Annotated in this window: 28 protein-coding genes (1 of these 28 only partly in view); 18 read left to right on the top strand and 10 right to left on the bottom strand. The window is 68.7% G+C overall.

The genetic code is table 11. The features are described 5' to 3' along the window. The first annotated feature begins 123 nt into the window (after positions 1 to 123). The 13 genes from QYM41_RS12660 to QYM41_RS12600 all read left to right on the top strand — a co-directional run bounded on the left by QYM41_RS12660 (position 124) and on the right by QYM41_RS12600 (position 26873). The gene (locus tag QYM41_RS12660; protein WP_368800121.1) at positions 124 to 2526 is read left to right on the top strand and encodes an McrB family protein; all 2403 of its coding nucleotides are present in this window, start codon (positions 124 to 126) and stop codon (positions 2524 to 2526) included. Beyond that, positions 2510 to 3667 (top strand): McrC family protein, encoded by a 1158-nt coding sequence (locus QYM41_RS12655; RefSeq protein ID WP_368800120.1) that lies wholly within the window; start codon positions 2510 to 2512, stop codon positions 3665 to 3667. The genes QYM41_RS12660 and QYM41_RS12655 overlap by 17 nt, the downstream gene beginning before the upstream one ends. Before the next feature lie 250 nt (positions 3668 to 3917). Next, complete coding sequence (locus QYM41_RS12650) at positions 3918 to 4187, top strand: hypothetical protein (RefSeq protein WP_368800119.1); 270 nt, start codon at positions 3918 to 3920, stop codon at positions 4185 to 4187. 50 nt (positions 4188 to 4237) lie between these two features. After that, the gene (locus QYM41_RS12645) at positions 4238 to 5311 is read left to right on the top strand and encodes an IS630 family transposase (protein ID WP_368800118.1); all 1074 of its coding nucleotides are present in this window, start codon (positions 4238 to 4240) and stop codon (positions 5309 to 5311) included. 12 nt (positions 5312 to 5323) lie between these two features. Beyond that, on the top strand, positions 5324 to 5767 hold the full coding sequence (locus QYM41_RS12640) for a hypothetical protein (protein ID WP_368800117.1): 444 nt from the start codon (positions 5324 to 5326) through the stop codon (positions 5765 to 5767). A 14-nt stretch (positions 5768 to 5781) separates the two neighbouring features. Beyond that, positions 5782 to 6678, top strand: a complete 897-nt coding sequence (locus tag QYM41_RS12635; protein WP_368800116.1) for an MFS transporter — start codon at positions 5782 to 5784, stop codon at positions 6676 to 6678. 23 nt (positions 6679 to 6701) lie between these two features. Then, positions 6702 to 7340: a LysR family transcriptional regulator gene (locus QYM41_RS12630; RefSeq protein ID WP_368800115.1), complete on the top strand. Its 639-nt coding sequence runs from the start codon at positions 6702 to 6704 to the stop codon at positions 7338 to 7340. A gap of 1831 nt (positions 7341 to 9171) precedes the next feature. Beyond that, positions 9172 to 13401, top strand: coding sequence for a BREX system serine/threonine kinase PglW (pglW, locus tag QYM41_RS12625; protein ID WP_368800114.1), 4230 nt, complete (start codon positions 9172 to 9174; stop codon positions 13399 to 13401). Further along, complete coding sequence (gene pglX, locus QYM41_RS12620; protein ID WP_368800113.1) at positions 13398 to 16937, top strand: BREX-2 system adenine-specific DNA-methyltransferase PglX; 3540 nt, start codon at positions 13398 to 13400, stop codon at positions 16935 to 16937. The genes pglW and pglX overlap by 4 nt, the downstream gene beginning before the upstream one ends. A 52-nt stretch (positions 16938 to 16989) precedes the next feature. Beyond that, positions 16990 to 20712, top strand: a complete 3723-nt coding sequence (locus QYM41_RS12615; protein ID WP_368800112.1) for a DUF6079 family protein — start codon at positions 16990 to 16992, stop codon at positions 20710 to 20712. Next, the gene (gene pglZ, locus QYM41_RS12610) at positions 20702 to 23428 is read left to right on the top strand and encodes a BREX-2 system phosphatase PglZ (protein WP_368800111.1); all 2727 of its coding nucleotides are present in this window, start codon (positions 20702 to 20704) and stop codon (positions 23426 to 23428) included. Before QYM41_RS12615 ends, pglZ begins: the two co-directional genes overlap by 11 nt. Then, positions 23425 to 24747: a BREX system ATP-binding protein BrxD gene (brxD, locus tag QYM41_RS12605; protein ID WP_368800110.1), complete on the top strand. Its 1323-nt coding sequence runs from the start codon at positions 23425 to 23427 to the stop codon at positions 24745 to 24747. The genes pglZ and brxD overlap by 4 nt, the downstream gene beginning before the upstream one ends. Continuing rightward, a complete protein-coding gene (locus tag QYM41_RS12600) occupies positions 24747 to 26873 on the top strand; it encodes a DEAD/DEAH box helicase (protein ID WP_368800109.1) in 2127 nt (708 codons plus the stop codon). The genes brxD and QYM41_RS12600 overlap by 1 nt, the downstream gene beginning before the upstream one ends. A gap of 83 nt (positions 26874 to 26956) precedes the next feature. On the opposite strand, the gene QYM41_RS12595 is transcribed toward QYM41_RS12600, so the two are convergent. The 3 genes from QYM41_RS12595 to QYM41_RS12585 all read right to left on the bottom strand — a co-directional run bounded on the left by QYM41_RS12595 (position 26957) and on the right by QYM41_RS12585 (position 29673). Further along, a complete protein-coding gene (locus tag QYM41_RS12595) occupies positions 26957 to 27355 on the bottom strand; it encodes a PASTA domain-containing protein (protein ID WP_368800108.1) in 399 nt (132 codons plus the stop codon). A gap of 99 nt (positions 27356 to 27454) precedes the next feature. Then, complete coding sequence (locus QYM41_RS12590) at positions 27455 to 29269, bottom strand: CHAT domain-containing protein (RefSeq protein ID WP_368800107.1); 1815 nt, start codon at positions 29267 to 29269, stop codon at positions 27455 to 27457. A gap of 74 nt (positions 29270 to 29343) precedes the next feature. Continuing rightward, positions 29344 to 29673, bottom strand: a complete 330-nt coding sequence (locus QYM41_RS12585; RefSeq protein ID WP_368800106.1) for a CU044_2847 family protein — start codon at positions 29671 to 29673, stop codon at positions 29344 to 29346. Between the two features lie 283 nt (positions 29674 to 29956). On the opposite strand from QYM41_RS12585, the gene QYM41_RS12580 reads away from it, so the two are divergent. The 5 genes from QYM41_RS12580 to QYM41_RS12560 are packed head-to-tail and all read left to right on the top strand — an operon-like array spanning position 29957 to position 38150. Then, entirely contained in the window at positions 29957 to 30886 is a 930-nt protein-coding gene (locus QYM41_RS12580; RefSeq protein ID WP_368800105.1) for a restriction endonuclease, read from the top strand. 55 nt (positions 30887 to 30941) lie between these two features. Next, complete coding sequence (locus QYM41_RS12575; RefSeq protein ID WP_368800104.1) at positions 30942 to 31880, top strand: GIY-YIG nuclease family protein; 939 nt, start codon at positions 30942 to 30944, stop codon at positions 31878 to 31880. Then, positions 31877 to 33082 (top strand): DUF6361 family protein, encoded by a 1206-nt coding sequence (locus tag QYM41_RS12570; protein ID WP_368800103.1) that lies wholly within the window; start codon positions 31877 to 31879, stop codon positions 33080 to 33082. Before QYM41_RS12575 ends, QYM41_RS12570 begins: the two co-directional genes overlap by 4 nt. After that, a complete protein-coding gene (locus QYM41_RS12565; RefSeq protein ID WP_368800102.1) occupies positions 33079 to 34947 on the top strand; it encodes a phospholipase D family protein in 1869 nt (622 codons plus the stop codon). Before QYM41_RS12570 ends, QYM41_RS12565 begins: the two co-directional genes overlap by 4 nt. Next, on the top strand, positions 34944 to 38150 hold the full coding sequence (locus QYM41_RS12560) for a C-terminal helicase domain-containing protein (RefSeq protein ID WP_368800101.1): 3207 nt from the start codon (positions 34944 to 34946) through the stop codon (positions 38148 to 38150). The genes QYM41_RS12565 and QYM41_RS12560 overlap by 4 nt, the downstream gene beginning before the upstream one ends. 22 nt (positions 38151 to 38172) lie before the next feature. Here QYM41_RS12560 and QYM41_RS12555 read toward each other — a convergent pair whose 3' ends face one another. The 7 genes from QYM41_RS12555 to QYM41_RS12525 all read right to left on the bottom strand — a co-directional run. Then, on the bottom strand, positions 38173 to 38817 hold the full coding sequence (locus QYM41_RS12555) for a hypothetical protein (RefSeq protein WP_368800100.1): 645 nt from the start codon (positions 38815 to 38817) through the stop codon (positions 38173 to 38175). Positions 38818 to 38939: 122 nt separating this feature from the next. Further along, the gene (locus QYM41_RS12550) at positions 38940 to 39227 is read right to left on the bottom strand and encodes a hypothetical protein (RefSeq protein WP_368800099.1); all 288 of its coding nucleotides are present in this window, start codon (positions 39225 to 39227) and stop codon (positions 38940 to 38942) included. Positions 39228 to 39235: 8 nt separating this feature from the next. Then, on the bottom strand, positions 39236 to 40696 hold the full coding sequence (locus tag QYM41_RS12545; protein WP_368800098.1) for an AAA family ATPase: 1461 nt from the start codon (positions 40694 to 40696) through the stop codon (positions 39236 to 39238). 153 nt (positions 40697 to 40849) lie between these two features. Further along, positions 40850 to 41911, bottom strand: coding sequence for a hypothetical protein (locus QYM41_RS12540; protein WP_368800097.1), 1062 nt, complete (start codon positions 41909 to 41911; stop codon positions 40850 to 40852). A gap of 449 nt (positions 41912 to 42360) precedes the next feature. Continuing rightward, entirely contained in the window at positions 42361 to 43077 is a 717-nt protein-coding gene (locus QYM41_RS12535; RefSeq protein WP_368800096.1) for a hypothetical protein, read from the bottom strand. A 113-nt stretch (positions 43078 to 43190) separates the two neighbouring features. After that, the gene (locus QYM41_RS12530) at positions 43191 to 44318 is read right to left on the bottom strand and encodes a flavin-containing monooxygenase (RefSeq protein WP_368800095.1); all 1128 of its coding nucleotides are present in this window, start codon (positions 44316 to 44318) and stop codon (positions 43191 to 43193) included. 73 nt (positions 44319 to 44391) lie between these two features. Continuing rightward, positions 44392 to 45269: the 3' portion of an FAD-binding oxidoreductase gene (locus tag QYM41_RS12525; protein ID WP_368800094.1), read on the bottom strand. The gene runs 517 nt beyond the window's last position; only the last 878 of its 1395 coding nucleotides appear in the window; its start codon lies off the right edge, out of view — the gene reads right to left on this strand; its stop codon occupies positions 44392 to 44394.

Below are 45269 nucleotides of genomic sequence, written 5' to 3'. Positions count from 1 at the left end.
GAAGATCAGTGAGTGAGGCCCCGGCCCGCAACCCCCCAGCGCACCCGGGCGGTCACTACATACCGTCTAGTCTCTCGGCGGGCCGCTGCCAGCGTCGAATCTTGGCTCTGCAGAATGGTTCCCATGGGTGACAGCGATGACGTGACGACCGGCCGATCTAGGGTAGTTCTCCCTTCTGCGCAGCCGATGTACCGGGCGGCGGATCGGTGGCGGGACGAGGCTCTCATCGATGACCACAGTCTGTTCAGCGGCGAGCCGTTGGACGGGGCCGCGGCGGCGCAAGAACTTGTGGAGGCTTTCGTCCTGCAACCGGATGTCGGAGCGGGAACCTTCTACGAAAAGCTGGAACAACAGCTGGAAGGGGTCAGCCCGGCGGCGGTCCAACTGGCGGCGGAGCTGATGTTCGTCTACTACCTCATCGTCACCACGGGGGCCGTGAAGCCGGAGACCAAGCGTCAGCACGTCCGGTCGGTGCTGGGCTTCAGGGCGTCCGGCACCTCCGCATTTCCGGCCGACCTCTTCCCAGCTTTGGCAGGCGGCGTGGCCAACCCGGGCACCGCCTACAACACCTACCGCTGGAAGATGCTCGCGTACCTCATCCGGTTCGTTGAGGCCGTCAAGGCTCGGCCCCGCTCGGAGCGCGAGGCAACTCTCACGAACTGGGACACCTTCCAGCAGCTCCTGGAGGGCCTCGACGAGCAGTCCGTCTGGACCCAGCGTTATGCCCTGGAGCATTTGCTCTTCCCCGACCGGGCCCCGAAGATCGTGAGCCGGGACGACCGGCAGGCCGTCAGCAAGGCCTTCGCGGGTCGGCTGAGCGGAGAGCTGCCCGTGGACGAAGTTGCGCGGCGCCTGGAGCCGAACGCTTGGTACGGCGAGCGGGGTTGCGTCGACTTCTACCGCACCCCGTATCGGGAGCAGTGGCAGAAGCAGAGCCCCAAGCTGACCGCCTACGTCTCCTGGGCGCGGCGCTTCCTCGACGCCATGGAGGGACCGCGAGGACAGTGGCTCCAACGCGCGCAGCACGCGGGCGAGGCCGTGAGTGCGGCGAAGCAGCATGAAGACGTCATCGCGCCGTTGCGGGCGGCGCTCGCCGATGACGAAAGCGCCCAGTCGTTTCTCACGTGGGCCCGGGACAACGATGACGACGCCCGCCACGCCGTGACCGCTTTCACCGAGTACCGCGGGGCCGAGGCCGTCGATCAGTTCCTGGGGCGCATCCCTTCGGAAGCTCTGCCGATGGAGACGACCCCGCTCACGGTGGCCTCCACCCTGCTCATGGCGCAGGGCGCCGAGGACTTCCCACTGTGGCCGGGTGCGGCCACCTCGATCACGACGCGGCTCACGGACACCTACGCGCCCCACCAGACGGCTGCGGCGGGGGAGAAGTATGACATGTTCCTCGAGTGCCTGGACATCGTCCGTCGTGCCCTGGGGAACGTGGAGGAGCCGTGGGGAACTCGCCTCGACGCCGCGGTCCTCGCTGACCTCCTCGTGCGGACGTCCCGTCCGGACGGCTGGGACGACTCTGAATGGCGGGCCTTCGAGGGCTGGCGCGCCGGCAAGGCGGTCCCGCTGACGTCGAAAGCGATCGCCCCTACTGCGGCCTCGGCCATCACTGCGCCGACAGCGGCTCGGACCGCGGAGGTGTCGTCGTCGCTCGCCTCCCTCGAGGACCTGGCGACGTCCCTGTCCATGGACAACCAAGGGATGGCCTGGCTCGAGGAGACCGTGGATCTGTTGAAGCACAAGCGCCAGCTCATCATCCAGGGTCCACCGGGCACGGGGAAGACCTACATCGGCCGGAAGCTCGCGGAGTTCCTTGCCGGGGATCCCGCGCGGGTCACCGTCACGCAGTTCCACCCGGGGACCAGCTATGAGGACTTCGTGCAGGGTCTGCGCCCGGACCCGGAGAACCCGACGTCGTTCACGGTGGTGGACGGTCCGCTGCTGCGGGTGGCGCGGGAGGCGGGTGAGCATCCGGACAACACCTACGTGCTGCTCGTCGACGAGATCAACCGCGGCAACGTCCCGGCGGTGTTCGGGGAGCTGTACTACCTGCTGGAGTACCGTGAGCACGAGGTCACACTCACCTATGGCGACGTCTTCGGCCTGCCGGAGAACCTGTTCCTCATCGGCACCATGAACACCGCCGACCGCTCCATCACGGCCCTGGACTCCGCACTGCGCCGCCGTTTCTACGTCCGCGACCTGCGCCCGGGCGAGGTGCCGGTGGACGGGATGCTCCGGCAGCACCTCCAGACCAAGGACGCGGAGCTTGGCTGGCTCGCCGACCTCCTCGCCCGGGCGAACGACATCATCAAAGACCGGGACCAGTATGTGGGGCCCAGCCACTTCATGGGCGAGGGGATGGACGAGACCTGGGCGCGGCGGGCGTGGGAGAACACGGTCATGCCGACGCTGCGGGAGGTCTTCTACAGCCGCCCGGACATCCTCATCGACCTGGAGTTCGAGACGCTCAAGGCGGCCGTCACGCAGACGGCGGGCGATGCTGCAGCTGACTGAGTGGGAGCCCTCCGGGCCGCTGACGGTGACCTCCGCGCAGCGGCGGGTGCTGGAGGACTGCTTCCAGGCCGAGATTAGAGCCGCCGGCACCAGCGATGAGGTGAGTGTGCGGCCGGGCGGGGTGGTCGGCAGCGTGAGCGTCGGCGGTGCCCCGATCGTGGTGCGACCTAAGATCCCGATCGATCGGGTGCTCTTCATGACGGCATATGCGGCGGACCCGTTCCGGTGGGAGGAGGTGTGGTCGGCCATCGCCGGGGTCGACGACCTCGAGGACGGCATGGCGGCGCTTTTCGTCGAGGCCTGCCGGCGGACGCTGCAGCGCGGGCTACTGCGGTCCTACCGGACGGTCGAGGCCGACCTGCCGATGGTCAAGGGGCGCGTGCGCTGGAACGTCCAAGCGCGGCGGCCGGCGCCCCTCCCGATCGCCTCCCGCTTCCAGGTACACGACGACGACATCCCCGAGAACCGCATTCTTCGCGAGGCCCTGGCGGTCCTGCGGCGTGGCCGGCTGACGGACCCGGCGCTCGCGAGCGGAATCGACCGCCTGTGGCGGGTCCTCGAACACGTCCAGCCACTGCGGGACCCGCTGGCGGCGCTGGACATGATCACCTGGACCCGGCAGAACGAGCACTACCGTCAGGTGCTCGGGCTGGCGAGGGTGGTCCTCGAGAGCTTCATGGCCGACGTCACCGGCGGCTCCGTGAGCACGGTTGGCTTCACGCTGCAACTGCACGACGTCTTCGAGAAATTTGTGCGCACAGCCCTGCGCGAGGCCGCCGGACTGTCACTCGCCGAGTTCCCCGAGAACTGGAAGGGCAAGGGGCTGTCCCTGGCCGAGAGCGGGCTCGTTCCCCTCGCCCCGGACCTGGGCGTGCGGATCGACGGGCGGTGGCGCTTCGTGGGAGACGTGAAGTACAAGCGCGACGCCGGACTCGGCCATGAGGCTGACCTGTACCAGCTGCTGGCCTACGCCACCGCGACGGGACTGCCGGAGGCCACATTGATCTATGCGCAGGGGCCCCAGGTGCCTCTCATCCACGAGGTGCGGCACGCGGGCAAGCGACTGCATCTGCGGCACCTCGATCTGTCGGTGTCGCCGCAGAAGGTGTTGCGGCAACTGCGGGACGTAAGGATCGGGTGACGGTGGCAATGCCAGGGATGGCTTGCCCGGGCAGGTTGATGTCGGTCAGCCGTCGACGGGAAGTCAAAGCCCATCTTGGCTACGATCAAGACCGCCGTGTTCCCCATGGGTCTCCGTGCGGCTCTTCAGCTCAATCTTCCAGGCGGGTATTCATATGTCCTCACGTTCCCTGTTCTTGTGGCCCGCGGCTCTGCTACTGCTTGCCGGGTGCGGTGCTTCTTCAGATGGTGAGGGGTCATCCTCAGCTGACATGTCAGCGTCCACGGCATCATCCTCCACCAGCGCACCGCCTGCTGTGTCAGCATCCGTGGAGTCGCCCACCCCTACGGTCACCGGCGTCACAGAGGACATCGACCCCAACGGGGACCTTGCCATCCAGCTAAAACAGCGCTTCCCGGGATATCCGTTGCTGATTGATGCCTCCACCATTGACAGCGATTTCGAGTTCGTGAAGGAGAGCTACAACGTCGGCGAGCAGGTTGTGGCGCTGCTCCCTGGCGTATATGCCACGTACAACTAGTGACCCGTCGGCGAACTGCTTGAACGCTTGATGGGGTGGGATCATGGGTTATGGCAAATCATCCTGCGGCCCCGTTGTTGTTGCGGGAAGGCGATCGGGAGAAGCTGACACGGCTGGTGCACTCCACCTCGGTGCGGGCGGGGCTGGCGCAACGGGCGCGGATCGTGCTGTTGGCCGCCGAGGGGGTCTCCAACACCGAGATCGCGCAGAAGGTCGGGGCCACCCGCACCACGGTCATCGCCTGGCGGGCCCGTTACGCCGAAGCCGGCATCGCCGGGCTGGCCGACCACGACCGGTCGGGACGTCCGAGGCGGATCGACCACCGGGCGATCGTGGCCGCGACCCTGCGGCCGCCGCCGAAGAAGCTCGGGGTCACGCACTGGTCCTCCCGGCTGCTGGCGTCCCGGTTGGGGATCGACCACAGCACGGTCGCGAAGGCCTGGCACGAGTACGGGGTGGCCCCGTGGCGGGAGGGAACCTTCAAGTTCTCCACCGACCCCGAACTGGTGGCCAAGGTCGTCGACGTCGTCGGGCTCTACCTGGCCCCACCGGAGAACGCGGTGGTGCTGTGCGTGGACGAGAAGTCTCAGATCCAAGCGCTGGAACGCACCTCCCCGTCGCTGCCGATGCAGCCGGGGAAGCCGGCGGCCCGGACTCATGACTACGTCCGGCACGGGACCTCGACGCTGTTCGCGGCGCTGGAGATCGCCACCGGCCACGTGACGGCCGCGTGCAAGCCGCGGCACCGGCGCCAGGAGTTCCTGGCCTTCCTCAAACAGGTGGCTCGGGCCTACCCGGACCAGGAACTGCACCTGGTGATGGACAACTACGCCGTGCACAAGACCCCCGAGGTGAAGGCGTGGCTGGCCGAGAACCCCCGGTTCCAGGTGCACTTCACCCCCACCTCGGCCTCCTGGCTGAACCTCGTGGAGGTGTGGTTCGGCATCATCGAGCGCCAGGCCCTGCACCGAGCCGATGTCGCCTCCGTAGCCGAGCTGAACAAGCGGATCCGGGCCTTCGTCACCGGCTGGAACGACCGCTGCCACCCCTTCGTATGGACCAAGACCAGCACCGAGATCCTGAAGAAAGCCAACCGACCAACCACTTCAAAGACGGGCCACTAGAACATCCCCAACATGGACAGTTACTACGAAGCTGGGGTCGTCTTCGGTGACGCGATGATGCACGCGGAATACCTTCCCAATTCCGGCGGGTCGTTCTTCTCCGGGGTGGAGAAGTCCGAACAGGAGCCGACCAGTCCGATCCCTCCGGCAGCCGAGGACCCGGACTCCGCGCTTGCGACCGCGCTGAAGGAGCAATTCCCGGGGTACCCGGTCGTGGTGGATCTGTCCTCGATCGACGACTCCGTGGCCACCACGATGGAGTCCATGACCGACGACGGCAAGGCGGTCGCATTGGTCCCAGGGCTCTATGCCGCCTACAACTCCCACTTCACCGACCCGGACAAGTATTACGAGACTTCCAATGTCTTCGGCGACCAGATGATGAAAGAGGAATACCTGCCGGACACGGGCGGGTCGATCTTCCCAGGGGTGCAGGCCGGTTCCCAGGAGCCCTGAATCAGACACCGTCGATGGGCGGTGGTCCGACACCCCACCGTCTGGCGAGGCTGTGCTCCGCCGTTTCCACGGTCTCGCCGGCACCACCCGGTGCGGGCCCGTCCGGGGCGCTGGCCGCCACCGGCCTCGAGGTGCTGCTGACCACGCTGTTCAGCGACGAGCAGATGGCCTCCTTCGGCTGGCGGATCCCCTTCGTGGCCGGCGCCCTGCTGGGCCTCTACGGGCTGCTCATCCGGTTCCGGATGGCGGAGTCCCACGTGTTCGAGAGCAGCGTCGAGGCGGCAGCGGCCGACGACGTCGTCGTCGCCCGTCCGTCGGTGTGGCGCACCCTGTGGAGCGAGAAGCGGGCGGTGCTGCACATCTCGGCCCTGTCGATGAGCGGCGTGGTGGTGTTCTGCACCTGGTTCATCTTCGCCCCCTCCTATGCGGTGGCCGTGCACGGCATGGACGCCCAGCACTCCCTGGTGGCCGGTCTGCTGGCGCAGGGCGTGTTCCTGGCCATGATCCCGGTCATGGGCCGGCTGGCCGACCGGTGGGGCCGGAAGCCCCTGGTCTTCGTCTTCACCCTGGGCTTCGCCGTCCTGGCGTTCCCGCTGGAGTGGATGCTCGGTTCCGGACCGGTCAGCCTGTTCGCGAGCATGGGCATCGCTTCGGTGCTGCTGGCTGCGGCCTGCGCCCCGCTGGGGGCGATCTTCACCGAGCTCGTCCCCACCCGGGTGCGGGCCACGGTGGTGGGCTTCACCTACGGTGGCGCCTCGGCGGTCTTCGGCGGCAGCGCCCCCTACCTGAACACCTGGCTGTCCTCCCAGGGGATGCACGCGGTGTTCGTCGCCGCCCTGATCGCGGCCTGCCTGGTCACCGCGGCCGTCACCCTGCGGATGCCGGAGACCCGTACCGTAGAGCTGACCTGATCCCCCGGCGCGAGGCGGCACTGATGGCACGGTTCACCCTGCGGCAGCTCGAGTACTTCCGGGCGATCGCACGGACCGGCAGCATCAGTGCCGCCGCCGCGCAGGAGATGGTCTCCCGCTCGGCCATGGCCACCGCGCTCGGGGAGCTGAAGAAGGCCCTCGAAGCCGAGCTCGTCATCCGCCGCAAGGCCCAGGGGATCGTGCTCACCGAGGCCGGTCAGGAGGTCCTCGAGCAGGCCACAACCCTGCTGCACCAGGCCGAGGAGCTCGAAGGGGCCGTGCACCCGGAGCGGCTGTGCGGCACGCTTTCGGTCGGGTGCTCCAGCTCCGTCGCCCCGACCTTCCTGCCGGCCATGATGGACGCCTTCACCCGCACCCACCCCGACGTCCACTTCCGGGCCTTCGCCGAGCCCGAGGACCTGCTGCTCAAGCGGCTGCGGGCCGGGGAGATCGACGTGGCGGTCTCCTACAACCTGCATGAGGACCCCACCCTGGAGTCGGTGGAGCTCTACCGCACCCGTTGGCATCCTTGTGTAGCAAACGCCATCATCGCAAGGTCTCAAACCGCTACCCAGCCAAGGACGCGTCGCTCATCTACACCCATAGTCGCGACGATGCACCGTAATCTGCGGGCAGGAATCGCTGGCTCCGACCATTCATGACGTGCGGCACGGGTACGCGACTCTGTCAACCCCAGGCGCGAATCCATCGGCTCTGCAGCTGGAGATGCATCCGGGTCATCCGAAGGAACGCCAGCGACTCCAAGGCACCGTGTAGAAATGCAAAAGCCCTCGTCACGTAAGTGGCGAGGGCTCGTCGATCTTGGAGATTGACGGCATGTCCTAGTTAGTGTGACACGCCTCGGGCGAGGTTTTTCAGCCGCGACACGCGCACAACCCACAGTGTAGGCCACGTGCTCGTGTACCGTCAACCGGAAGGAGGGTGCGACATGAAATTTGAGCCATCCAAATGGGTAGAACTTATAGCCGGGATTTTTATGTTGGCTGTTGGTGGAATGTTGGCTGCGTTCCATAATAGTCAATTGATCCTCGCGATAGCAGGGGGTTTCAGTTCAGCGCTTGGCGGAGCGTTGATATCTTGGTCTATTGGTACGGCCATATCACAGCGGGATGCAATTAACCACGTGGCGGGCCAAATCTCGCACGTAAGTCGAAGCATTGGGCAAGCGGCTGGTTCGGTGCATAGAACCGCTGAGCTTTTCCATGACAAAGTAATGTCGCCGCATACCGGATTTGAACTGGTTTCTCAGCAAGCCACGACGATCTATAATCAAGTAACTACATTGCAAAACATTGTCGGCAATAAGATTGAAACGGCCGAGCTCTCGGAGACTGTAAGCGAGCTTGAAAATCTTAGTCGCCAACTTGAGCGCGGGAAAAGCGCACATGAGGTTAAGGACAAATTGGAGGCAGTGCGCAGCCGACTCGAAGGTAGATCCCCTGTCCGAGTTCCAGCATCGGCCCCATGCCCCCATTGCATGCACGAAGTGGATTTCAGTATGGGCATGAACGCCGGAGACACTGCTCGAGTGGAATGCAATAATTGTGGCGCCGGATATAATGCACACAGAGATTCGGACAATAAAATATTTACCCGTGTGCTAGGCGGGGAAGTGTCACGAGTGAATTCTCCCTCGAGACGGATATCCGACGGTCCAAACGAGCGGTTGTCCAAGGATGTTAGTGCCAGATGCCCCACCTGCGGCGTTGATATAAACGTCACGACGCGGAGTAGGGAAGACAATCCCGTCCTTACATGCACGGCGTGTGGTACCCAAAGTCGTCGAGATCTCGGATCCGGGAAGCAGGTGGTGACTGGACGGCTTTCCAAGGTGGTTGGTCAAGTTGTTGATCGGTATGGGTCGGGGGGTACTGGGGCAAGGCCAATCGTTTGTTGCACTGACTGTGGTGAGGAATTTCGGTGCATCATCCGCAAGCCTGATGCGTTTTATGGAATTCACGTCAGGTGTGGAAAGCTAATGGAGGTGTCAAAGCAAGACTTTTTGGAATGGCGGAGAGCCAAGGAAGGTGTTGACGTCCATGAAGGCTAACCTTGGGTACTTAAGGTCTCAGGGTAGTATGGTATTTCTCCATTACGTCTGAGTTTGTACGGAATCAAGTTGATAACTGCAGTGACACGTCGGCGAGTGCGTCTAGTCGAAAGCGATCAAGGGATGATAAATGTGTGGCACATTTTGATATCCAAGTATTTTCCGCGTTCCGTATGAATGCACTCACGTCCATGCTCGGGCAGTGGCGAAAAGCTGCTTGGATCTTCCCAGGTGAGAGTTAATTTAATTTCAGCATTCAAGTAACCAAGCGACACCTGGTTTGGGCGGCAGGGTTCGGCGTGCGCGTAAATCCGTTGGGCCTCCTTCGTGTGCGTGGGTATTCCTGTTAAGATTACTGGGTTACATTGTGTTATTGTTAATGTTGCACCATAAGGTTGATCGAAGAATTGGGAGGAACGGCGTTGGCTGACGAGAGGTGGACCGAAGTCAGCCCGTCGGAGTTCGAGCACGAGGCCCAGGGTCTGGCCTACCTCCGGGAGCGGCTCCCGGACGAGATGCCCTACCGTGCATGGACCAACTTCGAGTTCCGCGACTCCCTGGGTCGCTGGCACGAGGTCGACGCCATGATCCTCACGCGCAACACCCTGCACATCGTCGAGCTGAAGTACTACAGCGGGACCATCACCGGCACGGACACCCGGTGGCGCCGCGACAACGGCGACCGGAGTCGCTCCGAAGATTCTCCGCTCATGCTGGCGCAGAAGAAGGCCCGGGTCTTCGCCTCCCGGCTCAAGGACGAGTTCGCTGACTGGGCAGCCAAGAAGGGCGTCGATCACCGTGCATTCATGCGCCAGATCGTGCCCTACGTGAAGGCGGAAGTGTTCCTCCACCACCCGCACGTCCGTGTCGACCTGAGCGAGGAATCGAAGCAGAATCTGTGGGGCCTCGACGCCACCGAGAACGTCTCCGGGCTTCGCGGAATCTCCAGTCTCATCCTGGAAGAGCCGCACAACGGCACGCCGATCGGCAGGAACCAGGAGGAGATCCTCGCCGAGCTGATCGAGCGCGTCGGCGTGCAGCGCCGCGAGCGGCAGTACGGCTCGTGGACCCTGCACGCCAGCGAGGTCCTCGGCCAAGGACCCGACTGGCTCGATCTCGCCGCGAGCCACTCCGCCGTCCAGGACCGCCAGGCACGGATCCGCATCCACCTCACGCCCGAGGGCGCGTCGAAGGAGGACGTTCGCCGCCGGCGCCAGCTGGCCGAACACGAGTTCCGCCTCATGAGCAGGCTCTCCCACGACGGCCTCATGCGCCCGGTGGACCTGCTCGAGACCGACATGGGCGTGGGCCTCGTCTACGACTACGACAAGGACTACCAGCGGCTGGACCTCTGGATGGCCGACCAGGTCAATGGCGCAACGCTCGAGGACCAGCTCGAGATCATCCGGCAGGCCGCCGAGACGCTCGACTACGCCCACCGCAATGCCGTGGTCCACCGCGGTCTCTGGCCGCAGGCGGTGTGGGTCAAGCGCGAGCGGAACAGGCTCTCGGTGAAGCTCAGCGACTGGCAGACCGCCGGCTCGGCCTCCGCCGACGCCGCGGAGACCGGCGTGACCAGCCTCGTCCGTTCCGAGGCCACCGTGTTCGGAGGAACGGACGACGACGGTTCACGGGCCGATGTGTACCGCGCACCGGAAGGCCGCTGGATCGGACCGTCCACCGATCGCATGGGACTTGACGTGTTCTCCCTCGGAGCGCTCGCCTTCTACATCCTTACCGGCCGGTCCCCGGCCGAGAGCCCTCTCGACCTCGCCGAGAAACTCCGCGAGCAAGGCGGTCTGGACGCCGCGGCCCTGGTCCCGCAGCTGGGATCCAACATCCGTGATGCGGTGCGCAGCGCCACCCGGCCTCGGCCCAGCGACCGGACGCCGGCCGTCCGGGACTTCCTGGACCAGCTGGAACGACCCGACGTCGACGAGACCGTCGTGGACGATCCGCTGGAGGCCACCGCGGGCACCGTCCTGGCCGGCGGCCGGTTCGTCGTGCAGCGGCGCCTGGGCAAGGGCTCGACCGCCGTCGGCATGCAGGTCGAGGAGAGGTCCGGCGAGGAGCCGGTGGTCCGCGTGCTCAAGCTGGCGCTCGACGACAAGGCGGCCGCCCGCCTGGAGGATGAGGCCCAAGTCATGGCCGATCTGCCGCGCTCCCCGCGCCTGGTCGCCCGTGTGGAAGGACCGATCGACGTCGACGGCCGCCAGGCCCTCCTTCTGGAGTCCGCTGGCCCGCAGACCCTCACGGAGCTGCTCCGCGAGCGCCGGGGCCGTCTCTCCCTGGACCTCACCGAACGCTTCGGCAACGACCTGCTCCAGGCCGTCGAACTCCTGGACAAGGCGGGGATCGTCCACCGCGACATCAAGCCGTCCAACCTCGGGGTGCGCGCCGACAGCAACAAGTCCAAGCACCTCGTGCTCTTCGACTTCTCCGCCTCCCGGGCCGACCCCGGCAATCTGGAGATCGGCACCGCGCCGTACCTGGACCCGTTCCTGGGGAAGGACCGTCCGCAGTTCGACTCCGCGGCGGAGCGCTACGCCGTCGCCGTCGTCCTCTTCGAGATGGCGACCGGGCGGACGCCGTACTACGGCGACGATCCGTACGCGGCACCCACCGTGGTCGACGACGACGTCACCATCCGGCCCGGGGAGCTCGACCCGTCGGTGGAGGAGCCGCTCGGGGAGTTCTTCCGCCGCGCACTGGCTCGCAGCATCGAGGACCGGTTCGACACCGTCCAGGACATGCGTGCGGCGTGGCAACGGGTGTTCACCGGCCAGCCCACCACGGCCCCCGAGGACGCCGACGAGCTCGCCGAGCAGGCGGAGCTGGACACGCCGCTCACGGAGGCGGGCCTGTCCGCCCGGGGCCTTTCGGCCCTCGAACCCTTCCGCGTGACGACCGTCGGGGACTTGCTGGCGGTCGACGCCGTCCGGCTGAACCACCTGTCGGGCGTGGCGGAGCCGACCCGCCGGGAGGTCAAGGGCCGTGCGAACGCCTGGCGGCGCCGCTTCGGCGAGCAGGTCGTCCTGGACACGGACCGGTCCGGACTCCCGACCCTTACGCACACTGCGGACCTGCTCCGGGGGGTGCTCACCAGCACCCGCACCACGAGCGGTGTCGAGGCCGTCGACCTGGTCCTCGGCCGGACGGGCTCTCTCGACGCCTTCGCGACGCAGGCTGAGCTCGGCGGGTCCATGGCCAAGCCCATCACCTCGGCTGGGACCAGCCTGCTCCTCGACCGTCTCCAGGACACCTGGGCGAAGCACGACGACAGCCTGCGGCTGCTGCGGGCGCTGGAGCGCGTGGTCGACGCCCGCCTCGACGAACTCGGCCAGGTCGCCACGCCGGAGGAGCTGGCCGACGCCATCCGGGCCGCCTCCTCGGTGGGGTCCGAGAAGCCTGCGGAAGCACGCCGGCTCGCCCACGGCCTGCTGCGGATCGTCGTCGACCGGCGCCGCGCCCAGCTGCGCGGCGAGCAGGACGCCCAGCCCCTGGAGATCAGGCGCCGTGAGAAGCGCGTCCTGGCGATTGCCCGCGACACCCGGCTGCTGGACCGGGCGGACTCCCTCGGCGCCGAAGCCGACGCCCTCGTCCGCCGCCTGGCCGCCGAGGACGATCTCGTCCCGGCGGAGCGCGTCCTGGAAGGGCTCCAGAAGCACTGGCAGGACGACGACCCTCCGGCGCTGTGGGACGGACTCCGCCCCGTGCGCCTGGCCGCGCAGCTGTCGGCAGCAGCGGCGGCCACCAGCATCGGCGAGCTGTACGCCCGCGACCTGCCCGCCCACCGCGCCGTCGCACTCGTGCTCGGCGGGATGGGGGTCCGGGAACTGCACACGCCGAAGGAGATCCACGACCGGGTGCGGACCCGCTTCCCGTCGTTCGGATCCCTGCCGAACCGCCCGGGCCTGGACTCCGTGCTCCGGGACGCCGGCGTGGAGCTGATCTTCGACGAGACGCGCAAGGCCTATGTCAGCCCGACGGTGCGCGGTGACACGACAGGCCTCTACACCCAGGTGCCCACCTATGTGGCGGACACCGCGGAGGACCTCAGCGCCGGTGCGCTGACGCAGCGGCTCAAGGACAGCATCGACCGCCGCTCCTACCTCGTGCTCGGCACCCGCCCGGACCGCATGGACAAGCTCCAGCGGATCCTGCAGGACCAGTTCGGGGGCCAGGTCCTGGACGTCACCAGCCTGCTCCTGGACGAACTGCACCGGATGGCAGACGAGGGCGAAGTCCCACCCTGGACCTCGCTCGTGGCGGCCGACGCCCAGCCGCAGACCGCCCGGCCACGCAAGGGCCTGCAGGTCGTGGTGGACCGGGCCATTCCCGCGGTCATCGACCGGTTGCACGAGGCCATGAACGACGCCGACCGCCCGGGGCCGGTCGTCCTCACCGAGACCTCGCCGCTGGTCCGCTACGGCCACGGCGCGGTCCTGCGCCGGCTCAGTGACCTGACCGAGCGCAGGGAACGCGCAGTGTGGGTGCTCGTGCCGCAGTTCGCGTCCCATGTCGGTGCCATGGTCGACGGTGAGTCCGTGCAGACCTCCCCCCAGCAGTTCATCCCCGTCGATTCCGTGTGGATCGACCCCCGGGCGGCCCAACTGCTCGAACCCGGTGATCCCCGAGGAGCCCACGCATGACCGCCACCCCCCAGCTGACCGCCGACCTGCAAAAGCTGGTCCTGGAGGTCGAGGACGACCTCCGTGCCCGGCTGGAGGCGGACCCCGAACGAAGCCGGGACTGGCACGAGGAGCACCGCCAGGCGATGCGCGCCCGGCGCACCGCCATGGCGTGGACCACGTGGCGGGACGACCGCATCGTGCAGGCAGCGGTCTCCTGGGTCCTCACCACGGTCTTCGTCCGCTTCGCCGAGGACAATGAACTGGTGGCCCCGACCTGGTTCACCGGACCGGGGGAGCGGCGGCACCACGCCGTCGAGGCCCAGCAGGCGTTCTTCCGCGAGCACCCCGAGCTGACCGACCGAGAGTGGCTCGAGGAGTCCTTCGAGCACCTGCGCAGCCACCCCTCGACCGCCGGGCTCGTCGACGACCACGCCGGCCTGCGTCTGATCAGTCCCTCGGGGCAGATGGCGACCCGCATCATCGCGTTCTGGCGGCGGCCCGACGACGACGGCGCAGTCGTCCACGACCTGGCCGATCCGGAGCTGTCCACCCGGTTCCTGGGCGACCTGTACCAGGACCTCTCCGAGCACGCCCGGGAGACGTTCGCCCTCCTTCAGACGCCGGAGTTCGTCGAGGAATTCGTCCTCGACCAGACGCTCACGCCGGCACTCGAGGAGCGCCCGCTCGAGGGGTTCAAGCTCATCGACCCCACGTGCGGATCGGGTCACTTCCTGCTGGGCGCCTTCGCCCGATTCAACGACCTATGGGCGCAGAAGGCGCCGAGCATGGGCGCGCGGGAGCGCGTGCAGAAGGCCCTGGAGTCGGTCTACGGCGTGGACATCAACGCCTTCGCCGTGGCCGTCGCACGCTTCCGCCTCACCATTGCGGCGCTGCAAGCCTGCGGCGAACGGTCATTGGACACCGCAGATTCGTTCGACATCCACGTGGAGACCGGTGACTCCCTCATCCACGGCAAGGCCCCGGACATGCTCGAAGGCTTCTCCGACGGCACGGGAGCTGACCTCTTCGCCTACGCCACGGAGGACCAGCAGGCGCTCAAGAAGATCCTGGCGCCAGGACAGTACGACGCGGTCGTAGGAAATCCGCCGTACATCACGGTCAAGGACAAGACGCTCAACGAGCGCTACCGGGAGCTGTACCGCACCTGCAAGGGCAAGTACGCCATGACGGTGCCCTTCATGGAACGGTTCTTCGAGCTCGCCAAACGCGGTTCCTCGGTCCAGCCTGCGGGCTGGACCGGCCAGATCACGTCGAACTCCTTCATGAAGCGGGAGTTCGGGACGAAGGTCATCGAGGATTTCCTCTCCCAGCTCGACCTCCGATCGGTCATCGACACGTCGGGCGCCTACATCCCCGGACATGGCACACCGACCGTCATCCTGGTGGGGCGCAATGACCGGCCCCGATCTGGAACCGTCCGTGCGGTGCTCGGCATTCGAGGCGAGCCCGGCCGTCCCGCCAATGCTTCCCGCGGGCTGGTGTGGTCCTCCCTCTCCGCTCATGTCGATGAGCCAGGGCATGAGGACGAGTGGATTTCGGTCGTGGATCTCCAGCGTGACGGGCTGGCAATTCATCCGTGGAACCTGCAGGGCGGCGCCGTGCCAGCGGTAATGAGCAAGATCGAGGTGTCGGCCGTTGACCGCTTGCAGTCTCGAATTGCAGGAGACATTGGATTTGCCAGCTTTCCTGGTGCGGATGAAGCTTTTTTTGGTGCGGAAATCGAACTGAAGCGTTCCGTCGAGGAGCCAGGATTTGTTCGTCCAGTAGTAACGGGGGACATTGTTCGGGACTGGGGTGAGCGAGAGGGCTTGTGGTCATTCGTCCCATACGATCACCGCCATGAACTTGTAGATCTGGATCCGAACGCTAAATGGTATAAGCGGCAATGGCCTATGCGCGCCGTCCTCGGAGGCGTTACTGACTTCGGTGGAGTGACGCAGGCTTCGGCGGGAAAGCCATGGTGGGGGTGGTATCGATGGATCAAGAGGCGTTATGACGTACCGCTATCTCTCACGTTCGCATTTGTAGCGACGCACAACCACTTCGTGCTCGATCGCGGCGGAAAGGTGTTCAAGCAGTCTGCGCCGGTGATCAAGCTGCCCCAGGGGGCGACGGAGGAGGAACACCTGGCGCTGCTCGGCGTCCTCAACTCGTCGGTGGCCTGCTTCTGGCTCAAGCAGAACAGCCACAACAAGGGCGGGCCGGGAGGTGGCAGTTCGAAAGATGAAAAGTGGCGAGATTTTTATGAGTTTACGGGGACCGTACTTAAGGGCTTTCCTCTTCCTGACCGGCTCGACATTGAAATACCAAGGGGGCTCGACGCTTGCGCGGCCGAGTTGGCAAAACATTCTCCGGAAGCTGTGGCTCGTACAGGCGTTCCTTCCCGTGCTCTCCTGGACGGGGCGCGAGAGCACGAAAGGGAAATTCGTGCGCGGATGGTCTTCCTTCAGGAAGAGTTGGACTGGTTCTATTACAGGGCCTTTGGCCTGGTTGGCGAGGATCTGAACTATTATGGTCGCCCCCAATGCGTCCGTGTGGGCGGTAGGCCCTTCGAAGAAGTGCTGCGTCATCGAGTTAGGGATCATGGGTACGTTACTCGATGGTTCACAGATTTCGCCGAAGTTGATCAGCTCGACCGTGGCGACTCGAACGAATATGAGAATGTAGTCACTCGTCGGCTCGAAATGATCAATTCGAATCCAATGATTCGCTGGCTGGAGCGTCCTGACTTCAAACGGCCATGGTCAGTGGAAGCTTGGGAAAAGCGGGAAAAACTAGCTCTGCGCGGCTGGCTCCTCGATCGTATCGAGTCGCGGAACCACTGGTTCGACCGGCAGGGGCGTCCATCGGTGCGCAGCGTCGGTCAGCTGGCCGATGCGCTGGGCCGTGACCAGGACTTCGTGTCCGTCCTTGAGCTGTGGGCGGGACAGCGGGACGTGGACCTCGTGGCCACGCTGACCAAGCTGCTGACCGACGAGGCGGTGCCCTACCTCGCGGCGTGGCGATTGAAAGAACCGGCCCTGCGCAAGTGGGAGGCATGGAAGACCACGTGGGACCTCCAGCGGCGTGAGGACGCGGGCGAGGACGTGGGGCAGATTCCCGTGCCCCCCAAGTACACGACCGCGGACTTCCGCAAGCAGTCCTACTGGTCGCACCGTGGCAAGCTGGACGTGCCCAAGGAGCGCTTCATCGTCTACCCCGGGGCGGAGCTGTCCACTGACCGGTCGATGCTGCTGGGCTGGGCTGGCTGGAACCACGCCGAGCAGTTCCTCGCCCTGGCCTCGCACATGGACCGGATGATTGCCGACGGCGCCGAGGACGACCGGCTCGTCCCCGTGCTGGCCGGTCTGCACGAGCTCCTGCCGTGGGTGCAGCAGTGGCACGCGGAGCTCGACCCCGCCTACGGAGTGAGCCTCGGCGACTTCGCGGCGCAGGAGGTCGAGCAGCGGCGGGCGCGGCTCGCCGTCGCACTGGACGACCTCGTCGCCTGGCGTCCGCCGAAGGCGACCCGTGGCCGGAAGAAGGCCTCATGACCGCCGTACTGTGCACTCTGTTCCCGACGGATCCGGATGGAAGGATCAGCGCGTGACCTCCCCCCTCCTCAAGGACGTCTTCGACATCCCCCGCCGCGCCGGGGCGGAGGACTACGTCCTGCGCCTCACCAGCACGGTCGACGACGACGGCGCCGCCCAGGCGATCCACGACTACGTGGTCACACCCGCGCTGGCGGACGCCTTCGACCAGGCGCTGGATCTGGTGTCCAGCGGGATCCGGGAGCGGAAGAACCGCGGCGCCTTCCTGGCCGGGTCCTTCGGCTCCGGTAAGTCCCACTTCATGGCCGTGCTCCACGCCCTGCTGCGGCACCGCCCGGAGGCGCGGGCCATCGAGGAGCTGCAGGGCGTCGTCGTCCGCCACGACGACGCCCTGCGGGAGAAGAACATCCTCCCGCTGGCCTTCCACTTCCTCGACGCCTCGTCCATGGAGGAGGCACTGTTCGACGGGTACGTCGAGCAGGTCCGCACGCTGCACCCGAAAGCTCCGCTGCCGGCGTTCTACCGGACCGACGACCTCCTGCGCGACGCGGAAGGGCTGCGCGCGTCCATGGGGGACGCGGCGTTCTTCGCCGGGCTCGGCGGCGACGCTCCGGCGGACGACGAGTGGGGCATGGTGCTCGGCGGGGACGGCTGGGACCGCGCCCGGTACGACGCCGCACGGGCGGCCGGACCGCACAGTACGGAACGCCAGGAGCTGGTGACCGCACTCACCGACGCCTACTTCCGGTCCTACACGCGGCAGGGCACCTACGTGGACCTGGACGAGGGGCTGCGGGCGATGTCCGAGCACGCCAAGGGCCTCGGCTACGACGCGGTCGTGCTGTTCCTGGACGAGCTCGTCCTGTGGCTGGCTTTCGCCATGCACAGCCCCGACTTCTTCCGGCGGGAGTCGCAGAAGATCACCAAGCTCGTGGAGGGCGCCTACGGCCGGCTCCCAGTCCCGCTGATCTCCTTCATCGCCCGCCAGATGGATCTCAGCCAGTGGTTCGCCGACTCCGGGGCCAGCGGCAGCCAGCAGACGGCCCTGGACCAGGCCTTCCGGCACCAGGAAGGCCGGTTCGCGACCATCACTCTGGGCGACGACAACCTGCCCTACGTCGCCAGCAAGCGACTGCTCCAGCCCAAGGACGACGCCGCCCGCGCCGCCGTGGAGGCCGCTTTCGACCGCCTCGACCGCACGCCCGACGTCTGGACGGTGCTGCTCGACGGCGTGAACACCGACGAGCAGCACCGCGGGGCCGACGAGAAGTCTTTCCGGATGACCTACCCGTTCTCCCCGGCCCTGGTCTCCACGCTGCGGTCCCTGTCGGGGGTCATGCAGCGCGACCGCACGGCGCTGAAGGTCATGCAGCAGATGCTCGTAGAGCGTCAGGACACCATGACCATCGACGAGGTGATCCCCGTCGGCGACGCGTTCGACCACATCGTCACCGGCAAGAGCAACGCCGTGCTGGACCCCCAGGCCGCGGCCCTCTTCCGGTCCGCCGCCCAGCTCTACGAGGAGAAACTGCGGCCGGTCCTGCTGGAGGCCAACAACCTCTCCCCGCAGGACCTCGAGGACCGCAGCAGCCTGCCCCCGGCCTACCTGGCGGACGAGCGGCTGGCCAAGACGCTGCTGCTGTCCGCCGTCGCCACGAAGGTGCCCGCGCTCAGCCGGCTCACCACCACCCGCCTGGCCTCGCTCAACCACGGCTCGATCGTCTCGCCCCTGCCCGGTGGCGAGGCCCGGGTCGTCGGTGCCAAGGTGCGCACCTGGGCCAGCCGCGTGCCCGAGATCCACGTGGACGACGACCACCAGGACCCCGTGGTCCGCGTCCAGCTCTCCGACGTCGACTACGAGTCGATCGTGGAGAAGGCCCGGGTCGAGGACAACGCCGGCCGCCAGCGCAACATGCTCCGTCGGCTCCTCCAGGACAACCTCGAACTGGACCTCGGCGAGGACACGGACATGACCGGCGCCCACCGGCACACGGTTGTGTGGCGGGGGTCCCGCCGCGAGATCGAGATCGTCTTCGGCAACGTCCGCGACGCCGGCGACCTGCCCGAGGACCGGCTGCGCGCTACCGCCGGCACCTGGCGCTTCGTCATCGACCACCCGTTTGACGAGGAAGGCCACTCCTACCGGGAGGACGTCGAACGGATCGACAGCCTCCTGGCCCGCAATGTCGCCAGCCAGACCGTGCTGTGGCTGCCGCGGTTCCTCTCCCAGGAGAAGCTCAAGGAGCTGCGCCGCCTCGTGGTCCTCGACTGGCTGCTCACCGGCAGCGGGGATCGGTGGAACCAGTACTCCCAGCACCTCAGCGAGACCGACCGCAGCGTGGCCAAGGAGATCCTCCACGGCCAGCGCCGGACCCTGCACGACACTCTGCACAAGGCCGTCGCCCAGGCCTACGGGGTGATCACCGCCCAGGGTGGGACCCTCCAGGAAGGGGCGGCGAACCAGGTGCTCTGGTCCCTCGATCGCGGGTTCACCCCAGAACTGGCCACCGACCGGCCGATGAAGGTCGCCTTCGAGCGGCTGGTCTCCGACGCCTTCGACGCCAGCTATCCGGGGCACCCGGAGTTCGAGCCGGCGGATCAGGAGGTCCGGGTGCCGCAGCTGCAGCACGTCCTGCGCCACGTCGAGCGGGCCGTGGCGCACCCTGACCACCGAGTGCCGCTGGAGGGCGATCACGTCGCGGTCCGCCGGGTCGCTAATGCGCTGAACGTGGGCCAGGCGACGGAGACCCACTTCCTCTTCGGCGAGGACCGCTTCGGCGACTGGCCGCGCCTCATCGCCCGCGGCATGGTGGAGCAGGGCCTGCAGGGGAACGAGCCCGTGACCGTCCAGCAGTTGCGCGGCATCCTCGAGCGCGCCGAGCCGGCACGCGGACTGCGCGACGAGGTTGCCGACACGGTGATCATCGCGTGGGCGGCGCTGCGGCAACGTGCCTGGTTCGCCTACAACGTGCCGATGAGGGAGCAAGTGGTCCCCGGGAAGATCCAGGGGACCTGGGAGTTGCGCCCGCAGGAGATGCCCGAGCCGGAGGAGTGGGACCTCGCCCGGAACCGGGCCTCGAAGCTCTTCGGCGTGGGAGACCAGCCGTACCTCACCGCCTCGGCCGTCAACCGTCTGAGCCAGCACGTCACGGACAAGGCCGCCGCGCTCGCCGCCCCGGCGCAGGACCTCGTCACCGCGCTGGAGCAGGCCTACGGGAAGCTCGGCCTGCGCCAGGGAGCCCGGCTCGACATGGCCCGGGCCGCCGCCACGCTGGTGCGGACCCTTCGGGAGCTGTCCGGGGTGCCCCTGGTCCGGCACCTCGCCGCCGCCGACCTGCCCGGAACCGACGCGATGGCCTCGGTCTCCCTCGACAAGGCCGCAGGAGTGACCCAGGCTCTCCGCGCCGTCGAGTGGGAGCCGCTCGAGGCCCTTCTGCAGGCCCGCAACGACTACACCGAGCGTGGCGAGGCCGCCGCGAAGGTCCTCGACGCTCTCGGCACGGCGTTGACGGCCCACGAGTACGAGCAGTCGCTGGTCGGAGCGCTCGCGGTCGCGAAGAAGGCCGCTTGGGACTGGGCCATGCGCCCGTGGGGCGTTCGTCCCGAAGGACCGGACACGGACTCGCCCCACCCCAATCCTCCTGACATCGCGTGGCACGCCCGCACGGTGACCTGGGGCAGCAACTCCCTGCAGCAGTTGCAGGAGGAGCTCGACCAGCGCAACGCGGAGGGTCGCAGGATCGAGTTGCGCTGGAGGTTCGTCGATGGTGGCTGACGTGCTCGCGGCTCCGGCCGTGACGGGCGCGGCCGTGGCCGCCGTCGTCGCCCGGGTCGAGGGCACCGGCCGTCACCATAACGGCGGCGTCCTCGGTATCCGCGCGGTCCCCGACCCGGATGTCACGGTGGCCCGGCCCTCACCGGCCGGGCACCGGATCCAGGTGGAAGCCTGCCCATCCACCCTGGCGATCTGGGACGCCTTGCACCGCTGGGACGGAACCGGGTGGCTGGTTGTCCTCACCGACCGACCCGAGGACGACCTCGGTCCCGGCACTCTCGCCCGCTTGGTCGACCACCGGCTCCTGACCCCGGATCCGTGGGAAGCGGCGATGCAGGTGTTCGGGGCCCGCACCCTCCAGCGGGCGCTGCTCGCCGAGGGCAGGCAGTCCGACCTGCCGTCCCAGCTCGTCGCCATCACGCCCGACGACGGCTGGCCCACGGCGCCGGGCGGCGTGCTCACGAGGGAGCACGTGTTCGCCTCGGTGGCCGTGAAGTACCTCGGTCTGCCGCTGGGCGCCGACGCGCCGGGAATCCTCCAGTGGACCACGCGGCCCGAGGCGGTGTCGGCCGTCTCCACGCTGCGTGCGCGGACGGGTGATGCTCTGACCGATGCGGTTCTCGGCTGGCTGGCGGACCAGGCCGGTCCGGCCCGTCGTCCGGTCCTGCACCTGCTCGAACGCGGACGGCTCGGCGAGATCCTCCCCGCCGGTCTCGCGCTCCATGTGCTCCGCTACGCGTCGCGCGACCTGCGGGAGGAGGCGCAGACGGCCGCCGTTCGACTCACCGAGCGGCTCTGGAGCGGACTGGATCTCCGCTCCGAGGAGGCCGAGGGGCTCGGCACCCTGTGCGAGGTCACGGTCCAGGAACTCCTGGAACGCACCACCACCCGGGAGGCCGGTGAGGGCATTCTCGGGCGCACCGACCGCGTGCTCATCGAGGTCTCCGCACCGGCGGTCGCCCGGCGCTCCGGGCTCCTGCCCTCGTCGCTCGACGCCGCCTACGACGTGCTCGGCCGGGCGCTCGCGAACGGGGCCCAGGGCGTGGAGTCCGCTTGGCAGGTCATCGACCAGCACCCCCTGGCGCGCGGCACCGGAGGCCGTCCGGATCCACGGCGGGCTCCTGCCGAGGCGGGAGTGCGGATCACACGCTGGATCGCCCATCTGACCGAGGCGGGTGAGTCCGCAGATCTGGTGTCGCTGACGCGCCGCCAGAGCGCCGACGACGCCTGGGTGGATGCCGCCGTCAACACCGCCGCCCGCGGCGTGGACGCTCCGGACCTGGCGGTGGGGCTCGAAGCAGTCGTCGGCCGGGCGCTGGAGCTGCGTCGCGGCCACGACCGGGAGTTCGCCCGCGCCCTGGCGGACGAGGGCACCGCCACGGGCCGGCCCCTGCGCGGAGCTGCACAGGGCGACGGCACGGTCTGGCGGATCGAGGAGCTGGCGCATGAGGTCATTGCCCCGATCGCGCGCGAAGAACCCACGCTCGTGCTGCTGCTCGACGGCATGAGCACGGGTGCGGCGACCCAGGTGCTGGACAGCGTCCTGCAGGGCGGAGCGCAGTGGACGGAGCTCGTCCCGGCCGGCACCACTCGCCGCGCCTCCGCGCTTGCCGTGCTGCCCAGCCTGACCGAGCACAGCAGGACGTCCTTCTTCAGCGGCCGCCCGGTCACCGGCGGCCAGTCCGAGGAACGAGCTGGTTTCAGCGAGACTGCCCGCGCGGCGGGCCACCACTCCGGGAAGCTGTTCCACAAGGCTCCTTTGGACACCCGCCGCGCCGGCTTCCAGCTCGCCCCCGACGTCGCGGACGCCATGGCCGACGTGTCTCGGCACCGCCTGGTCGGATGCGTGCTCAACACCATCGACGACGCCCTCGACCGCAGCGATCCGGCCGGGACGGTGTGGAACGAGGAGCTCGTCAAGCACCTCCGCCCGCTGCTCGCCGCGGCTCATGCCGCCGGGCGGACGGTGATCCTCACCGCCGACCACGGGCACGTCGTCGAACGGCGAGCGGGGACCAAGCTCCCGGCCACCGCGGTCTCGAGCGCCCGCTCCCGGGCGGCCGAGGAGCCGGCCCGGGAGGGCGAGATCCTCGTCAGCGGGCCGCGCGTTCTCTCGCACGACGGCACCGCGGTGCTGGTCGTCGACGAGCACCTGCGGTACTCGACGCTCAAGGCCGGATACCACGGCGGCGGTTCCCCGGCCGAGGTCGTCGTTCCGGTCGTCGTGCTGACCCCGACCGCCACCGTCGTCGGTGATGAGATCCGCGTCGCCGACTGGGCGAGTGCTCCGTCCCAGCAACCGGTCTGGTGGAACCTTGCCCCGGCGGGGACTCCGCCGGCAGCTCCCGAGCCGGCGCCCGAGACGTCGGGGCAAGGGGAGTTCGACCTGTTCGAGCCGTCTTCTCCGCAACGTGTGGGCGAGGCGGTGGTGGGGACCGAGCGTTACGCCGACCAGCGGAAGATCTCGGGACGGGTGAGCCTGTCCGACACCGTGGTCGCGGGGCTGCTGGATGCCCTGCTGGGCGCCGACGGCCACCGGATCGCGGCCCCGGCGGTGGCCTCCCTCCTGCGGATTCCCCAGCAGCGAGTCCAGTTCGCGGTGGGACAGGTGCAGAAGCTGCTCAACGTCGAGGGCTACCGCGTGGTGCGCATGGACGGTGGCATGCTCGTGCTGGACGCCCCACTTCTCGCCCAGCAGTTCGGAGTCGCCGTATGAGCACCGTCTCGCCCCGTCGGCGCCAGGAGATCGTCGACGCCCTGCGCCGTGGCACCGTGCCCGCCAACGGGCTCGATCAGCTCGCCGTGGGCCTGGATCGGTTCCAGAGCGCGCTGGGCGAGGAGCTCGACGTCGTCGCCGGCGGAGGGCCCGTGGTGAAGGCCGTGCGCGGCGAGTACGGGACGGGCAAGACCTTCTTCGCCCGGCATCTCTCCGAGTCGGCCCTGCGACGTGGCTTTGCCGCCGCCGAGGTGCAGATCTCGGAGACCGAGACGCCGCTGCACAAGCTCGAGACCGTCTACCGGCGGATCACCGAGTCCTTGCGCACCGCTTCCGTCCCGCCGTCGGCCTTCCGCTCCGTGCTGGACTCCTGGCTGTTCACCCTGGAGGACGACGCTCTGGCCGCGGATGCAGCGTTGGATCCGTCCGATGCCGCCGCACTGGAAACGGCCGTGATCAAGCTGCTCGACGAGCGACTGGCCTCCGTGAGCGCCAAGACCCCGGCCTTCGCCCAGGCCCTGCGCGGATACCGGTCGGCCGTCGCCTCCGGAGAGGCGGCCGTGGCCGACGGGCTGGCCGCCTGGCTCGGCGGGCAACCGCACGTTGCCGCGGCCGCCAAGCGCGCCGCGGGCGTGAAGGGAGACCTCGACCATTTCGGGGCCATGGCCTTTCTCCAGGGCTTGCTCCTCGTCCTGCGGGATGCCGGTCACCCGGGACTGCTCGTGGTGCTCGACGAGGTCGAGACCCTGCAGCGCATGCGAGCCGACGTCCGCGATAAGGCGCTCAACGCCCTGCGTCAGCTCATGGACGAGATCGACGCCGGACGCTTCCCCGGTCTGTACCTCGTCCTCACCGGCACGCCCGCGTTCTTCGAGGGTCCGTCGGGGGTGCCCCGTCTCCCCCCGCTCGCGCAGCGGCTGGCCACGGACTTCACGACCGACGCACGCTTCGACAACCCGCGCGCGGTGCAGATCCGCCTGCCCGGCTTCAGCCAGGACTCGCTGGTGGAGGTCGGCGGCCGGGTGCGTGACCTCTACGCTGCGGGATCGTCCGGTGCCGAGCGGATCTGCTCCGTCGTCGACGACGCCTATCTGGCGGAGCTCTCCGCCGCAGTCGCCGGCGGCCTCGGCGGACGGGTCGGCATCGCCCCGAGACTGTTCCTCAAGAAGCTCGTGGGGGACGTACTGGACCGGGTCGATCAGTTCCCGGACTTCGATCCCCGGCAGCACTACTCCCTGACGCTCTCCCGCGACGACATGACGGACGTGGAGCGGAACGCCAGTGCACGGACCGCTGACGACATCAGCCTCGACCTCTGATGGGCCCCAGCGGATTCGACCTGCTCAGCCCGGCGGTCCAGCACCACATTGTCAACACCCTGGGTTGGCCGGCACTACGACCGCTCCAGGACCAGGCCGTCGAGCCGCTGCTGCGCGGCGACGACGCCCTGCTACTCGCCCCGACCGCTGGCGGGAAGACCGAGGCCGCCGTCTTCCCGCTGCTTTCCCGGATGTCCGAGGAGCAGTGGCAGGGCACCTCGGTGCTCTACGTCTGCCCCCTGCGGGCGCTGCTCAACAACCTGGAGCCGCGGATCGCCACCTACACGGCCTGGCTCGGCCGCACGGCTGCCGTTCGCCACGGCGACGTCGGCGCGTCCGCCAGGCGCCGTCAGGCACTGCACCGTCCGGACATCCTGCTGACCACGCCGGAGTCGCTGGAGTCCATGCTGGTATCTGCGAGCAGCGATCCGCGGCGGCTGTTCGCCGATGTGCGGGCCGTCGTCGTCGACGAGGTCCACGCCTTCGCGGGGGATGACCGGGGCTGGCACCTGCTGGGGGTGCTGGAGCGCATCGGCCACCTGGCGGGGCATCCTCTGCAGCGGGTTGGCCTGTCCGCAACCGTGGGCAATGCCCCGGACCTGCTCCACTGGCTCCAGGGCGGGGCCGCCGACCGGGCGGCCACGGTCGTGGCACCGGAGGTCGCCTCGACCGTGGTCCCGGACATGGAACTCGACTTCGTTGGAAGCACCGACAACGCCGCGACGGTCATCTCCCTCCTACACCGTGGGGAGAAGCGACTCGTGTTCGCCGACTCCCGGCGGGTCGTGGAGGACCTGGCGCTGGGCCTGCACCACCGGGAGGTCGAAACCCATGTCTCCCACTCGTCGCTGTCGGCCGACGCCCGCCGCCGGGCCGAGGCAACCTTCGCCGAAGGGCGGGACTGCGTCATCGTCGCCACTTCGACGCTCGAGTTGGGCATCGACGTGGGCGACCTCGACCGGGTTATCCAGGTCGGCGCCCCTGGCACGGTTGCTTCGGTGCTGCAGCGACTCGGCCGCACGGGGCGACGCGCCGAGACGTCACGCAACATGCTGTTCCTGGGCACCAACGACGCCGAGTTCCTGCGCGCCTGCGGACTGTTGCTGCTCTGGTCCGAGGGCTACGTCGAGCCGATCGTTCCTCCGCCCTCGCCGCGGCACGTCGCCGCCCAGCAGCTGCTCGGTCTCGTTCTTCAGGAGCGCCACGTCGGGCGGAACGTCTGGCCCGAGTGGTTCGGCGCTCTCGATCTAGCCTCACCGGACGAGTGGGCCGAGATCCAGGACTGGCTCCTTCAGCAGGGACACCTCGACGAGGACGGCGGGATGCTGTCCGTCGGGCCCGAGGCCGAACGTCGCTACGGCAAGATCCATTACCGCGACCTCATGGCGGTGTTCACCGCCGATCCGCAGGTCACCGTGTTGCACGGCCGGCAGGAGGTCGGCGCCGTCGATCCGATGCTGCTGCAGCGCAAGGTCGAAGGGCCCCGGCTGATCACTCTGGGTGGTCGGCCCTGGCGGGTGACGTACATCGACTGGAAGCGGCGCAAGGCCTTTGTGGAGCCATCCGACAGTGGCGGCGCCGTCCGCTGGATGAGCATGCCGCAGCCCATCTCCTACGCACTCTCGGATGCTGTGCGCCGGGTGCTGCTGGGGACCGATCCGGCCGGAGTGCGGCTGACCCGGCGGGCGCAGGACAGGATCGCTGATCTCCGCGAGGAGTACGCCCATCGGGTGGACCGTTCAGGCTCGGTGGTCACCGGCCAGGACGACAGCCGGGTGCGCTGGTGGACCTGGGCGGGCGCGAGGGCCAACGCCGTGCTGGTCGCGGCGCTCTCCGATGTGGCTCCGGACCTGTTCGAGACCACCACCGCGTTCGACAACTTCCAGATCGCCATGCGCAGCGACGCAGCCGGCGGCTCGGTGTTCTCGGCGCTACGAACGGCCCAGGCGAAGTTCGGTCCGGAACTTGCCGGGGCTGTTCCCGAGACCGACGAGAAGGCGGTCCGGCAGCTGAAGTTCTTCGAGATGTTGCCGCCAGAACTGTCGCTGCGGACGGTGGCCGAGCGGATGACCGACCGGCCCGGAACAACCAGGGCATTGGCACGGGGCCGCATCGTCGACGACTGATCAGCTGAGCAGACAGCAAGTGGGTGGCCGTTGAGCGCCCTAAGAGCACTGGCTCCCAACCCGACTGACGGTCCTGGCATTCTTCAGTTCCCGTCCGTGGGGGATGGACTGTCGGTGGCCTCCACCGCTATCCAGACGTCCACCGTGTCGCCCGGATCGACAATTGAACCACCGACGGGATCGGTGCGCAGGACCGTACCGGGGTCAGCATCTGCTGTGGACTCCTCGTACCGATTGACGTTCAGGCCGCTTTGAATCAAATCCGCGATGGCACCGTCTGCTGGTCTGCCAATCAAGTCACTGGGTATCTCAATACCAGACGGACCCGTGGAGTAAACCACGGTGACAGTGCTCCCGCGCGGCACTGAGCCTACCGGGGTGACTGACAGGACCACACCTGGAGGTTCGTCTGATGGCTGACCTTCTTGTTGGACGGCGTATCCCATGGCGGCAATTTCCTGAACTACTTCATCAATCGACAAGCCCAGGTATGCATACGGAGGAATGGTCGGAGATGATTCTTTAGCTCCAGCAAATTCGACAAAGATCGTGATGCCAGGTTCTAACTGCCCTACTGGATTCTAAGATAGCACCGTACCGGGTGGCTCATCAGAAGGCTGACTCTGCCGTTGAATGACAAATCCCAGGTCTGTGAGTTCCTGCTCGACCTCTTCCACGGGTCGCCCTTCGTACTGGCTGGCGAAGACGGGCACGGTGGTGTCCATGGGACCGGCCGAGGTGATCTCCGGCGACGGAGCCGGCACGACAGCAGGCGCCTCGTCCGGCGTAGGCTCAGGGCGCCAGAGCAGGAAAAGCCACAGCAGCCCCGCGATGAGCAGCAGAACCAGCAGCGCCACGAGCCAGAACCAAGGGCGGCGGAAACGGTTCCGTCCCGTGGCAGGGGAGGACTTCGAGGTGGAGGATACGGGGGCTTGCGCGGCGGTGAACTGGGTGGGTTCGTTGTCGAGGAAGCCGTCGGGCTCGATGGAGTACTTCTCATAGGGCAGTTGGTGTTGCCCGCCGTCGTCGCTGAGGTCGAGTTCGTCGAGGGTGTAGTGCGTGACAGCCGGAACTGTGGGGATGGCGGATTCCGGGAACTCCTCGTACCAGGGTTCGAGATCGTCCTCGCCCTCGGAAGCGATGCCCGTTTCGGGCGTGGATGAGGACGGCGACGTGCTGCTCAGGGAAATGGGGACGGACAGCACTCCAGGAGGAGACACCGTTGCCGACGGATTCTCCGCGCCGTCCTTGTGGTCCGTGGGGAGCGCGCCTGCTGCGACCGCCGGCTTTCTCGGCTTCCGGAGGGAGAACAGACGAGTCTCCTGTCCTCGGATGTAGAGGACCGGCGTGATCCACTCCAGCGTGTGGCCGTTCATTCCGAGGATCGCGACCCGTCCGCTCCGGACGGCCTGGTCCACAGGCCGACCTGCTGCGACAGCGGCGTAGAAGCCCCGCGCGAAGGCGGCCGCCGCCGGATCGGTGATCTCGAACTGCATGGCGACGACGGCGCTGACGCCCCCTCTCACGAGAGCCGATGCAGTGCCGGAGAACAGGTCCGCCGACCCGGAGAGGGCGGACAGGCACGAGTTGAGGACCACCAGCCGCGGCATGGGGCGCGCCTCGTGCAGGAGGTCGGCGAAGCGGCTTGCCTCGACCAGGCTGACCCGCCCGTCTTCTCCTTCCAGCGCCAAGACGCCTTCGTCGGCTCGAGCGTCGAAGTCACCGTGGCCGATGAAGTGCACGATGTGCCACTGGTCGCTCAACAGCGTGTCCTGGATGCGCTGCCAGGTAGCGTGACGGATCCACTCCAGCTCGATGCGCCCCTGGCGAATGGGCACGCTGAGCGCACTGGTGAGGTACTGCTCCTCGGCCTCCACGTCGAGAACCGGCATGCCCTTCGGAGAAGCGATGATGCCCAGAACCCGGACGGGATGTTCGACCCGCAGCGGCCGCGGAGCCGAGGCCACCGGCACGTGTCGCACGAGCGGTTCGCTCCGAGAGACATAGGTGCCCGTGACGGGGTCGTACATGGCCTCCCACGGCAGGGGTGTCAGCTCGGGCGCCGACAGCCGAAGGACCAGGCGCAGTGACTCGCCGTGCTCGGCCGCGACGTCGAGACTGGAACGGTAGCGCGAGGCCAGCTCGGGGTGACCCAGAAGCGCCTCGTACAGTGCCTGACCCACCCCTTGAATGGCCGTCTCGGGTCCGGCGATGATGCGCCGGGTGCTGGCGGTGGAGGCGAGCAGTGCCTGTTGCCACTGGTCTCGGGACTGCATCAGGTGCTCGCAGTCGATGGACACGGTGGCCGAGACCTCACCTACGGGCGACTGAATGATGTCGACGTCGTAGAGGCCGGGTTGCCCCGCGCGGTCGACGGAGATCTCGAGGACGGTCATCGGTCGGTCATCTCCCGGATCAGGAAGCGTGGGGATTCTTCCGGTGGTTGCCGGTTGAGGGCGGAACCGGACGATTAGGTGTCAGGGCCGCCGTCCCAGGTCAATGTCACCGTGAAGTTGGCCGTGGCCCCTGACTTGGCGACGACGGCTCCGCACTCGGCGTGCAGATCGATCCCGAACTCGACCGATACCGCCGACGGTTGGCGGGCGAGGGAGGCGAGCTGGTCGACCATCACCTCCACGGCCGGATGTACACGACTTATCGCATCCTCCAGCGTGCGCTGAGCACGCTCCAGAACTTCCCCGCCAGTTCCGCCTCTCGTGAGAGGCCCGCTCCGGTTGTCGGTGGTTTCCACGAGGACAGTGCGTCCGTCGGCGGTGGTGAACTCGACGAGCTTCTCCAAGGCGATGCCTCCCTGTGCGCCCACGTCGCGAAGGGAATCGGTTCGAGTCCGTTCGCCCCCGCCGGATCGTGGACTCACTGTGCGGGGTGCAACTTGCCTCTGGCAAGGACGGACGGTCATTGCGTCCGTAAGAGAACAGGCGGAGCGGACCGTGTGCCTCGGTGGTGGGCCAGTGGCGCAAGGCGTCCGTGTCGCATCGACTGCCCTTCCGGAGACCGGCCCGGGACCGTGAGACGCTCTGTTCCAGAGGACGAAGAATGTCCGTGTGGTGGAAAGGGAGGTCATGAGCATCGAGGACGAATCCGCGCCGACCGAGGTGCCCACCTGGCCCGAATTCCTGAAGCCGGTGCTGGAGGTTCTCAGCAGCGGGCAGGTCTACCACCGCCGCGAAGTCATCGACCGTGCTGCCGAGGTGGCGCAACTGAGCCAGGAGGCGCGTGCGGAGCGACTCAACAGCGGCGGGCTGCGCTACACCCAGCGGATGGGGTGGACCCTGAGCCACCTCTCCCGTGCAGGACTCATCGACCGGCCGAAGCGGGCGCACTACGCGATCAATGACGCAGGACGTGCGTGGTTGGTGGAGTATCCCGACGGGATGAACTACAGCACTGCCCATGCATTCTTCTCGCCGTTCTGGCGGACCGAGTCCACACCGGACAGCGACATTGCCGTGAGGCAGGAGGTCGAGGCCCTCGACCCGTTGGAGAAGATCGACCAGGGCGTCGACCAGCTCAACACGGAGGTCGGCAACGACCTGCTCGGGCGGCTCAGGGAGAGCCACCCCGACTTCTTCGAGGAAGCGGTCGTCCGTGTGCTCCTCAAGATGGGCTACGGCGGTGCGGAGGCCCGCGGACAGCGGATCGGCGGCAGCGGCGATGGCGGAGTCGACGGCGTGATCGACCAGGACCCGCTGGGCCTCGACCAGATCTACGTCCAGGCCAAGCGCTACGCCGAGGGCAACACCGTCGGTCGGGAGGCCATCCAGGCCTTCGTCGGCGCTCTGCACGGTCGCGGTGCGTCGAAGGGCATCTTCATCACCACGAGCACCTTCACCCAGGGGGCCAAGGAGTACGCCGGGATGGTCCCGTCCCGGCCCATCCTCATCGACGGCGCCCGGCTGGTGAAGCTGATGCTGAAGTACAAGGTCGGCGTCCAGGTGAAGCAGACGTACGAGATCGTCGACGTCGACGAGGACTTCTTCGAGGGCTTGTGAGCAGGGCCTCCCGAAAGGCCGGCGCGTGATGTCGCCTGCAACAGACCGACTGCAGATGACCCGCGTGGACGTCCGCGACGTCGACTCCCTGTCCGCGGTGAGCAGCGTGTTTCCCGCCGGGGCAACGCGGTGCGGGATCTATGTCCTGCACTTCGCCGATGGCTACGAGTACGTCGGCCAGGCCCGCAACGTCCTGACACGCTTCCGCACGCACGTGCGGACGTGGGCCCATCCGATCGTGGCTCTCGACTTCGCCCCCGTCCCGGCGCAGGAGCTCGACGTCACGGAGCGTCGCGTCATCCAGGGGAAGGAACGGGAAGGCGCCCGACTGCGGAACTCCGCCCTTGTCGGCCTGCCGAGGGGAGAGGCGGCCGCGGACGTCGTCGTGGCGAGAGCAGCGCAGGAGGAGTGGCTGAACGGCGTCGATGTCCGGGCGGACGTCAGCGCACGATGCAGGGAGGTCGCCGGCCGTGACCGCTCGGCTCGGAACTTCAGGACCCTCGCTGAGCGTCCGTACTACGACCTCCTGCTCGACGTCCTCGCCGCCTACGTCCGCCAGGTGATCCCTGCGCCGGACCACACCGAGCAGAGATTCTGGTGCGTCACCGCCATGCCCAGCACTGGACGCACCGCTGCCTGGCAGCGCGTCGCGGCGATCACCGTCAACAACGTTGAGACCCTCGTCATCGGTGAGACGACTGAGAACGGTCGAGTCCATCTCGATGGCTTCCTCAACGTGGCTCCTGGACTTCGCCTGCCGTCGAGCCTGGACGTCGAGACCGACGAGTACCGGACCGTGGGCGAGGTCCAGCGCATCCAGTCGGAGGCAGCCTTCCTGGAGTTCGCCGTCCACCATCCGCTGGTCCGGGATGCCGCGCGCATCACCGCCATGGGACTGCTCCGCAAGGGCACCTCGATGATGGGCCGGTACCACTGCACCCCGCTGGCCGACGACCTCTTCGCCCGTATCCAGTGGGAGGACCGTTCGCGATGACGTCCTTCCTCTCCTGGCTCGACACCGACTCCAGCCAGCGCGACCAGGCCATGGCCGTCCTCGACGCGTTCCGGGACAGGACCACCGTGGACGAGCTCGGCGTCGGCAGCATCCGCGACGCGATCACCCAGCAGCTGTTTCCCGGTTCCTCGGTCCTGCACACACGGGCCCGGTACCTGCTGTTCATTCCGTGGCTCGTTGCCGACGCCATGACGGCCAGGGACGCCGACGCGGCCGTCGCCGAGCTGCGCCGGGGCGAGGTCCGGCTCATCGATGTGCTGGCCGACAGCGACGACCGGCAGGGGCTGATCGGCGGCCAGGCCCGGGCCGACCTGCGGCGCATGCCGTCGGCCATGTACTGGGCGGCGCTGCGCAGCTACGGCATCACCACGAGCCGCTCCTCTATCGCAGGCCTACTTCGGGACGGTGTCGCCTTTACCGCTGAGACCCGTCGGGCGCCGAACGAGGCCGACGACGCGCACGGGCCGGCGCTGCTCCGCCCCGGCATCGATCCCCACGCGCTCCTCCTCCGCCCACAGGAGTGGCCACAGGAAACGAGCTTCGCCCTCACTCCCGCCGAGGCGGACTACCTGCGCGGGCGGATCATGACCTCACACCCGGAGAGCCTCTACGCCTGGTTCCTGCGCGAGGAGGTCGATACCGCCGAGGGTTTCGTCTGGGAGCACCCTCGGGCCGGCGGGTTCCCGGCCGCGATGGCCGAGTGGGTCGAGCACGGCCGGGCGTTCTCCGTGCTCAACCGCGGGGCCACGCTGCTCTACAACCTCCAGCTTGCCGAGGCCTCCGAGGACGCGGAGCGCACCGAGCGGTACCGCGCGGACCTCGTCGAGTGGCGCGCCGTCGTCGATGGCCCCGACGGTCTGCGGGGCTGGAGCCTCAACGCGTTCTGGCGGCTGCTCGCAGGGTCGGGTGCCCGGATCGGCCGCCCCACGCGCACGTTCGTGGACCGCTGGCACGATCTCGTCGTCTCCGGGTCGGGGGTCGTCGACGACGACGGTGCCCGCGAGCTCATCGCCCACCGCGAGCGCTCACTCAAGGGCCCACGCGCCCGGCTCGTGAATCCCAGTGCCCTGAACGCCTGGAGTGGCTCCTCCGGCCTGGTGCCGATGCAGTACAACTGGCCGATCGCTCGGCGGATCCTCGACGACATCCAGGCCGGCGCCCACGTGGAGGTCCCCGCATGAGCCTGGGACCGGAGGACCGGAGACTGCTCACCGACGCGCTCGAACCACCGCCGGGGATGGAGCTGGACCGCGCCGTCACCACGACCTACTCCCTGGACCTCGTGGCCCTGTTGCTGGTGCCGCTGACCTTCGCCGCGATCGACCAGCGGGGGAGCGAGGAAAGCGCTGGGGAGCCGGATCAGGGAGTCGATCCTGTGGCGCTGCTGGAGTCGGTGCGCCGCTACGCGGACCGGTTGACCGTGCTCGTGCAGGCGGGCGGCATCGCGGTGCCGGCCAGGTACCGGCCGATGCTGACCTATCTGGAGGGCACCCTCGTCCAGGTCGCCGTGCCCGGGACCGGGGGCGTGTTCCATCCCAAGGTGTGGGTGCTGCGCTTCCGCGACGCCGAGGGTGGACTGGTGCACCGGGTGCTCGTGCTCAGCCGCAATCTGACCTTCGACAACTCCTGGGACACCATTCTGGTCCTCGACGAGTCCGACGACCCACGGGAGAACCTGCTGCCTGGTGGAGAGCTGGCGGACTACCTGGCCACGGTCGTCTCCTGGGCCGTGGCCCCCGGACCGAGCACCGAGCGGATGGAGAAGCTCACCGAGCTGGCCACCTCGCTGAACCGGGTGTCCTTCGCGGCGCCCGCCGGGTTCAAGGACGCCGCATGGGTCGCCCGCACGGGTGAACACACTGTCCACTCCCGGTCCCTGTGGGACGACGTGACGGGCGGCGTCCACGCCCAGGAGCGCGCCACTCGTGCCCTGGTGATCTCCCCCTTCCTCGACACCTCGCTCGCCGACCTCGCCGACCGGTGCGGGAAGGTCCAGCTGCTCTCCCGCGCCGAGAGCCTCGACGCTTTCGGCGACCTGCAGGGCCAGGCCGAGGCCTTCGTCCTGGACCCCTCGGCGGACCTGGACGGCGTCGAGGACAATGCCGACGAGGGCAGCGCGGGGCCGACGGCGGCCGGCCGGCTGGCCGGACTGCACGCCAAGATCTACCTCGTGGAACGCGGCCACAGCACCACCCTGTACGTTGGCTCGGCCAATGCCACCCGCGGCGGCTTCGGCCGCAACGCCGAGTTCGGCGTCCGGTTGACCGGCCGCAAGGGGCTCATCGACGAGATCTGGTCCGGCGCCCACGGCAATCTCGGCCTGTCCGCGGTCTGCCAGCCCTACGACCCGAAGCCGCCGGACGAGACCGCGATCGTCCGGCAGCGAGCCGAGCGGGAGCTCGAACGCTTCCACGCCGCACTCGCCGGTGCCGGTCTGCGCCTCGACGCCCTCGAGGACGCCGACGGCACGTACACGCTGCAAGCTGGCCTCGCCCGCCCAGTCGGGGAATCGGCAGGCGTCACGACGACCGTCCGGCTGCTCTCCATCCCCGCCCAGGAACGGTCGCTGGGCGAGGTGCTGAGGTGGACCCGCGTCGATGCCTCGCGGATCACGCCGCTGCTGTGCGTGCGCAGTCGCGTCGCGGTGGGCGGCGTCGTCGTCGAACGTTCCGCCGTGCTGGTCGCGGATCTGCACGGCGCCCCGGAAGACCGCTCCGCGCGCGTGCTCGCCGAGCTGCTGAAGACCCCGGAGGACGTGCTGCGCTACCTGGCGTTCCTGCTCGGCGACGTCACGCTCTCCCAGGCGCTGCGCTTCGGCGGCAGCACGGGCGCGGCCGCATTCTTCGGAGCAGGCGGTTCGGCACCCGACACTGACGTGGTGCTGTTCGAGCCCCTCATGCGGGCCGCCGTGCACGGCGACGCCGACGCCCTCGGCCGCATCGACCGGCTCGTCGCCGAGCTCAGGACCGTGGAGGCCCTCCACCTGCTTCCCGACGGACTGGAGGAACTCGTCACCGTGGTCCGCGAGGCGGTGACCACCTCATGAGCGCAGCACCGCGCCGTCCCGACCTGGAACGGGAGCTGAACGGGCTCAAGGACTTCCAGCGCCGCACCGTGGAGTACGCCCATCGCCGGCTGTGGGAGGACGAGGACTCCAGCCGCCGCTTCCTGGTGGCCGACGAGGTCGGCCTCGGCAAGACGCTCGTCGCTCGCGGGCTCATCGCCAAGACCATCGATCACCTCTGGGAGTCGCCGGACGTCGACCGGATCGACATCGTCTACATCTGCTCCAGCCAGCAGATCGCCGCCCAGAACATCCGGACGCTGGACGTCGCCGACTACGGCATCTCCAAAGTGGACCGGTTGACCATGCTCCCCACGCAGGTGCGCAACCTCGCCGCGAACAAGGTCAACCTGCTCAGCCTCACCCCGGGCACGTCCTTCAACATCAGCCAGTCCCAGGGATGGAGTGAGGAACGGGTGCTGGTGCAGCACATGCTCGCGCACGTCCTCGGCGAGCACGTGGTGCAACGGCCCGAGTGGCTCGCCTTCTTCCGCGGCACGCAACAACTGCACAACTACGAACGCACTCTGTGCGGCTTCGATCCCGGCACCATCGACGCCGAGATCCTTGAGCGCTTCCGGCTCGCCACCCTCCGAGATCCCGGCTTGGGGAGCCGGCTCGAGGAGGCCGCAGAGGACTTTGCCCGGGTGACTGGCAATCCCGACTGGCCGCTGTCGCGCCGCCGCTACCGCCTGATCGGGGAGCTGCGCCGGCTGGTCGCGCAAGCGTCGGTCGACGCCCTGCAACCTGACCTGGTGATCCTCGACGAGTTCCAGCGCTTCAAGAGTCTCCTGCACGAGGACACGGAGATGTCCGAACTCGCCGACGCGGTGTTCAACCACGAGGCAGCCCGGGTGGTGTTGCTCTCCGCCACGCCCTACAGCATGTACTCCGTCCCGGAGGAGGGCGTGGGCGACGACCACTACGGCGACTTCCTCAAGACCTACCGCTTCCTCACCGGGGCATCGCGCGACGCGCTCGCGGGAGAACGGGCCGACGACGGGTCCGCCGTCGTCGGCTCGGTCGCCGAGCTGCAGACCGGGCTCCGCAGGATGCGCGACGCGGCCCTGGCCGACGACGTCGAGGACGGCACCGAAGCCGCCGCACGCGTCACCGACCTGCTGCGCGCGGTCATGTGCCGCACCGAGCGCCTGGCCGCGACCCCGGACCGCGACGGCATGCTCGTCGAGAAGTGCCTCTCGCCGGCCCGGCCCACGGTCGACGACGTCCGGGCCCTGCGCTGGCTGCACGAGGTCGCCCAGGAGGTGGGTAGCCACCGCGACGTCCTGGAGTACTGGCGGGTGGCGCCCTACGTCCTGCAGTTCATGGACGGCTACGACCTCAAGCAGAAGGCACTTCTGCACGTCGAGACGGACACGACTGGCTTCGCGGAACGGGCGATCACTGGCGCGCAACGGCTACGTGGCGAGGAGATCGAGCGCTACGCCCCGGTCGATCCCGCCAACGGCCGGCTGCGGTGGCTGCTCTCAGACCTGGACGACTACGGCTTCGCAGACGTCCCCTGGATCCCCGCCTCCCTGCCGTACTACACCGTGCCGGAGACCAGCCCTTTCCATCAGGCGACGACTACGGGCCTGACCAAGCGGCTCATCTTCTCCGCCTGGAACGTCGCGCCGAAGTCCATCGCGGCGATGACCAGCTATCACGTCGAGCGCAAGCATCACCGGCCGGAGGACACCCACACCTACTCCGACCGGCACAGTTATTTGTTGCGCTGGCGGAAGTCCCCGGACGGCCGGCTCGCCAGCATGCCGCTGCTGCCGCTCGTGCTGCCCCTCACCGTGCTCGGCGCCGCGGGCGACCCCGTGGCCGCCGCCCGGAAGCTGGGCACGACCCAGGCGCCACTGAACGACGTGCGTGCGGTGGTCCGGGCCAAGGTCGAGGACATGCTGGCCGACCTGCCCTCCGGGCATGCCGAGGGCCGGGGGAGCGAGCAGTGGTACTGGGCGGCGCCGCTGTTCCTGGAGAAGTCCCACTCGCCGGAACTCTTCAAGGTCGCGCTGGACTCGCTCAAGTGGGCCAACCACGCCGACGACGAGCGCGACGGCGGCAAGACCTCCGCGCTCACCCTGCACCTCGCCCGGGCTCGTGAAATCGATGAGCATTTCCTCGCCGACCTCGGCCCGCGGCCGGACGACCTGGCCGAGGTGCTGACCGATCTCGCGCTCGCCGCGCCGGCCACAGTTGCCGAACGGGCGCTGTGCGCGGCGGTGCCCGAGTGCGTCCGGGCGGATGCGGTCTGGCGGTCGGTGCGCATCGCACTGGGCCTGCGCACCCTGCTGGACTCCCGCACCGTGGCGCCGATGCTGCGCGGCTGGGCCGGCGAGTCGGCGCCGCAGTGGCGCAACGTGCTGGCGGCCTGCCTCGAGGGCAATCTCCAGGCGGTGCTCGACGAGTACTTCCACGTCCTCGACGAGGCCTCCCGGATCGGCAGCGCCGCCCCGATCGACCGGCTCCAGGCAATGACGGAAGCTCTGGTGGACGCCGCGCAGAGCGGCGGCTCCATCTCCTTCGACGAGATTGTTTCCGACGGTGACTCCCACCGGGTGGAGCGCCGCCGCCTGCGGGCCGACGCCGCCGCCCGCTTCGGCCGCGTGGAGAGCGACCAGGGCGTCCGCGCGGACACCAGCCTCCGCAACGGCTTCAACTCCCCGTTCTGGCCCTTCGTGCTCGCCTCCACGAGCATCGGCCAGGAAGGGCTGGACTTCCACCGCTACTGCCACGCCGTCGTCCACTGGAACCTGCCCAACAACCCCGTCGACATGGAGCAGCGCGAGGGCCGCGTGCACCGGTACAAGGGACATGCCGTGCGCAAGAACGTGGCGCAGGAGTTCTCCGCCGCGGTGCTCGACGACGATGCCGCGGCCAGTCCGTGGGACGCCCTCTTCGCCGCGGGAGAGCGGGCACGCCCGGACGGCGAGAGCGAGATCTACCCGTACTGGGTCTGCCAAACCGAGGGCGGGGCGAAGATCGAGCGCTACGTCCCGCAGGCGCCGCTGAGCGCCGAGCGGATCAAGCGCAAGAACCTGCTCCGCGCCCTGGGTCTCTACCGCATGGCTCTCGGCCAGCCGCGCCAGGAGGAGTTCCTCCAGGTCATCGGCAAGGACGCCGAGTCACGGGACCTGGACTGGATGCGGCTCGATCTCAGCCCGTCGGACGGCTGACCGGGCGACGCCTCCGCTGCGGTCAATGACTCCTGGACGCCGGCGCGTTCAAACGGTCCAGGTTCCAGGGCAGGTGGGCCCAGCGCAGCGTGGGCTGCTGCTGGGGATGGACCTCGGTGACGGTCACCGGGAGCTGCCCACCCGCGAACCACGCATGCTTGGGCTCGTAGGAGGGCATGGGCAGGTTCCCGGGCTCCTTGACCGTCAGCGGCGGGGCGAAGAAGCGGCGGGTCAGGGCGCGGACGAACCCTGCCCGGTGGTACGCGGCCAGCCGGTCGAAGCGGGCGATCCAGGAGAAGAGGACGCCGGCGGCGGTGGAGTGCAGGTGCTCGCGCTGCTGGCTGAGCTCGGCGACCTCCCGCTGGAGCTGGTTCAGCTCCTCGAGGGCGGCGGCGCGGCGTTCCTTCTGCCGGCGGAGCATGTTCTCCTGCTCGCGCACGTTCTCCTGCTCGGCGGCGGTCATCGGAGCGCGGGCCACGGGGGGCTCGGCGGGAGGCTCGGGCGGGAGGTCGTCCGTGAGCAGGCGGATCTGCGCTTCGGCGGGGGCGATCCGTCGGTCGAGTCCTTCCACCGCCTTGATGAGCGAGGTGTGGATCCACGCCTCGATCTCGGCGATCTCCGCCGCCATCGCGCGGGTGGCCGGGTGGTGGCCCTCGACGTCGGGCACGGTCGTCGCCGCGCTGCGCCTGCCCGCGCGCACAGCGGATCGGCGTTGCCAGAAACCCACACGGGAGGCCATGGGCGGAGCACCCGCCAGCAGATGACCGGACGGCACCAGGAAGCGACCCATCACGCTGTCCTTTCGTTCTGGAGGTAGTAGGCCCACGACAGGTTGCAGTGGGTGCAGGTCTGACCCAGCCGGCACTCGGCGCACTGCCGTTCCCGCCACTGGCCCCCGCAGTGCGAGCAGTCGACGAGGTGGCCGGGGCAGGCAGGGCAGGGAGAGGTCTCGGCGTCGGAATCCTCCCCGTTGCGGGCGGTCAGCCAGCGTACGAGGAGGACGATCAACGCCAGGAGGAGAAGTGCTGTGAGCACCAGGATCGCGGTGCTCACGCCGGAGGAGAGGATCTCGTTCATGGCGGCGCTCAGCGGTTCCCGGCCATGGCCGGCGGCGCCAGCGGGTTCTCGTCCAGGTAGGTCAGGTACTCGGCCACCTTGGCCGCGGCGGTCTTCTCATAGCGGGACATGTACGTCTCCGCCGCCTCGTGGAGGTGGGCGGTCACGGTGGGATCGGCCATGGCCTGCTCCAGGCCCTGGAGGTAGCGCAGGAACCCCTCCCGGATCATCTCCGGCAGCGACTGCAGGTGGGCCCGGGTGCGCTGGTCGATGGCCAGTTCGTTCAGCAGGACGTTCTCCCGGGTGGCCCTGGCCTGCGCCTCCTCGGCGCGGAGCGCGACGACCGTCTCCTGGAGGACCTGGCGGCGCAGCCGCAGCCCCCTGAGGTGGCTGATGAGCTGGCCACGCTGGTGCTGCAGCTGGTGCTCGGCCTCCGAGGCCTTCTTCTCGGCCTCGGCCCGCTCCGTGCTCTCGGCCTGAAGGCGGTGCAGGTCGGCTTCGCTGAGCTGCTTCCTCGAGGACGCTTTCGCGGGCCAGCGTGTCTCGAGGAGCGCGATGGCGAGGGTCAGCGCCAGGGGCAGAGCGGTCCACATCGAGTACAGCAGTGCATCGCCGAACCAGGGCAGGACGACGTCCACGACGGACTGATCGGCTGCGTCCTCCGCCAGGTCCAGGACATCGGGCAGGGACGTGAGATAGCGCAACCACCCCAGTGCCACGATCGTGACCACGTAGAGGGTCACCGCGATCCAGCCGAGCGTCTTCCGGGAGGGCGCCGCGTTGCGGTCCAGCAGCGGGGGAATGGCGAACGAGGCGATCGCCACCGAGAGCCCGGCGACGGACAGCGCCAGCAGCTGCCCGGTCAGCTGGTCGTCGCCGAGACGCTGGGTGATCCCGTAGATGAGCCCCACCTCGCCGCCCACCAGGGCGAGCCACAGGAGCGTGTACAGGTACGGGCGGCTCCAGAACCACAGCGCGACGCGGCGCACCGTGTGGAACGCCGGCCGCAGGCTCTTCCGCGACTTCTTGGCGGCCTTCTGGTCCACCGGTTCGGTGGAGGACAGCATCTCGGCGAGCGGCTCGTACAGGGGGTGACCGGGGTCGTCGAGGATCGCCCGGGTCTCGTCCATCCTGCCCTCGATCTCGGCGAGCTCCTCCTCGGCGTGGCGGAGCCGTCCCTGCGCCCGGACGAGATCGGCCTCGGTCCGGGCGGTGATGTCCCGAGCCGTGTACAGGTCCTCGTGCCGCTGGTCGATCGCCTTGCCCAGGGCGAAGCCCAGCCAGCTGGAGCAGCGGTGCTCGAAGGTGGTGGGAGCCTGCGACGTGAAGGAGTGCTTGTCGAAGATGCCGCGGGCGGCGTCCGTGAGACCGTCCTGGAAACAGGCGTCGGCGAACTGGGCGTGGTTGGGCCGTTCCGGGATGTCCGGCCCCGGGACGGTGTGGGACCCGGCTGAGTCGGTGCGCAACTCGTCAGGCGGAGCAATGCTCATCGTGGGGTTCCTTTCCCGCTCAGGGGTCGCCGGGTCGTTGCCGAAGGCTGTCGTGGGTGTGGCTGACCGGCGCAGCCTGATCGGGCCCGAGGCCGCTCACGGCTCCGCCGCAGGGTGATCCCTGTCCGGTGTGTGGTGGAAGGAGGTGTTCCGTCAGCCCTGGAGGGCTGCCGGGGAGAGTTCGGTGGAGGTGATGAGCACCCGGCGGTTCTTGGCCTGCGCCGCCTCCAGCCCCGCGCTTCCGGCGACCTCCGGGGTGCGCCCGGGGCAGTCGGGACCCAGGCCCTGCACGTGCAGTTCTGTGCCCAGCCCGGCGCTCTTCAGCGACTCGGTGATCGTGCGCGCCCGCTGCTCGGACAGCCGCTGCATCTGCTCGGCGGAGACACCCTCGGGCTTCGCCGTGCATCCCGTCACCCACAGGGACGTGGCCGAGGACGACTCCAGGGAGGAGACCAGCCCGGTGAGCGTCTGCTCCGCGGCCGCGGGGTCGGCGAAGTCCGCGGTGTCGGACTGGAAGGAGACCTGGGACTCCGGGAGAGTCACGGACACCGGCTTCGCCACCACGTCGCTGAACGTCACCGGGGTGACCTCCGGCAGATCGCCGGACGGGGCGGTGGCCTGCACGGTGTCGTCGTGGAAGACGACCGACCCTCCACCGGCCTCGACGACTGCCGTCCACAGCTCCTGCAGCTTGGTCCGGGCCCACACCGGCACGGTGGCCTGCGGGTCGAGGACCTGGCCCATGCCCCACCAGTGCACCTCCACGCCGTTCAGGTGCGGGATGTTTCCGGCGTCCTGGAGCTGCCCCACGATCTCGGCGACGTCGGTCTGCGGTCCGAGCAGGCCGTTCTGCATGGCCAGGGGCCCGGCGGTGGACACCCCGCTGTCGTAGACGTAGAGGAGCTTGCGCTCGGAGTCCGCAGTGGGCCGGCCGCCGAGGTCAAGAGCGCTCAGGACGTCGGACTCACCGGAAGAGGCCTGAAGATCCGCCAGGTTCTCGCTGAGGTCCTCCAGCCGCTTCTCCGGGGACTCCGCTCGCTGGGTCGGATTGTCGGTGTCGAGCTCGTAGATCTCGGTCTGTGCCGTCCGTGGATCGCCGTCGGCCGGGATGACGGACACCGTCATGTCGCGGTCGAAACGATCCATCACCTGATCACGCAGCGAGGCGATGACGATCTCCGGGTCACGGCCCGACTCGTCCACGATGGATGCCATTCCCTGCCGGTCTCCGGCAATCAGCACCATCTGCCCCGCCGAAGGCACTGCCTCGGCCTCGCTGCATCCTGTGACCAGCGCTGCCGTCATCAGCAGTGCCGAAGCGGCCATCAGCCGCCTGTTCCCCATGTCCATTGCCCCTCGCTCTCGTACTACTGAATAGTAGATTGCAGTTGCAACTACATGCATCTGATGGACAGGGAAGAGTTCGATGCCTTGTCACAAACCGGCACACTCGTGCTCCCCAACGTCCCCGTCTGCGGCGATGCCCATCCGTCGCGCCGTCCTTCGTCGACTCGTGAGACCCCGGAGGCCTGGTCCGGCTGCTCGATGCGCACAGCTGGTGCTGTGGTGGTGTCCTCCGTCCCCGGGACGCCGACGCCGGGGATGTCAGCCCTGGGGATGTCCGCCCCGGGCCGGACGCGCTCGGATCACCGCATCAGCACACGTCAGCGGGAGCCGGGCTCCTCGCTCGAGGACGGCGGCCTCTCGCCGCTCCCCTCGAGCGGCTCCGCGGCGTGCCGCCGCCCCAGCGCCCGCCAAAGCAGGACTCCGCCGCCGGCGATGAGGGCCAGCGGCCACAGGTAGTCGAGCACGCTCAGCAGCGCCGTGGCCTCCAGGGCGATCAGCACGGCGAGCGCCGCCAGCGCCGCGGCGGGGATCCACGCCCACCGTCGTCCCGGTCCGCCGGGCAGGACGGCCACGAGGGCGAAGGTGGCCGCCAGGCCCGCGAAGAAGAAGGCCCCGGACGCCCGCTCCCCGGCCACCGAGGCGTCCCACACGGACGTCAGCGCGAGGGTGATCAGCACCCCGGCGGGGATGATCGCCCACCAGCGCTCGTGCTCGCGCAGGTACACCGCCGCGAAACCGGCGCCCATCGACCCCAGGAACAGCGATCCGCCCCATATCTCGGCGCCGGGCAGCCCGGCCTCGCCCGTGAGCACGGTCAGACCCAGGCCCAGCAGCGCGCCGCCGGGGATCGCCGCCCACCAGTGCTCCTGGTCCGTGGTGAACAGGTACCAGAAGACGGCGGCGCCCGCGAGGAAGAGCACTCCCCAGAACAGCCCGGTGGCCACCGAGGCCCCCAGGGCCTGGAGCAGCAGCAGGGTTCCTGCGACGAGCAGGAGCGCTCCGAGCAGGGCGACGACGGTACGCTGCGTTCTCATTCCCTCACCTCTCCCGGTTCCAGGGTAGGGCTCCGCCGGGCGGAAGGCGCCGTATTGCGGGGCCGGTCCCCCAGGGGAACGCGCCGGCCCGCCCGCCGCGGTGGACGAACCGGTCAGGAGGGCGTGGTCGCGATCTCCCGCGCCACCCGCTTGGCGATCGTCCCGACGTACCCGGTCAGGCCCGGGCGGAACACGTAGCCGACGAACCGCAGGCCCGGCGCCACCTCGCGGCCGGTGCCGTCCCGCGGCAGGCCGCGCTCGTCCAGCACCCCGAGGCCGCCGACGAGATCCTCCAGGCCGGTCCGGTACCCCGTGGCGGCGATGACCGCGTCGGCGGGCTCGCGCCGGCCGCCGGCCAGGAGCACGCTGTCGCCGTCGAGCCCGGCCACCGCGGGAACGCACTCGATCGCCCCGGCGCGGATGTCGTCGAGGACCTCCGCGTCGACGATCGCGGGCGTGACGCCGCGGCTCCTGATCGAGGCCATCGCACCCTCGACGGGGCGGGGCAGGCCGTAGGCGCTGAGGTCCCCCACCGTCCTGCGCTGCAGGGCGAAGAGCAGCCGGTCCACGAGCGCGTCCGGCAGGCGCAGCAGCAGCGGGACCGGCAGATCGCCCGGGACGCCGTTGACCTCCCGCAGGAGGATGTTGGGCGGGGTGCGCACGGCCAGCAGCACCCGCCGGGCACCGCCGGCCGCGAGCTGGTGGGCGATCTCCATTCCGCTGGTGCCGGCGCCGGCGACCACCACCGTGCGCCCCGCGAACGGCGCGGGATTGCGATAGGCCGAGGAGTGCAGGACCTCGCCGTCGAAGGCGTCCCCGGTGGCCCAGGCCGGCAGCTTCGGCCGGTTGAGGGCGCCGGTGGCGACCACCACGTGCTCGGCGTGCCGCTCGCCGGCCGAGGTGCGGACGCACCAGCCGCCGCTGTCGGGGCGGATCCCGAAGACCTCCACGCCGGTCTCCACCGCCAGGCCGCGGTCGGCGGCGTAGCGGCGCAGATAGGCGATGTACTGGTCGCGGGCGGGGAACTGGCCGTACTCGCGCGGGAACGGCGCCCCGGGCAGGGCGGAGCGGCGCCGGGAGGTGTTGAACCGCAGGGCGTCGTAGCGGCCCGTCCAGGCGGCGCCGGGCTGGGGTCCGCGCTCGAGCACGGTGGCCGGCACGCCGCGGGCGCGCAGCTCGGCGGCGGTGGCGAGGCCGGCCGGCCCGGCGCCGAGGACCAGGACGCGGGGACGGGTGTCCACGGGGACTCCTTCGGATCGGCCGCTCCCGTGCGGAGCGGACGGCCGCCGGGCGGACGCCGCCCGTCCGGGCGGCTCAGCGGATGTTCTGGTTGACGTGGAAGAGGTTGTCGGGGTCGTAGCGGTGCTTCACCTCCAGGAGCCGGTCGTAGTTCTCCCGGTAGCCGGCCCGCACCCGGTCCTGACCCTCCTCCATGATCATGTTCACGTAGGCGCCGCCGAGCGAGGACGGGTGGATGGCGTCCCAGTACCTCGCGCTCCACTCGCGCAGCTCCGCGGCCCGGGCGGGGTCGTGGTCCACGCCGGCGATCACCATGGCCCACGTGGCGTCGCGGTAGCTGAACGCGGTGTCCGTGGGGCCGGCGCGGTGGGCGGCACCGTCGATCGGGTACAGGTGCATGGTCGACTGCACGGTGGGCAGCGTGGCTCCGTGCCGGGCGTGCAGCTCCACCGCCTCGTCGGGGATCTCCCCGATGAAGTCGGCCCGCCAGTACCACTGGTCGCCCGGCGGCAGCAGGGCGTCGAAGGCCGTCTGCAGCACGGGGAAGGGCATCGGCTGCACGCCGTCCAGCGCAGGGGACAGTGCCCGCGCTGGGGCGAGAGCCGCCTCGGCGCCCTCGGCCGGGCCCGTCCAGCACCAGACCACCCCGCACATCCGCTGCAGGTGCAGCTCCTCGGGGAACGGCGGGGCGGGCGGGACGATGTGGAAGGCGAAGAACCCGTTGAGGTCCTCCGGGGCGGAGGGCAGGAAGTCGCGGTACCAGCGCAGCAGCTCCGCGGCCCGTTCGACCGGCCACAGCATGGGCCCGCCCACGATCGTGTCGACGGGGTGGAGCCGGAAGGTGAACGCGGTGACCACCCCGAAGTTGCCCCCGCCGCCGCGCAGCGCCCAGAACAGGTCGGGGTGATGCTCGGCGTCGGCCGTCACGAGGGTCCCGTCGGCGAGCACCACGT

This window comes from Kocuria oxytropis (genome assembly GCF_040981195.1).
Lineage (GTDB): Bacteria > Actinomycetota > Actinomycetes > Actinomycetales > Micrococcaceae > Kocuria > Kocuria oxytropis.
This window is presented reverse-complemented; position numbering and strand designations above follow the sequence as displayed.

Excerpts from the sequence above, each read along its gene's own strand:
- QYM41_RS12640 (WP_368800117.1), top strand. The coding sequence starts at position 5,324 with ATGGACAGTTACTACGAAGCTGGGGTCGTCTTCGGTGACGCGATGATG.
- QYM41_RS12650 (WP_368800119.1), top strand. The coding sequence starts at position 3,918 with ATGTCAGCGTCCACGGCATCATCCTCCACCAGCGCACCGCCTGCTGTG.
- QYM41_RS12655 (WP_368800120.1), top strand. The coding sequence starts at position 2,510 with ATGCTGCAGCTGACTGAGTGGGAGCCCTCCGGGCCGCTGACGGTGACC.
- QYM41_RS12590 (WP_368800107.1), bottom strand. The coding sequence starts at position 29,269 with ATGACCGTCCTCGAGATCTCCGTCGACCGCGCGGGGCAACCCGGCCTC.
- QYM41_RS12540 (WP_368800097.1), bottom strand. The coding sequence starts at position 41,911 with ATGGCATCCATCGTGGACGAGTCGGGCCGTGACCCGGAGATCGTCATC.
- QYM41_RS12600 (WP_368800109.1), top strand. The coding sequence starts at position 24,747 with ATGGGCCCCAGCGGATTCGACCTGCTCAGCCCGGCGGTCCAGCACCAC.
- QYM41_RS12570 (WP_368800103.1), top strand. The coding sequence starts at position 31,877 with ATGACGTCCTTCCTCTCCTGGCTCGACACCGACTCCAGCCAGCGCGAC.
- QYM41_RS12575 (WP_368800104.1), top strand. The coding sequence starts at position 30,942 with ATGACCCGCGTGGACGTCCGCGACGTCGACTCCCTGTCCGCGGTGAGC.
- QYM41_RS12565 (WP_368800102.1), top strand. The coding sequence starts at position 33,079 with ATGAGCCTGGGACCGGAGGACCGGAGACTGCTCACCGACGCGCTCGAA.
- QYM41_RS12660 (WP_368800121.1), top strand. The coding sequence starts at position 124 with ATGGGTGACAGCGATGACGTGACGACCGGCCGATCTAGGGTAGTTCTC.
- QYM41_RS12580 (WP_368800105.1), top strand. The coding sequence starts at position 29,957 with ATGAGCATCGAGGACGAATCCGCGCCGACCGAGGTGCCCACCTGGCCC.
- QYM41_RS12560 (WP_368800101.1), top strand. The coding sequence starts at position 34,944 with ATGAGCGCAGCACCGCGCCGTCCCGACCTGGAACGGGAGCTGAACGGG.
- QYM41_RS12535 (WP_368800096.1), bottom strand. The coding sequence starts at position 43,077 with ATGAGAACGCAGCGTACCGTCGTCGCCCTGCTCGGAGCGCTCCTGCTC.
- QYM41_RS12550 (WP_368800099.1), bottom strand. The coding sequence starts at position 39,227 with ATGAACGAGATCCTCTCCTCCGGCGTGAGCACCGCGATCCTGGTGCTC.
- brxD (WP_368800110.1), top strand. The coding sequence starts at position 23,425 with ATGAGCACCGTCTCGCCCCGTCGGCGCCAGGAGATCGTCGACGCCCTG.
- QYM41_RS12635 (WP_368800116.1), top strand. The coding sequence starts at position 5,782 with ATGGGCGGTGGTCCGACACCCCACCGTCTGGCGAGGCTGTGCTCCGCC.
- pglX (WP_368800113.1), top strand. The coding sequence starts at position 13,398 with ATGACCGCCACCCCCCAGCTGACCGCCGACCTGCAAAAGCTGGTCCTG.
- pglZ (WP_368800111.1), top strand. The coding sequence starts at position 20,702 with ATGGTGGCTGACGTGCTCGCGGCTCCGGCCGTGACGGGCGCGGCCGTG.
- QYM41_RS12630 (WP_368800115.1), top strand. The coding sequence starts at position 6,702 with ATGGCACGGTTCACCCTGCGGCAGCTCGAGTACTTCCGGGCGATCGCA.
- QYM41_RS12645 (WP_368800118.1), top strand. The coding sequence starts at position 4,238 with ATGGCAAATCATCCTGCGGCCCCGTTGTTGTTGCGGGAAGGCGATCGG.
- QYM41_RS12545 (WP_368800098.1), bottom strand. The coding sequence starts at position 40,696 with ATGAGCATTGCTCCGCCTGACGAGTTGCGCACCGACTCAGCCGGGTCC.